Source organism: Gluconobacter sp. Dm-44 (genome assembly GCF_018256175.1).
GTDB lineage: Bacteria > Pseudomonadota > Alphaproteobacteria > Acetobacterales > Acetobacteraceae > Gluconobacter > Gluconobacter cadivus.
The window spans coordinates 229,228-276,884 of sequence record NZ_JAERLZ010000003.1; the positions used below are offsets into that span (position 1 = coordinate 229,228).

Annotated in this window: 36 protein-coding genes and 1 tRNA gene (1 of these 37 running past the window's edge); 16 read left to right on the forward strand and 21 right to left on the reverse strand. The window is 59.0% G+C overall.

The window, feature by feature from the left end:
- The 8 genes in view from JK213_RS06345 to JK213_RS06380 are tightly spaced (at most 30 nt apart) and all read left to right on the forward strand, a layout consistent with a single transcriptional unit that may run on beyond the window.
- A protein-coding gene (locus JK213_RS06345) for a lytic transglycosylase domain-containing protein (RefSeq protein WP_194262039.1) crosses the window boundary here: on the forward strand, positions 1-464 show its 3' portion. 544 nt of this gene lie to the left of the window's left edge; 464 of the gene's 1,008 nt are visible here — the last part of the coding sequence; its start codon lies beyond the left edge, outside the window; the stop codon is at positions 462-464.
- Positions 418-1,302: a septal ring lytic transglycosylase RlpA family protein gene (locus JK213_RS06350; RefSeq protein WP_249200428.1), complete on the forward strand. Its 885-nt coding sequence runs from the start codon at positions 418-420 to the stop codon at positions 1,300-1,302. Before JK213_RS06345 ends, JK213_RS06350 begins: the two co-directional genes overlap by 47 nt.
- A complete protein-coding gene (locus JK213_RS06355) occupies positions 1,299-2,573 on the forward strand; it encodes a D-alanyl-D-alanine carboxypeptidase family protein (RefSeq protein ID WP_194262037.1) in 1,275 nt (424 codons plus the stop codon). Before JK213_RS06350 ends, JK213_RS06355 begins: the two co-directional genes overlap by 4 nt.
- A 4-nt stretch (positions 2,574-2,577) precedes the next feature.
- Positions 2,578-3,222 (forward strand): dTMP kinase, encoded by a 645-nt coding sequence (gene tmk / locus JK213_RS06360; RefSeq protein WP_194262036.1) that lies wholly within the window; start codon positions 2,578-2,580, stop codon positions 3,220-3,222.
- Positions 3,219-4,142 (forward strand): DNA polymerase III subunit delta', encoded by a 924-nt coding sequence (locus tag JK213_RS06365; RefSeq protein WP_194262035.1) that lies wholly within the window; start codon positions 3,219-3,221, stop codon positions 4,140-4,142. Before tmk ends, JK213_RS06365 begins: the two co-directional genes overlap by 4 nt.
- A gap of 30 nt (positions 4,143-4,172) precedes the next feature.
- Entirely contained in the window at positions 4,173-5,708 is a 1,536-nt protein-coding gene (gene metG, locus JK213_RS06370) for a methionine--tRNA ligase (protein WP_194262034.1), read from the forward strand.
- Positions 5,705-6,490, forward strand: a complete 786-nt coding sequence (locus tag JK213_RS06375) for a TatD family hydrolase (protein WP_194262033.1) — start codon at positions 5,705-5,707, stop codon at positions 6,488-6,490. Before metG ends, JK213_RS06375 begins: the two co-directional genes overlap by 4 nt.
- Positions 6,487-7,284 (forward strand): MBL fold metallo-hydrolase, encoded by a 798-nt coding sequence (locus tag JK213_RS06380; protein WP_194262032.1) that lies wholly within the window; start codon positions 6,487-6,489, stop codon positions 7,282-7,284. Before JK213_RS06375 ends, JK213_RS06380 begins: the two co-directional genes overlap by 4 nt.
- On the opposite strand, the gene JK213_RS06385 is transcribed toward JK213_RS06380, so the two are convergent.
- Both JK213_RS06385 and JK213_RS06390 read right to left on the reverse strand, forming a co-directional pair.
- On the reverse strand, positions 7,281-7,778 hold the full coding sequence (locus JK213_RS06385) for a hypothetical protein (protein ID WP_211571307.1): 498 nt from the start codon (positions 7,776-7,778) through the stop codon (positions 7,281-7,283). The genes JK213_RS06380 and JK213_RS06385 overlap by 4 nt on opposite strands.
- Before the next feature lie 45 nt (positions 7,779-7,823).
- On the reverse strand, positions 7,824-9,449 hold the full coding sequence (locus JK213_RS06390) for a porin (RefSeq protein ID WP_194262205.1): 1,626 nt from the start codon (positions 9,447-9,449) through the stop codon (positions 7,824-7,826).
- 576 nt (positions 9,450-10,025) lie between these two features.
- Here JK213_RS06390 and JK213_RS06395 point away from each other — a divergent pair.
- Positions 10,026-11,453, forward strand: a complete 1,428-nt coding sequence (locus tag JK213_RS06395) for a peptide MFS transporter (RefSeq protein ID WP_194262030.1) — start codon at positions 10,026-10,028, stop codon at positions 11,451-11,453.
- Here JK213_RS06395 and JK213_RS06400 read toward each other — a convergent pair.
- The 12 genes from JK213_RS06400 to mutM form a co-directional block, all read right to left on the reverse strand.
- Positions 11,450-14,023 carry a cation:proton antiporter gene (locus tag JK213_RS06400; RefSeq protein ID WP_194262029.1) on the reverse strand — a complete coding sequence of 858 codons (2,574 nt, stop codon included), beginning with the start codon at positions 14,021-14,023 and terminating at the stop codon, positions 11,450-11,452. The genes JK213_RS06395 and JK213_RS06400 overlap by 4 nt on opposite strands.
- Positions 14,024-14,072: 49 nt before the next feature.
- Positions 14,073-14,693: a thiamine phosphate synthase gene (locus JK213_RS06405; protein ID WP_194262028.1), complete on the reverse strand. Its 621-nt coding sequence runs from the start codon at positions 14,691-14,693 to the stop codon at positions 14,073-14,075.
- Between the two features lie 117 nt (positions 14,694-14,810).
- Positions 14,811-17,777, reverse strand: coding sequence for an FAD-binding and (Fe-S)-binding domain-containing protein (locus JK213_RS06410; protein ID WP_194262027.1), 2,967 nt, complete (start codon positions 17,775-17,777; stop codon positions 14,811-14,813).
- 78 nt (positions 17,778-17,855) lie between these two features.
- Positions 17,856-19,682, reverse strand: coding sequence for a glutamine--fructose-6-phosphate transaminase (isomerizing) (gene glmS / locus JK213_RS06415; RefSeq protein WP_194262026.1), 1,827 nt, complete (start codon positions 19,680-19,682; stop codon positions 17,856-17,858).
- Positions 19,682-21,016, reverse strand: coding sequence for a bifunctional UDP-N-acetylglucosamine diphosphorylase/glucosamine-1-phosphate N-acetyltransferase GlmU (gene glmU, locus JK213_RS06420; protein ID WP_194262025.1), 1,335 nt, complete (start codon positions 21,014-21,016; stop codon positions 19,682-19,684). Before glmU ends, glmS begins: the two co-directional genes overlap by 1 nt.
- Positions 21,017-21,119: 103 nt before the next feature.
- Positions 21,120-21,911, reverse strand: coding sequence for a DUF3108 domain-containing protein (locus JK213_RS06425; protein WP_194262024.1), 792 nt, complete (start codon positions 21,909-21,911; stop codon positions 21,120-21,122).
- Positions 21,901-24,345: a DNA topoisomerase (ATP-hydrolyzing) subunit B gene (gyrB, locus tag JK213_RS06430; protein ID WP_194262023.1), complete on the reverse strand. Its 2,445-nt coding sequence runs from the start codon at positions 24,343-24,345 to the stop codon at positions 21,901-21,903. The genes JK213_RS06425 and gyrB overlap by 11 nt, the downstream gene beginning before the upstream one ends.
- An 85-nt stretch (positions 24,346-24,430) precedes the next feature.
- Positions 24,431-25,534 (reverse strand): DNA replication/repair protein RecF, encoded by a 1,104-nt coding sequence (gene recF / locus JK213_RS06435; protein ID WP_194262022.1) that lies wholly within the window; start codon positions 25,532-25,534, stop codon positions 24,431-24,433.
- A gap of 14 nt (positions 25,535-25,548) precedes the next feature.
- A complete protein-coding gene (gene dnaN, locus JK213_RS06440; protein WP_194262021.1) occupies positions 25,549-26,673 on the reverse strand; it encodes a DNA polymerase III subunit beta in 1,125 nt (374 codons plus the stop codon).
- An 88-nt stretch (positions 26,674-26,761) separates the two neighbouring features.
- Positions 26,762-28,201: a chromosomal replication initiator protein DnaA gene (dnaA, locus tag JK213_RS06445; protein ID WP_207728905.1), complete on the reverse strand. Its 1,440-nt coding sequence runs from the start codon at positions 28,199-28,201 to the stop codon at positions 26,762-26,764.
- Between the two features lie 318 nt (positions 28,202-28,519).
- Positions 28,520-28,789, reverse strand: a complete 270-nt coding sequence (gene rpsT / locus JK213_RS06450) for a 30S ribosomal protein S20 (RefSeq protein WP_062031354.1) — start codon at positions 28,787-28,789, stop codon at positions 28,520-28,522.
- A gap of 136 nt (positions 28,790-28,925) precedes the next feature.
- Positions 28,926-29,759 carry a bifunctional DNA-formamidopyrimidine glycosylase/DNA-(apurinic or apyrimidinic site) lyase gene (mutM, locus tag JK213_RS06455; protein WP_194262020.1) on the reverse strand — a complete coding sequence of 278 codons (834 nt, stop codon included), beginning with the start codon at positions 29,757-29,759 and terminating at the stop codon, positions 28,926-28,928.
- Between the two features lie 30 nt (positions 29,760-29,789).
- On the opposite strand from mutM, the gene JK213_RS06460 reads away from it, so the two are divergent.
- From JK213_RS06460 to JK213_RS06480, 5 genes are all read left to right on the forward strand, one after another.
- Positions 29,790-30,578: a class I SAM-dependent methyltransferase gene (locus tag JK213_RS06460; protein ID WP_099286381.1), complete on the forward strand. Its 789-nt coding sequence runs from the start codon at positions 29,790-29,792 to the stop codon at positions 30,576-30,578.
- Positions 30,579-30,582: 4 nt separating this feature from the next.
- Complete coding sequence (gene coaBC / locus JK213_RS06465) at positions 30,583-31,782, forward strand: bifunctional phosphopantothenoylcysteine decarboxylase/phosphopantothenate--cysteine ligase CoaBC (protein ID WP_194262019.1); 1,200 nt, start codon at positions 30,583-30,585, stop codon at positions 31,780-31,782.
- Positions 31,783-31,801: 19 nt separating this feature from the next.
- On the forward strand, positions 31,802-32,257 hold the full coding sequence (dut, locus tag JK213_RS06470; protein ID WP_099286379.1) for a dUTP diphosphatase: 456 nt from the start codon (positions 31,802-31,804) through the stop codon (positions 32,255-32,257).
- Between the two features lie 92 nt (positions 32,258-32,349).
- Positions 32,350-33,993, forward strand: a complete 1,644-nt coding sequence (locus tag JK213_RS06475; RefSeq protein WP_194262018.1) for an ABC transporter permease subunit — start codon at positions 32,350-32,352, stop codon at positions 33,991-33,993.
- A gap of 24 nt (positions 33,994-34,017) precedes the next feature.
- A complete protein-coding gene (locus tag JK213_RS06480) occupies positions 34,018-35,331 on the forward strand; it encodes an AAA-associated domain-containing protein (protein WP_194262017.1) in 1,314 nt (437 codons plus the stop codon).
- Between the two features lie 3 nt (positions 35,332-35,334).
- Here the strand turns inward: JK213_RS06480 and JK213_RS06485 are convergent, their stop codons facing one another.
- The 3 genes from JK213_RS06485 to JK213_RS06495 form a co-directional block, all read right to left on the reverse strand.
- Positions 35,335-36,717, reverse strand: coding sequence for a DUF2252 domain-containing protein (locus JK213_RS06485; RefSeq protein WP_194262016.1), 1,383 nt, complete (start codon positions 36,715-36,717; stop codon positions 35,335-35,337).
- Between the two features lie 51 nt (positions 36,718-36,768).
- Positions 36,769-37,323 carry a peptide-methionine (S)-S-oxide reductase MsrA gene (msrA, locus tag JK213_RS06490; protein WP_211571308.1) on the reverse strand — a complete coding sequence of 185 codons (555 nt, stop codon included), beginning with the start codon at positions 37,321-37,323 and terminating at the stop codon, positions 36,769-36,771.
- Between the two features lie 73 nt (positions 37,324-37,396).
- A complete protein-coding gene (locus JK213_RS06495; RefSeq protein ID WP_194262014.1) occupies positions 37,397-39,340 on the reverse strand; it encodes a CocE/NonD family hydrolase in 1,944 nt (647 codons plus the stop codon).
- 152 nt (positions 39,341-39,492) lie between these two features.
- On the opposite strand from JK213_RS06495, the gene ilvD reads away from it, so the two are divergent.
- Positions 39,493-41,349: a dihydroxy-acid dehydratase gene (ilvD, locus tag JK213_RS06500; protein ID WP_194262013.1), complete on the forward strand. Its 1,857-nt coding sequence runs from the start codon at positions 39,493-39,495 to the stop codon at positions 41,347-41,349.
- Here ilvD and JK213_RS06505 read toward each other — a convergent pair.
- From JK213_RS06505 to JK213_RS06520, 4 genes are read right to left on the reverse strand one after another with little or no spacing between them, the layout of a single operon-like run.
- Positions 41,327-42,208 (reverse strand): hypothetical protein, encoded by an 882-nt coding sequence (locus JK213_RS06505; RefSeq protein WP_194262012.1) that lies wholly within the window; start codon positions 42,206-42,208, stop codon positions 41,327-41,329. The two genes, ilvD and JK213_RS06505, sit on opposite strands and share 23 nt — an antisense overlap.
- Positions 42,201-44,867 carry a valine--tRNA ligase gene (locus JK213_RS06510; protein WP_211571309.1) on the reverse strand — a complete coding sequence of 889 codons (2,667 nt, stop codon included), beginning with the start codon at positions 44,865-44,867 and terminating at the stop codon, positions 42,201-42,203. Before JK213_RS06510 ends, JK213_RS06505 begins: the two co-directional genes overlap by 8 nt.
- 55 nt (positions 44,868-44,922) lie before the next feature.
- Positions 44,923-45,447 (reverse strand): DUF2497 domain-containing protein, encoded by a 525-nt coding sequence (locus JK213_RS06515; protein ID WP_211571310.1) that lies wholly within the window; start codon positions 45,445-45,447, stop codon positions 44,923-44,925.
- Positions 45,448-45,476: 29 nt separating this feature from the next.
- On the reverse strand, positions 45,477-46,934 hold the full coding sequence (locus JK213_RS06520) for a TolC family outer membrane protein (protein WP_194262009.1): 1,458 nt from the start codon (positions 46,932-46,934) through the stop codon (positions 45,477-45,479).
- A 156-nt stretch (positions 46,935-47,090) separates the two neighbouring features.
- On the opposite strand from JK213_RS06520, the gene JK213_RS06525 reads away from it, so the two are divergent.
- Positions 47,091-47,164, forward strand: a tRNA-Cys gene (locus JK213_RS06525).
- The last annotated feature ends 493 nt before the right edge of the window (positions 47,165-47,657 follow it).

Here is a 47,657-nt window from a genome sequence, read left to right on the forward strand (position 1 = left end):
CTGCGGCCATGATCGGCAGTTATGCCGGAGCGATGGGGCAGGCGCAGTTCATGCCCAGCGCCTATCTGCGCTATGCGGCGGACGGCGACGGAGACGGCAAGCGCAATATCTGGACGTCCGAAGCAGACGTGTTCGCGTCCATCGCCAATTATCTCGGTAAGTCCGGCTGGCAGGTCAATGAACCGTGGGGACAGGAAATCATCCTCACCAGAGCGCTCGACAAAAACGAAACCGGTCGGACCCGTCAGCGGACACTGGGGGAATGGATGGCACTGGGTGTGCGCCGGGCAGACGGGACGGCGTTCTCGCGCCGGGACGTGAAGGGCGCTGTCGTGCAGCCCGATGGTCCGGGAACGCAGGCTTTCATGGTCTATCACAACTTCAACGTAATCCGCCGGTACAACCCGTCGGACTATTATGCGCTGGGCGTCGGGCTTCTGGGGACGGGCATTGTTTCTGCGTAATTGCGGGGCCGTTCTCGCCCTTCTGCCGGTTCTGGGAGCCTGTCACCGCGACGAACCTGCGCCTGTTGCGCATCCGCATTACGAACTGGGTGCTGCGTGGCATGGTGCACAGGGATGGTTCTATCCCAGTGAGCAGTTTGATTATCGCATGACAGGTCTGGCCACGCGCCAGAAAGCGCCTGCTTCCGGGCTGAGCGCTGACGGGGAAATCTGGTCCGCAGAAGGCATGACGGGCGCGCATCAGACGCTCCAGCTCCCGGCGATCGTCAGCGTCCGCAATCTGCTAAATGGGCGGATCGTGCGTATCCGGCTGACGGATCGTGGGCCGGAGGGGCAGGGACGCATCATCGCACTCTCTCCGAAAGCGGCCGATCTGCTGGGCATGACCGCCGATACACCCGTTGAGGTGATTGAAGATGAAGTGGCCAGCCGCACACTGGCGGAAGGGCTGGGGGGAAGACCGGTCGCGCAAAGCATTTCTGCCGCACCAGTGGGCGAAGTGCGCGAAACATCGCTCAGTGACGGGTCTTCGCATGTCTATGGTAACGACTCGTCCGCGACGACAGCATCCGTGGGCGTTGGGCCGCTGCCTGCGACATGGATGCAGGGCAGTCCGGGGCCATCGGGGCCGTATGTCGTGATGGGAATATTTTCCGGCCATGCGGCAGCGGCAGGTGTTGCCCTGCGCTGTAACGGTACGGTTCTGCACGCCTCCGAAGGCGCGGGACTTGAGTGGCGCGTTCTTGGTGGACCCTATGCCGACATCGCACAGGCCGATGCGGCACTGGACCACACCCGCCTGTGCGGGGTAGAGGGCGCGCGGATCATTGTGGAATGACGGCCCGTTGTCTGAAGGCCGTGGAACTGGGGACGAACGTGCGGACTAGACGCTCTCTTTTCGGTGGGGTGGCAGGCATTGCGGCCTGTGCTTCTTTTGCGGGACCCCTGAAGGCGTTTGCCCGCCCGCACCACCATGCGGCCCACGCTGCGAAAGCTGCTGCGGCCCCTGCGGCAGAGGCTCCGGCTGGAACGCCCGCGAACACGCCGATTGGCCCGTTCGATACCGTGGCGCGCTGGGCCTATGTTGTCGATTACGACACGGGCGCCGTCCTGCTCGACAAGGCGTCTGACGAGCGTATGGCACCGTCCTCGCTCACGAAGATGATGACGGCCTATATCGTGTTCGGCATGCTGGCGACGGGCCGTATCCGTCTGGAACAGAGCCTTCCGGTCAGTGAGAAAGCCTGGCGCACACAGGGCTCCAAGATGTTCGTGCCGCTGGGCCAGAGCGTTCTGGTGTCCGACCTCATTCAGGGCATGCTGATCCAGTCCGGCAATGATGCCTGTATCGTACTCGCCGAAGGCATCGCCGGGTCTGAAGAACGCTTCGTCGCGATGATGAACGAGGAAGCACCGAAGCTCGGCATGATGAACTCGCACTTCCTCAACGTGACGGGCCTTCCGGCGGACGGGCACTACATGACGGCCCGTGATGTCGCGACCGTGGCCTCGCATCTGATCCGTGATTTCCCGCAGTATTACCATTATTTCGGCGAACTTGAGTTCACCTACAACCACATCCGTCAGGGCAACCGGAACGTGCTGGTCGACAAGGGCCTCGCTGACGGTTTGAAGACCGGTCATACCGATGCGGGCGGTTTTGGTCTCTGTGCCAGTTCCAAGCGCAACGGGAACCGCGTCATCGTCGTCATCAACGGCACGGCGTCGAGCAACGAGCGCGCCCATGAAGGCGAGCGTCTGATGTCCTGGGCGTTTGCGAATTTCGAGAACGCCACGCTGTTCCGTCGCGGGCAGGTCGTGGATTCCGCCCCCGTATGGATGGGCGAACGCCGTCAGGTTCCGCTGGTTGCAGGGGCCGATATCGTCATGACTCTGCCCGTCGGCTGGCAGCAGCGTTCGCATATCGCTGTAGATTATGCTTCGCCGGTCATCGCACCGGTGACGAAGGGGCAGGTTTGTGGCGCGCTCGTGATTTCCGCCCCGAACATGGCCGATATCCGCGTCCCGCTTGAAGCTGGCGAATCGGTTGCGAAACTTGGACTGGTCGCCCGCGCCATGACGCGTCTGGGCCACGGCCCCGCGCAGTAAGGGCATGGCTGGAACAGGACTGTTCATCACACTCGAAGGCGGTGAGGGCGCGGGGAAATCCACGCAGGCCCACCTTCTGGCCGAAGCCCTGCGCGCGGAGGGGCATACGGTTCTTCTGACGCGGGAGCCCGGTGGCACGCCGGGCGCGGAAGAAATCCGTAATCTGCTGTTGTTTGGGAAAGTTGATCTGTCCTGGCGGGCGGAAATCCTGATGCACATGGCGGCACGTTCGGACCATCTGGACAATGCCATTCTCCCGGCTCTGGATCGCGGTGAGATCGTGGTCTGTGACCGGTTTCATGATTCGACGCTGGCCTATCAGGGCCATGGTGTCGGTCAGAGTGCGCCGGAGGTTCTGGCGTTTTTGAATGGTGCGCGCAAACTCGTGAATTTCGAGCCGGATCTGACGCTCATGCTGGAACTGCCTCGGGCCGAGGCGCTCGCACGTCTTCGTGCGCGGGGCGGGCAGACGGACCGTTACGAAGGTCAGGCGGAAGCGTTTCACGAGCGCGTTTTGGCCGGGTTCGACGCGATTGCGTCAGCTGATCCGGGGCGCGTGAAACGTGTGGATGCGGGACAGACGCCGGAAGCCGTCAGTGCAGCGCTTCTACAAGCGGTACAGAACCGCGTGATGGTTCAGGGCGTGTGAGCGACCCGCGTCACACTTTGGGTCTGTACGGTCATGACGAGGCGGAAACGACGTTTCGGCAGGCTCTGGCCAGCGGCAAGCTCCATCATGCCTGGCTGATCTGCGGTCCGGCAGGGATTGGCAAGGCAACGCTGGCCTTCCGTCTGGCCCGACTGCTGCTGAATGCGGAAAATCCGGACTCGGCACCAGCGCGGCGCATCGCAGCCTCCACACACGGGGACCTGCTGGAAATCTCGCGGGCCGTGGACGAGAAAAAAGGCCGTTTGCGCGGGGAAATTACGGCAGCAGATGTCCGTCCTGTCCAGACCTTCCTGCATCACACAGCGACCGAAGGCGGCTGGCGCGTGGTGATCGTGGACGGCGCGGAATATCTGAACCGGTTCGCAGCCAACGCCCTGCTCAAGATCCTTGAAGAACCGCCTCCGCGCTGCGTTCTGCTGCTGACGACGTCTGCTCCGGGTGCGCTCCTGCCTACGATCCGCAGCCGGTGCCGCATGCTCACGCTGTCTGCGCTGTCCGACGCGGATATGCGCGCCGCCTTGCCCGGCATCTCTGTCGATGTGCTGGCGCGCGCGCATGGATCACCGGGTCGTGCGCTCTTTCTCTCGCACGACCGGGACGGGGCGATTGCAGCATTTGTGGCGGAAATCCTCGGCGGACAGGTGCGTGCGTCGGCAACCATGGCCCTGAGCGAACGTATTGCAAAAGAAGCGGAAGGTTTCGCATTGCTCTGCGATTTGCTAGGCGAAGGACTGGCAGACCGTGCGCGCTCGGCAGCGCGACGCGGGGAACTTGCAAAGGCCGATCTGGCGGCGCGGCAGTGTTCTGAACTGGACACGTTAAGGCGTCAGACCGAAGGCTTCAATCTGGACAAGGCCCAGGCCATCCGTCAGGCAGCGGAACTCGCTTCCGGCAGTTGAGATGGTCAGGGCGTTATGAAACGAGTGGACATGACGCGGCGCTTCACCATCACGACCCCGATCTTTTATGTGAACGGCGCTCCGCATATCGGGCATGCCTACACCTCCATCGCGGCCGACGTTCTGGCGCGCTTTCATCGCCTGAATGGCGAAGAGGTCCTGTTCGTCAGCGGGACGGACGAGCACGGCCAGAAGGTCGAGCAGACCGCTGTTGCCAAGGGTATGGACCCGCAGGCCTATGCCGACGAGGTTTCGGCCTCCTTCCGCCAGATGCAGAAGGACATGGCGATCTCGACCGACGAATTCATCCGCACCACCGAGGAGCGTCACAAGGGCGCGGCCAAGGCGCTGTGGGAGAAGGTGGCGGCGAACGGGCATATCTATCTGGGCGCTTATGAAGGCTGGTATTCCACCCGAGATGAAGCCTTCATCGGCGAAGACGAGCTGGTCAAGAAGCCCGACGGAACATTCGTGGCCCCATCCGGTGCGCCAGTCGAGCGCGTCAAGGAGCCGTCCTATTTCTTCCGTCTGTCCGATTTTCAGGACCGCCTCCTGAAGCTGTATGAAGACAATCCCGACTTCATCGGTCCCGTCGGCCCGCGTCGTGAGATTGAGAGCTTTGTGCGTCAGGGGCTGCGCGACCTGTCTGTCAGCCGCACCAGCTTCAAATGGGGCGTGCCGGTTCCAAACGATCCGGATCATGTCATGTATGTCTGGTTTGACGCGCTGGCGAATTACCTGACGGCAGTGGGCTATCCGGATCTTGATGATCCACGAGCCAAATTCTGGCCTGCGGACATTCATGTCGTCGGCAAGGAAATCGCGCGCTTCCATTGCGTGTACTGGCCGGCGTTCCTGATGGCAGCTGGCATCGATCTGCCGAAAAGCGTCTTTGCCCATGGCTGGTGGACGGTCGAGGGCGAGAAGATGAGCAAGTCTCTCGGCAATGTCCTTGATCCGAAGGCTCTAGCCGACGAGTTCGGACTGGATGCGCTGCGCTTCTTCCTGATGCGCGAAGTGCCGTTCGGTGGCGATTCCAATTTCAGCCGCCGTTCCATGATCACGCGGACGAATGTCGAACTCGCCAACGATCTTGGTAATCTGTGCCAGCGCACACTGAGCCAGGTGGCCCGCAATCTGGGCGGCGTTCTGCCCGAACGCGGTACGCTGACCGAAGACGATCAGGCCATGCTGGCGATGGCAACGCTGTTGCCGACGATCATGTCCGAACAGATCGAACGCAAGGCGATTACCGACGCGCTGGAGGAAGTCTGGAAGGTCATCCGCGCCGCCAACTCCTACATCGACCGTCAGGCCCCCTGGGCTCTGAAAAAGATCGATCCTGAGCGGATGGCCGATGTGCTGCGCGTTCTCGTGGACGTGATCCGTGGTATCGCGACCATGCTTCAGCCTTTCATGCCGGACACGATGGATAAGATGCTCACGCAGCTTGGCGTGCAGGGTGACGAGCGGACATTCGCCGCTCTTGAGACGCTGCTCCCGGCTGGCCGCACACTTCCCAAGCCCGAAGGCCTGTTTCCGCGCTTCGTCGAGGAAGAGGCATGACAGGACTGATCGACACGCATTGTCATCTGGACAAGCTTGACGATCTCGCGCCTGCTTTCGAGCAGGCGCGGGAAGCGGGGCTGTCCGGAATGATCACGATAGGGACGCGGTTTTCCAAAGCAGACACGCAGATTGCCCTGACGCAGCACGATACGCCGGATTTGCGGATCTGGTGCGCGATTGGCATCCACCCCGATTATGCGGGTGAGGAGCGTCTGCCGTCGGTTGAGGAGCTTGTTGCCAAAACCGAAACGCCTTGCGTCGTGGCAATCGGGGAGACCGGGCTGGATTATTTCCATAGCGGCGATGAGGCTAAACCTGCCCAGCATGCCGCCTTCCGCACCCATATCGCTGCTGCGCGCCAGACAGGGCTGCCGGTCGTCATCCATACCCGCAATGCCGATGACGACATGATTGCCATCCTGCGCGAGGAACATACCAAAGGCGCCTTTCCGTTCCTGATCCACTGCTTTGCGTCCGGCCCCAAACTGGCGGAAGCGGCTCTGGAACTGGGAGGTTATATCAGCTTTTCCGGCCTGCTGACCTTTCCGAAATGCGAGGAAATCCGCGAAGTCGCACGGATGGTGCCGGAAGATCGTCTGCTGGTTGAGACGGACAGCCCGTATCTTGCGCCCGTTCCGAAACGCGGAAAGCCCAACACGCCGGGTTATGTTGCGCATACGGCAGCACGTCTGGCAGAGGAACGTGGCGTTTCTCTAGCAGAAATCACCCGGATTACGACCGAAAATGCCCGCCGTCTGTTCACGAGGATCGCTGCATGAAGGTGACGATCCTGGGATGTGGCGGCTCCGCTGGCGTTCCCATGATCGGGGGCGAGGAGGGGTCACAGACGGGGATCTGGGGTGCCTGCGACCCCGCCGAGCCGCGCAACCGTCGCACCCGCTCCTCAATCGTGATCGAAGGCGAGGGCGGGTTTCGGCTTCTCGTGGACTCAGGGCCGGATTTTCGGGATCAGATGCTGAATTGTGGCCTGAGCCATGTTCATGCGGTCCTCTATACACATCCGCATAGCGATCACATCGGCGGTCTGGACGAATTGCGCGCCATCAACCGCGTGATCGGAACGCCGCTGCCATTGCTGGCGACACAGGATGTGCTTGAAGAGCTGCGCCTGCGCTATGCCTATGCATTCGCGCCATGGAAAGGGCCGGATTTCTATCGCCCGGTCTTTGATGAGCGGATTGTACAGGCTGGAGAGACGGTTTCGTTCCGCGGATTGAATGCCCGGATTTTCGAACAGCGCCACGGGCGGATCATGTCTCTGGGCGTACGCTGCGGTAATTTTGCCTACAGCACGGATGTCGAAACACTTTCGGACGAGGCCCTGTCGCTGCTCGAAGGGGTGCAGACCTGGATTGTGGACTGTTTCCAGTACGACCCGCACCCCGCCCATGCCTGGCTCGAACGCGTGCTGGAATGGCGCGAGCGTCTTGGCGTAGAGCACGTCATTTTGACCCATATGGGCCCGGACATGGACTATCAGATCTTGTGCAACACGCTGCCCGAGGATGTTGAGCCTGCCTATGACGGAATGGTTCTCGAACTTCAAGCTTAATGGACCGGGCTGTCTGGTGAGAGAGCACTCTGCCCTGTTGCGTGCGGGAGTGGTTCAGCTGGAGGAAGCGAGGGATTGAGCGGATATCGTTTTCCGTCAAACCGCATGCGGCTTAGGACGAGGGCAGGGTGCCCATCTGGCAACTGTCCAGAATAGGAAATTTCGAGATCGTGCCAGCCATGAGACAGAACGGGCAGGATACGAACCGGCAGATGAACCAGTGTCATGCGTGACAGAAGTTTCCATTTGCCTGCATGCCCTGTGAGAATGAAAAGTGTGCAGCCACCGCTTGCTCCACACCAGCTGTTGTCCCGGGAATAGACAAGATATTGCTGCGTCTGACCTGTTGCATCCAGCGCGACTTCTGCTCCCTGATAATGGGATAATCCGAGCTTCGTCTTTATGACGTCCTGTATGTCGGGGCGAGGTTGTGCTGCACCCCGTCGATGAAACACAAACAGGGCGCACAAAAGGCAGACGAAAAATATTTTCATGTTTTTGAAGGACCGGGCAGGGCGCATTGCCCGATCCTTCAAAGATCAGAACGTCATCATCGCACCGGCCGACATCGTATGGTCGCTCTCATGTGCGATGCCGTGGGCGTCCGATTCCGTATGGGCATATTCGCCCACAAGCGTGAACCAGTCCGTCAGGTTGTAATAGACTGCTCCGACTTCCGACTGGTTGCGGCGGACCATGGACGGATTGTCTTCACCGGGAGCCTGATAGAGATTGCTGACGCCATAGCTACCGACAACCTTGAGCTTCGGCAGGATCTTATAGGCCGCCTGAACGTAGTAGCCTTCCGAATCACGCTTGCGCCCCTGCGCCGAGACACCGTCGAAGAAAAGGCCCGTCGTGCCGAGGCCGCTGCCATAGTAATAATACGCCACGCCCTCAAACGGACCGCGCGAAAGCTTGACGCCCACGTCTCCCGCTTCGACCGTCGTACCCTTGCGGCTGTTGCTGCCAAGGGTCGCACTGGTCAGATTCTGCTGGTGCTGAACGAGGAAGCTGGTCCAGAAACGTGTCGTAAATCCGGCGATATTGCCGTCGTAGGTGACCTTGCCCTGAAGCATGGGCGAACTGTGCTGGGTCGTCGTCGCGGAAAGGCCGCCGCCTGCGAAGTTATATTCGTCAAGCGGTGTCATCACACCGACGGAAGCCTGAAAGCCTTTCCATTTCGGTGAGATATAGGTGATCTGCGGAAGCCAGTCGGTATAGACGTAACCGACGCCAATGCGGCCGAGAGACGTATTGGCCGGGTTGGCGTTGCTGCCGGTGCTGCCAACGCTAAGAAGCGTGGCGTCGTTCAGGATGGCATCCGATGCAAACAGCGCAATATCACGACCCAGCTTGACAGTACCGAGTTCGTCGGTTCCCGCAGTCATGAAAACCTGACGGAAATCGAGACCGGCTGTTCCAAGGCCCACCGGGCTGCCGCCGGAATTGGCGTTGAAAGTACTGGGGTCGTTGTTGTTGATACCGGGATACATGCCGAACACGGCACCCAGCTTGATGCCTTCCTGTACCGTGTTCAGCTTCAGGATCAGACCACCCGGCAGAAGGCCGTTACGGACGGAAGATGAGTCGAACCCGCTGCTACCGGTGGAAACGCCGCCCGCGACAGGGCGGCCGCCGCTGGGACTGTTATAGGTATAGTACGCGTTGACGAAGCCGGAAATGTTGATGTCGATCTGGCCTGCCTGAATCGTAACGCCTTTGCCCGCAACATACGGCTTCACGCGCACGATGCTGTCCGGATTATATGCCCGCCGCGCTTCCATCAGGGAGTTGCGAGCGTCCTGTGCGCTGGCCGAGGCTTCCATGGCGGCACGGCGCGCTGCGGAGACTGCGGCAATTGTCGTCACGTCAGGTGGAGTATCAAGGCTGCTGCCTTCGTTCTGGGGTCCATAGCGCATGTAACGGTTGCGATGGCGTGCGGGTGCCGGGGATGCTCCGTCGTCGTCACGTTGCAGCGAGGGGTGCGCGTGATGCTGGTGATGTGACAGCAGTACGTTGTATTCCGAACGGCTCAGGCTGCCCTTGGCGCGAAGGATGTCGAGCAGTTCCGTATAATCATCAGCCCGTGCGATGGTCGGGAGGGCGGAGAGTACAGCAACGCAGAATGTGCTTCCCAGAAGACTCAGGCGGCACAGGGACATAGATGACATATAAACAGCCGCTCCCGCGGATATACCGGTGATCGAGTATGTGCTCTCACCGGCAGAAATGGACTACACCGCTTTTCCTAGCGCGAATTGAGACATTCTTCGCAACAATAGGATGTGTTCTCACAAAAAAGTCAGAAATTTAGAGTTCCCAGATATATAAGTTGGCATAATATATCTTATACGACATGCATGTGTTGCAGATCCCGCCTCTGATTCATGTTGGATTTCAAGTCTTTCAACTTGTGCCCAACGCATTGAACCCATCGGATTTCAAATTTATCCCTATGGCAAAATGCCCCAGAACACTATTGCCCCAGATTTTTGGCGCCTTTGAAGCGGATTTTTGAGATGCGGATCGTGTTCCTGGTGACTGATCTGATACCTATGGCAAAGTGCCATGAATAAGATTTATGGCACTTTGCCACTAGAAAACTTTGGTCTGGTGATCTTATGGCAAAATGCCACTACGGCTAGATGATGGCATTTTGCCATAGACATCTCTCCTCTTTACCTCCGTGGGTTTCTGCCGTTACGCAGGATCTTCCTCCCCTGCATCACTGAGGCTGCATGACCGAGATCCTTCCTGCTTCCCCCGTCATTGAACCGTTTGTTCCCTCAAGACAACGTGAACTCTGGGGGCATCCCATCGGGTTGTGGGTTCTGACGCTGACGGAGGGCTGGGTCGGATTTTCGCTTTATGGCATGCAGGCCATCCTTGCGCTTTATCTCACGGATCATCTGCTTCAGCCCGACCATTCCGGACATGTATTTGGTCTGGCGCCGCTTGAGGCGTTTGTCTCGGCTTTATATGCGCCAGTTGGACCGAGGGCGCTGGCGGGAGCGATTACGGGGCTTTTTCTGGCTCTGATCTATGCCACCCCTCTTCTCGGTGGTTTTCTTGCAGACCGTGTCCTGGGTCAGACAAAAACCATTCTGTTCGGAGCCGTCCTGATGACGGTGGGCCATTTCCTGCTGTCATTCGACTGGAGTTTCGTGCTGGCGCTGGGTTTTCTGCTCGCAGGTCTTGGCATGGCAGGAGGATTGCGGGCGCAGGTTGGCGCGCTTTATGCCCTGGGCGACCGGAGACGTTCGGACGCCTATCAGATCTACATGATGGGACTTCAGGTTGCCGTCATCGTGTCGCCGATATTATGTGCAAGCCTGGCGCAGATCGAATGGCACTGGGGTTTTTTGGCCGCGGGCGTTGGTATGCTGATCGGGCTCGTCGTCTATCTTTTCGGGCGCCGCTGGCTTCCTGCCTCTGACCTTACCGTCCATCTGAAGCCTCATGATGCGAACATTTCAAAACGCACACGCCCTGCCCTGACGTCACAGGAAAAAAAGACGGTATGGCTGCTTCTGGCGCTTGTGCCGGTTATGGCAGTTGGAGCTGTCCCGAACTCCGAAATTTTTGACGGTTATCTGCTCTGGGGACGCGAGCATTTCCAGCTTCGTCTTTTGGGGCACGAAATGCCGGTCAGCGATTTGATTTCCTTGGACGGCTTCATCAGTACCCTATGTGCTGTGGCTGTCCTGTGGTTCTGGAAAGCCTATTCCCGGCGGCGGCAGGATCTTTCCGAGATTACGAAAGTCGCACTCGGCACTTTTATCGGGGCATTCGGTCCCCTGCTGCTGGCTTTGGGCTCATGGATCAGCCCGGGCCTACATCAAGTCAGCCTGCTTTGGGGGCTGGCCTTTCACATCGTTAATGATATCGGCTTTTCGATGAGTTATGCGATCGGAATGGCCCTTTTTTCCCGGGCTGCTCCCGTGAGCGTCAACACCATCCTCGTGGCCTGCTTTTCGCTGCATCTGTTTCTCTCCAATCTTCTGATTGGAAAGCTCGCAACACTTCTGGGTCGTATTTCCGACGTTTCGTTCTGGCTGCTACACTCTGGAGCCGCTCTGCTGGCGGCGGTCATTCTTGGGTTCTGCGCGCTCCGGTTCCGGGAACTGTTGGCTCCCGAAAAAGAGACCCCGCCCCCGGCTCTTTAAGGCGGCGAAACCAGATGACGCATCTCCGCGGCGGAGGCCGTTGAGATCGCGTCTCCGTCTAGCGTGCGGACTGTGACAGGCATCAGAAGCCCGTCTGCCCTTTTCTTGCTGCGCTGGATGATAAGGCGCTGAACGATGGGATAATCCCGGATCAGCTTTTCGAAAACCGGTCGCGGAATGGCCAGTAGATGGCTGAACTGAAGGGAGCGGACAGTTCCGGGCATGACGTCGTTGCGGATGACGGAGGCAGCCCCGATCAGATCTCCACTACCGAACAGGATCTCCTGCTCAGCCAGATTGACTTCAGCCAACCCCGCGACCTGAGCGTAAACGACACGAACGCGCTGGCCCCGTTTGAACAGCACTTCTCCGGGTGAGACGAAGTGCATCGAAACCTTGGAGGACAGCTTTTGCAGCACACTGTCAGGAACGCCATTGAAAGCCGGAAAAGCCCGGAGGCGCTGTTCGATGCCGCTTTTCAGATTAAAACGTAGCGGCGCATCAAGCCGTGCCCGCTGACGTTCGATCTCACGATGCAGTTCGCGATGAAGCTCTTCGGAAATCAGGCTGTCGGCTTCAAGAGCATCATATTCTTCATCTTCGAGACGTAGGGCGATTTGCCGCAGGATGCGGCTTTCCAGAGCTTCGGAATAGCCGGAATAATGCAGGCGAAGTGTCTCAAGCGCATCATCCAGCAGTTTGCGCTGACGGCCGAGCACTTCAGCCACGATTTCCGTGATACGCGGACCGAGTGTGGGTTCCATACGCTGGCGAACGAAGCGCTGAAGCGAAAGCGAGACGAGATGCGCAATGATGAGCATCTCGAACCGCTCCATCATGCAGTTCGTCAGGGGCTCATCAATATGCAGACGACTATGAAGTTCCTGCGCGATCCGAAAGCGGAGTGAAGGTTGAAGACGCCGTTTAAGCGCGCGCACATAGCCATAACGCCCTTCCAGTCTGGCACCATCCGCCATGGATTCCGCTGTTCTCAGCAATGTTTCCATCACACGGCGAGACAGACCCTGAATCCGGAACAGGTCCAACAGCAGGGAACGTTCCTGATTGGCGATGGTAATCAGGGCGATGTTGACGCGGTTACGGTCACTCAGGGCGGATTCAAAATTATTGGCCGCCCTCTCCTTCTCTGCGCGACGTTCAAGACGGCTGATAACGCCAGCGCGTGTCTGTTCGCTAAACCCGAGTTCTTCAGACAACTCCCGCGTCCGTTCGGCGACTTCCCCCAGACCAATTCCCACGATCTGCTGACGAATGGCCTGATCGATGGGGGAAAGCTGATCCAGTTTGAAGAACAGGACCAGAGCCCGCAGCGTTGTGCCGTTGATCAGAAGCGTAATGAGAACGAAGCCTGTGGCGATGATACCGACGAAATGGGCCACAGGGCTGGAAACGCTCTGATTTTCTGTCACGGCCAAGGCAAGAGCAAGCGTGATAGCACCGCGAATGCCACCCCAGGCCATCGTGGCCTTGAAGGGATTGGGAACAGGCGGCGACAGTTTTGTGATGGCCAGAAGAGGCAGCATGCCGAAAATCACGGCCGAGCGCGCGATCAGACCAGCCACACTCGCAATCAGGATCAGGACGAAATCCCACTTCGTCATGCCAATCAGCAGACGTGGAACCAGCATGGCCGCCAGAAGGAAGACGAGCGAACCAGCCCAGAAAACGAGCTGTTCCCACATCTCGTTCAGAAAACGCCAGACCTGCGGACGGAAGGTGGACGGCCCGTAAGCGGACACTGTCAGACCTGCCGCGGCCGTTGCCACAACCCCCGAAAAGCCGAGCATTTCATCGCACAGGATATAGACGGCATAAGGAAGCGCCAGCGTCAGCGTGACTTCCGAAGCCGCCGACCCGCCCAGTCCTGCAATCAGCAGCAATGTCAGGCGCGCCAGACAGACACCCACCACAATAGCCCCGATAAAGGCCGTCATAAAGTCCATCAGGGCTTCGGTTGGATGGATCTGGTGATGAGAGGTGACGGCGGCGAGCAGGATCGAGAAGATCGAAATGGCCGCAGCATCGTTCAGGAGCGCCTCTCCCTCGACGAGGCGTGTCAGGCGGGATGCCGCGCCGATTTCGCGGAAAATTCCGGCCACGGCGGACGGATCGGTCGTGGCGACGATGGAGCCCAGAAGCAGGCAGACAACAAGGCTCTGTTTGGCAAAAGGATAAAGCGCAAAGCCGATCGTAGCCGTGGACACAATGACCGCCACGACCGCCAGCAGCAGGACAGTCGCCGTTTCATGGGCCAGACGGCGCACATCAATGGCCATTGCACCCTGGAAAACCAGAATGGGCAGGAAAATCAGCAGGAACGCTTCGCTGTTGACCGGAAAATAGATCAATGCTTCCGCTGCGCCGTCCAGAAGATCGGTCGCAGAGGATCGGACGATCAGAGACGCAACCAGCCCCAGCCCGATCCCTGTCAGAGCCAGCAGAACCGCCTCTGAAATTTCAAGACGCTTCGCGAGAGGCTGAATGATGCTGACAAGCGTGAGCAGGAACGCAAGCGCTAGGAGTACGGCTGCCAGTCCTGTCACCATCATCGTTGTCTCGGCTCTTTCATCAGATCGTCCGCAGACGAGGTGGTATATTTCAGGTTGAGGTAGATTCTTCGGAGACGGCGTCAAGCCAGTGCCGGACCTGCCCTTCCGGGTCTGAATGGCCGATGAAATCGCTCATCACAGCCACCGTATCCGCTCCGGCTTCAAGGCACTCCGTCAGCCGTGGCACCGTGAGGCCTCCGATCGCCACCAGCGGCACATCTCCGCACAGCTCCCGCCATTCCGCCAGTTGCTTCAGGCCCCTACCCGTCAGCTTCACGCCCCGAAGCTCCGTAGACCAGACAGGACCAAAGGAAATGTAATCCGGCTTGCAGGCCAGAGCCGTTTCCAGTTCCTGACGGGTATGGGTCGAGATACCAAATCTGATACCTGAGGTCCGGATCGCCTCCAGGTCAGCGGTTTCCAGATCTTCCGGTCCAAGATGCAGCCACTCATAACCCAGTTCGATGGCAGTCTGCCAGTAGCGGTTCAACGCGAGAGACACATTGAAACGTGCCGCAAGTTCCTGAGCCAGCAAAGCCTGCGCCCGAACGTCCTCTTCGGATAGATCCCGGAGATAGAGTTCAATGAATCGCAGTCCGGCTCCGCCAAGCCGTTCCACCCAGCGGGGCTGGTCAACAACGGCGTAAATCTGGGACGGAAGGGAAGACATGACATTCATACTCCACAGGGCCTGCTGGCAAGGGCGAGCCTTTTGAGATCGAGCAACACTGTTACAGTTCAGGCTCTACGCGTCCAGAGGTGCGACATCGTTATCAACGTCCTGTTTTCACAAGCGTTCCTGCAAAATGGAAATCAGTGTTTCTGCAGGATGAGATGGACGGATTCCGGCCATGCGCTCGGTCTGACAGCGGCACGAAAATCCTGTGGCGAGAACCGGTGTCTCAACTTTCCTGGCCCAGTTCTGCTCGAACATTTCTCGCGACATTCCGGCATGTTCCTTCTGATGCCCAAACAGCCCGGCCATGCCACAACAGCCTGATTTCCCGGCCTCCACCGGCACACCATAATGCTGGAGGACAAAAGCCCAGTCTCCGGCACTTTCCGGTCGGGCGGCCTGTTCCGTGCAATGCGAAATCACGGTCATTCGGGGCCTGTCGCGACTAGCCGGAAGCGGTTGCACGGCTCCCTGCCCGATCTGTTGCCGTAGAAAAACCTCCAGCGGAAGAACTGCTGGTATCGGGCTGTTTCCTGCCACTTCCCGGTATTCCTGCGTGAACATGAGACCAGTTGCTGCATCCAACGACACGACAGAAATATCGAACTCCGCCAATGCCCTCAATTTCTTCAGGGTCGCGCGCCCCGTCACGCCAAAGCCTTTGCGAAACCCCAGAACATGACGCGCTTTGCCATTGTCCCAGACAGGCGTGACTTTCGCATCGAACCCAAGCTGCGTCAGGAGAGCATGAACCTTCTCAACAAGCCCCCCATCAAAGCTGCCGGTGAAGGAATCCTGCATCACGATTACAGCGCGCGGATTGCTCCGGTTGCGTTGCAGCCACGACCGGCTGACCTGACTGCCCGCCTTGAGCTGCGCCGGTCGCAGATGCGGAAGATCCACCAGCCTCAGCTGGGACAGAACGGCTTGCGATACGGGGTTGTGCATCAGGAAGTTGGCGAGCTTGGGAGTTGTTCGTCCTGCGGCCAGAAGCGGCTCCAGCCAGTACACAATATAATCCCTGACGGGTCTGCGGTTCTCACGAAAATAGGTTGAAAGAAACTTGGAACGCATGGACGGAATATCCACGCGGATCGGGCATTGCATGGCACAGGCTTTGCACGACAGGCAGGTGTCCAGCGAGACCTTAAGCTCTTCTGTCAAGGCAGGAAGCATCCCTCGATCAGGAGCATCTTCCGGTAAAGAGCGCAGTCTGGCCCAGCTTCGAAGCAGCAGGGCGCGGCCTTTCGGAGACTGCGAGCGGTCTTTCGTGATCTTGTAAGACGGGCACATGGCCATGTCCGGCTCGCGGTTGAAGCAGGCACCATTGCCGTTGCAGCTTACGGACAGGCCGTAAGATTCACGCAGCGAAGGTGTGATCTCCTCGTCAAACCCGCCTTTAAAAGGGATGCCATCAATCCGGTCGACTGGATAACCCGCTCCACCTGGAGCCAGCTTGCCGCGATTAAAAATATCTTTGGGATCAAAGACATCCTTGATGCGGCACAGTTCTGCAAAAAGAGTTTCGCCGAAAAATAGCGGCGAAAATTCCCCGCGGAACCCCCGACCGTGTTCCCCCCAGAGCAGACCGCCATGTCGTTTCGTCAACTCAGCCACGGCATCAGAAATTGGCCGGATCAGAGCCCGGTCTTCAGCCGTCAGCATGTCCAGAAAAGGCCGGACATGCAGGCATCCGACGTCCGCATGTCCAAACATGCCATAAGACAAGCCATACCCATCCAGAATGTCGCGGAACTCGCTGACATATTCGGGCAGAACCTCGGGGGGGACTGCTGTATCCTCGACGAAAGGAACACCCTGCCTGTGACCGTCCGGACGCCCGAGCAGACCCACAGATTTTTCCCGGAGGGTCCAGAGGTTCGCAATAATTTCCGGATCAGAAACTGCTTTATGGTCAATGGGTTTGTGAGGAGAGCTTTCAAGAAGTCCAACAGCATGAGCCATCTGCTCTTTCAGGACTTCCAGATCGTCTCCCACGAATTCGACGAAGCTCATCCCCTTGACCGGAAGAGCTGACGTATTGCCCAGAACGCGTTCAAGGGCGTGCCATGTCACGTCCTGCTGGGCCTTGGCGAGAACACGGTCATCCAGCACTTCAACGGCGGAGGGGTTGGCAGGCAAAAGAGTCTGGACGTCCCGTAGGGTCTCATTGAAGCTGGCATAGCGGACGACGATAAGCTGACGGTATTTCGGCAGTCGTCTGACGCGCAGAACGACTTTCTTGGTCAGGGCAAGCGTGCCTTCCGATCCCGCCAGCAGTCGTGCGAGATGAAAGCTCCCGTCTTCGAGCAGGATGTTCTGAAGATTGTATCCGGTCAGACCTCGGTTCATGTCCGGGAAAACACGCTGGATCTCTTCCGCACGCTCCGTGACGACCCGATGGACTTCACGATAAGCCCGGACGGCAAGCCCGGTTCCGGTCATTGCGCCTTGCAGCTTGTCAGCAGTCAGCTGACCAACCGCAAGATCGCTTCCATCCGCAAGAACGACATCCATCGCCTCGATATAGTCGGATGTCCTGCCATAGATTCTTGAGCCTTTGCCGGACGCATCCGTCGCAATCATGCCGCCAATCGTCGCGCGCGTAGCGGTTGAGACGGTTGGCGGAAAGAAAAAACCATGGGGCTTCAGAAAGGCGTTGAGCCGCGCCAGAATAACCCCTGGTTCAACGGTGACCGTGCCTGCCTCGGCATCGAAATCGAGGATCCGGTCCAGATGACGTGAAACGTCAACCACGACGCCATCGGTCAGGGACTGGCCGTTGGTGCCAGTGCCGCCGCCCCGGATTGCGAGCGTCAGATCCCCGTCGGAAGCGGCTCTTGTCGCTCGGTTGAGGTCCTCGCCGGTGCGCGGGTGAATGACGGCAGCCGGGAGACGCTGATAAATGCTGTTGTCGGTGGAAGAAATCAGCCGCGAGGAAACCCGCAGGTCGATATCACCTTCAAAGCCCTGCTCGTTCAGTCTTCTGACGAAAGCTTCACGAAGGGCGATTTCGGGAGCGCTGGGGGAAAGGCCTGAATTTCCGGCTGGTGTTCCGGATATTGCGTCTCCACCCATCTTTACGTCCCTCTTAGTGTTTCATGGTCCATACCGTTATAATGAATGAAAAATAAGCTCTCCGGACAGGAAAATTCTTCACTCGACCGTCACGGATTTCGCAAGATTGCGCGGCTGGTCCACATCCGTGCCTTTCAGAAGCGCGACTTCATAGGCCAGCATCTGAACGGGAATGGCATACAGGATCGGTGCCACGAAAGCGTCCACATCAGGCATGATGACGATCTGTTCCGCCACGCCCTCAAGGCGCTTGGCGCCTGGCGCATCGGTGAAGACAAGAATGCGTCCACCCCGTGCTTTCGCCTCCTGAAGATTGGACAGTGTTTTGTCGAACAGGATTGTGGACGGCGCAATTGCGACTACCGGAACAGTCTGATCAATCAGGCTGATCGGACCGTGCTTCAGTTCACCCGCAGCATAAGCTTCGGCGTGGATATAACTGATTTCTTTTAATTTTAAAGCGCCTTCAAAGGCAATCGGTGTACAAATCCCGCGTCCCAGATACAGGACATCACGCGCCTGCGCGACAAGGGCGGCCATAGCCTGAATGTCCTTGGTGCGGGTGAAAACTTCTGCGGCCCTCGACGGCAGATCCAGCAGGCTCGCCGTCAGACGTTCTTCGCGGGCCTGACCCATCGTCCCACGCGTACGGGCGAATTCGATCGCCAGCGCTGCCAGAACGGAAAGCTGCGCGGTGAAGGCTTTGGTCGAAGCAACGGAAATTTCCGGCCCTGCATCCATGCCCAGCACGAGATCGCTTTCCCGCGCGATTGTGGAATGCTCGACATTCAGAACCGAGACAATGCTCTGACCGGCCTTTTTGAGGCTGCGCAGAACACCCAGCGTATCGGCGGTCTCGCCGGACTGTGAAATCAGTAGCGCCACGCCTTTGTCCGGCTGGGGCGGCTCGCGGTAGCGCATTTCGGACGCAACATCGATTTCAACCGGAATACGTGCAAGAGATTCCAGCCAGTACCGGCCAACCATCCCGGCATAATAGGCGGAGCCGCAGGCTGTGATGGTGATGCGCGGAACCTGTGCCGGATCGAACGGCATCGGTGGCAGTGTAATGCGCTTTGAGGCCGGGTCTGTAATCCGTTTCAGCGTCTGTCCGATGGCGACTGGATGCTCATGGAGTTCCTTCTCCATGTAGTGCCGGTAGCCATCCTTGCCGACCTGCCCTGCCATGAAGGTGAGGTCCTGAACCGGACGGCTGACTTCAGAGCCCGTCATGTCGAAAATTCTGACGCTATCGGTTGTGAGTTCGCACCAGTCTCCGTCTTCGAGATAGGTCATTTTCCGGGCCATGGGCGCCAGTGCAATGCTGTCCGAGCCAAGGAACATCTCGCCGTCACCGTAGCCGACAGCCAGCGGTGCGCCATGACGGGCGCCAATCAGCAGACCTTCATGATCCTTGAAGATCATGGCGATGGCATAGGCCCCTTCCAGTCGCTTGATAGCTGCAAACGCGGCCTCCCGGGGCGGCAGTCCCTGCTTCAGATAGTCATCGACCAGATGCGCGACGGTTTCGGAATCCGTTTCGGTCCGAAACACACATCCTTTCGCTTCCAGTTCTTCCTTAAGGGCTGCGAAGTTCTCGATAATGCCGTTATGAACGATTGCCACACGCCCGGCTTCATGGGGGTGGGCGTTGTTTTCAGTGGGGGCACCATGTGTTGCCCAACGGGTATGACCGATAGCCGTGGTGCCGTGCAGCGGATGCTCTTTGAGAACGTGCTCCAGATTATCGAGCTTACCCGCAGCGCGGCGGCGTTCGATGTCGCCCGACGCCGTCAGGGTCGCGATCCCGGCAGAATCGTATCCGCGATACTCCAGGCGTCGCAGCGCCTCGAAGGCGATCGGACTGGCAGGCTTGTGTCCGACAATACCGCAGATACCGCACATCAGCCCTGTTCCTTCCGAGCTTTAAGAGACTGTTTGATCTGAAGGCCACGCCCGGCTTTCAGGGTTTGGCGCGTCCGGCCCAAAGCCAGATCACCAGCAGGCACATCATCGGTAATCACACTTCCTGCGGCCACGAGTGCATCGTCACCGATGGTTACGGGAGCCACAAGAATGGCGTCCGAACCGACAAAAACCCGTTCCCCGATGATGGTTCGATGTTTGAAAACGCCATCATAATTGCAGGTAATTGTCCCCGCCCCGACATTGGTGCCGCGTCCGACCGAAGCATCGCCCAGATAGGTCAGATGGTTGGCCTTTGCGCCCTCGCCCAGCTCCACGTTCTTGAGCTCGACGAAATTGCCGACATGCGTCTGCGCGGCACAGACCGTTCCGGGACGCAGCCGGGCGTAAGGACCGATCAGCGCAGCTTCTCCAACTTCGCAGCCCTCAAGGTGAGAATAAGCGCGAATAAGCGCACCTGAACGGACCGTTACACCCGGCCCGAAAAAGACATTCGGCTCGACCGTCACGTCAGATTCAAGAACGGTGTCAGTGCTGAAAAAGACGGTATCCGGCGCAACCAATGTCACTCCAGCATCCATCGCCGCATTTCGCAGGCGCGTCTGGAGGGTTGCCTCGGCGCGTGCGAGTTCAGAGCGGGAATTGACGCCAGCCAGTTCTTCTTCAGGCGCTTCCACACAAACAACTGAACCGGCTTTAGCTGCCATTTCAACGACATCCGTCAGGTAATATTCGCCCTGAGCGTTGTCGTTACGAACATTTTCCAGCCAGTTTCGGAAATTCTCCGCTCCCGCACACATGACGCCAGCATTGCAAAGCGTGATGCGGCGTTCGTCTTCAGTCGCGTCCTTGAACTCGACGATTTTCACGACCTTGCCGTTGTCTTCGACAATCCTGCCATAACGACCGGGCACAGCCGGACGCATTCCCAGCAGAGCCAGACTGGCACCCTCTCTACGGGCCGCAAGCAGGCGTTCCATGGTCTCGGCGGTAATCAGCGGATTATCAGCATAAAGAACAGCAATATCCCCATCCCCGAACAGGTCCCGCGCTGCATTGGCTGCATGGGCTGTGCCGAGCCGTTCGACCTGCGTGACGGTCTCGAACGGACGGACAGCCTCTTCGAGTTCCGGCATATCCGGCCCCGTGACGACGACCACATCATCGAAGACCTGCCGGGCAGTTGTGATGAGGTGATTGATCATGGGCTGGTTGCCCAGACGATGCAGCGCCTTTGGCAGGCGGGATTTCATGCGTGTGCCGAGGCCCGCAGCGAGAATGATGGCAGTGGTGCGATGGGTTGTTTCGGTCATGTCCTGCCCGGGGTATCCAAACCACGGGTCCGCGTCAAACGAAGCCCGCAGACTGTGTCATCACTTCGAATTGCCGATTATTGCAATTCGTTCGAGTGCTCGCTCACGGAGCCACGGCATGCTGCATGACGACCATGACATGACCGAGTTTGGGATGATTGAACTCGATCCGCACGGGAACCAGTCCCAGACCGCTGATCTTTAAAAACCATACTGCGCCGGGTTGTGGGGCGGCCAGTTTGGCCCGGTTCGGAGAGTCCTTGATGAACCCTGCGATCTGACGACCAATGAAATCGCATCGCATGGCCTGCCCCGAATAGGCTTCATCCTGACCTTGGGGAATATCCACCATGACAGGGCCATGCACCACCATCTGTGTCAGCCGAAGTCCGTCGAAAATGACCTGAGATCCGTCACATTTTCCTGTCGTCGCAAGGGAATGCAGCAGATGCGCCATTCCGCTCAGCGTGTCGACCGTATGAGGCAGCAAGTCGGCTGGAATGGGTTCGCGGTCGGTTTCTGGCGGCTGGAGATCCACCACCTTTGGGGTGTCGTTCGAAAACTCCAGTCGAACGTGCCTGTTTTTGCCGCGTGAAACGCCGCCGCTGTCAAACAGCACCGGCTGCACATTGCCGTCTGGGGTAAACTGCCCCTGAACATGCGACGTCACGTCCATCGTGACGAACCAGCTGATCAAGCCTGCGGGCTTGATTTGGGTGCTGCCACCGTAACCCCAGGGCTGGATCTGATAGGACGTTCTGGCGTTCAGAACGTGAAAGCCCTTGATATAGACAGCGTAAGCCGCGTTAATCTGCGGCTCAGCTCGGGCTGAACCGCAGGCCAGTCCCGCCATCAGGGCAAGACTGGCTACGACTGCTAAAGCCTTAAACGTCAAGATTGGCGACCTTCAGGGCATTGCCGACAATAAAGTCCCTGCGTGGTTCCACAACGTCACCCATCAGTGTCGAGAAAACTTGACCGGCATCTTCGACATCCCCGATCTTGACCTGCAACAGGGTCCGGGTCGAAGGATCGAGCGTTGTGTGCCAAAGCTGCTCGTCATTCATCTCGCCTAGCCCCTTGAAGCGATTGATGGTCAGTCCGCGACGTCCCTGAAGCAGAATGCGCTCCATGATGGCTGCGGGGCCGAACAGTTCGTAGGACGTCGGATCGAGCGTCAGTGTGACGGGTTTTGCAAAATCACGGGCCAGACGCTCCCACTCCGAAACCAGCCAGCGTGCTTCCACGGAACGCAGGAGCGAAGGCTCAATGCGATAGACTTCACCCACGCCACGAACGGAGCGCGCGCATTCCAGACCGGTTTCCGAAATGGAGACCTTCCAGCCACGCTCGTTGGCAAGCGAGGCGCCATCAAGCCGCTGCTGGAATTCGGTCATGCGCGAGGTTGCAACAGCGATGTTGCTGTCCAGAACGCCCGAAATGGCCGCCTGCTCCATCACCCAGACCGGCACTTTGGACGCAATGCTCTGAAGGCGACGGGCGGCCGCTGACATGAAGGTAATTTCTTCTGCCAGAGCCTCGCCTGTCAGTTCCCGACCATCAGCAAAGCGGAGGGTTGCATTCGCTAGCGCCTTGTCCAGCAGGTACTGCTCAAGAGCGGCATCATCCTTGAGATAACGCTCTTCTTGTCCACGCTTGGCGCGATAGAGCGGCGGCTGGGCAATGTAGAGATAGCCCTGCTCGATCAGTTCCGGCATCTGGCGGAAGAAGAACGTGAGCAGCAGCGTACGGATGTGGGAGCCGTCCACGTCGGCATCTGTCATAATGACGATCTTGTGGTAGCGCAGCTTTTCCGCCGAAAAACCACCCTGATCGACTTCGCCGCGGCCAATCCCGGTGCCAAGAGCAGTAATCAGCGTGCCGATTTCCGCCGATCCCAGCATTCTGTCAAAACGCGCACGCTCGACGTTCAGGATCTTGCCACGCAGCGGGAGAATGGCCTGAAAGCGACGGTCCCGTCCCTGTTTGGCCGTGCCGCCTGCGGAATCACCCTCAACGATAAAGATTTCAGCCTTGGACGCATCACGTTCCTGGCAGTCTGCAAGCTTGCCCGGAAGCGACGACACATCCAGCACGCCTTTGCGACGCGTCAGTTCACGCGCACGACGGGCGGCCTCACGGGCGCTGGCGGCATCGATGATCTTGGCGACGATCGCCTTGGCTTCCTTGGGATGGGTCTCGAACCAATGGGAGATCGCATCGGATGCGGCGGCATGCACGACGGGCTGGACTTCGGACGAGACCAGCTTGTCCTTCGTCTGGGACGAGAACTTCGGATCCGGCACCTTGACGGACAGCACGGCCGTCATGCCTTCACGCATGTCTTCGCCCGTCAGCGAGCCTGCTTCACGCTTGGCCACGCCTTCGGCATACTTGCCGACAACGCGGGTCAGAGCCTGACGGAAGCCCGCCAGATGCGTGCCGCCATCGCGCTGGGGGATGTTGTTCGTGAAGCACAGCATCGTCTCGTGATAGCTGTCGTTCCAGGTCAGCGCGAATTCGACGCGAATGCCGCTTTCCGGATTGTCGATCTCGCCCACGATCGGCGGTGTGACGATGGAAGTTTTTGAAGAATCAAGCCATTCCGCGAAAGCGCTCAGACCGCCTTCATAGTGGAAGCGCAGTTCTTTCGGCTCCGCATGACGCTCATCACGCAGGACGATCAGCATGCCGGAGTTCAGGAATGCCAGTTCACGGACGCGGCGCTCAAGAATGGAGAGTTCGAAATCGACCTTCGTAAAAGTCTGCTTGCTGGGCTTGAACGTAACCAGAGTGCCACGGTCTTCCGTGGACGGACCGATGACGTGCAGGGCCTCGTCACGTTCGCCATGCTGGAAGCGGATCTTGTGTTCCAGACCATTGCGCCAGATGAGCACCTCCATCCATTCGGACAGGGCGTTCACCACGGCCGCACCCACGCCATGCAAACCGCCGGAAACTTTGTAGGAGTTCTGGTTAAACTTGCCACCCGCATGCAGTTTGGTCAGCACGACTTCAGCCGCGCTGATGCCCTCTTCAGGATGCAGATCGGTTGGGATGCCGCGACCGTTGTCGCGAACCGAGACGGAACCATCCCCGTTCAGGGTCAGAATGCAATATGTGGCGTGTCCGGCCTGAGCTTCATCGACGGCATTGTCGATGATCTCGAAAACCATGTGATGCAGGCCCGAGCCATCGTCCGTGTCGCCGATATACATGCCTGGACGTTTGCGGACGGCATCCAGCCCTTTGAGTACCGAAATGGACGACGCGCCGTAATCTTCACCGTCTGCGCCTGGGATCTCGGGCTGGTTCTGGGTCTCTGACATGCGCGTGACGGTCTCCGTGGTACTCTGAAAAACTGTTGAATCAGTATAGCCTGCGCCGGACGGTTAGACCAGCGGTGGGCATGCGTCAGGCCGGAGATATGCTTCCATTCCTGACCGAAAAAAACTGGGCCCGCCCTTCGAGTGCTGCAAAAGGCGTGCGGTCCGTACCGGTAATCAGAACGGGGGCCTGCAGTTTCTCAAGACTGTCGAGAAGGGCGTGACGTCGGGTTTCGTCCAGATGGACCAGAGGTTCATCCAGCAGGATAGCGGGAGCCTGCCCCCGTTCCTGTGTCATCAGCCGCGCATGGGACAGAATTGTGCCAGTCAGCATGACTTTCTGTTGTCCGCTGCTGGACAGTTCAGCCGGTCGTCCTGTGGCAGTGTCCGAAAGGGTGAAATCGGCCCTGTGCGCCCCGATGGACGTGGTGGCGCGTTGCCGGTCTTCAGTGCGAGATTGCTTAAGACTGTTTCTGATCCAGTCTTCGACGTCCAGTGCGGGCTGAGATGCCAGGCGGTTCGAAACAGCGCAGTCCAGATGCAATGTGCTGGTAGAAAATCCATTATTCTCAAATGGATGAGCGTTCATGCTCTCAACGAGTGCGAGGCGGGCTGCAGAGGCCGCAACCGCATGCCGGGCGATGGAATCTTCAATGGACGCGAGCCATGCTGTCTCGGTCGGACGATCCGCCAGGACCCTGTTCCGACTGACAACCGAGCGGTCATGGGCGGCAATCTGGCGACCATGATCGGGAGAGAGCGCCATGACCAGCCGATCCAGAAAGCGCCGCCGACCACTAGCCCCTTCCTGAAAAAGCCGATCCATCTGCGGGGTCAGCCAGACACAGGAAAATCTCTGGCCAATCGTGGCCTGAGAGCGGATGTTTTCGCCGTCGAGCCGGAATGTCCGGCGCTGCTTTTCGTTTAACTCACTCCCTGTTCCGATCCGAAATTCATCCAGACCGGACTGGAGCGTCGCCGCAACGCCCCACCGCTCGGCTCCCGTACGACACAAAGCAGGGAGAGACGCGCCCCTTAGTCCACGTCCGGGAGACAGCAGCGAAACGGCTTCCAACAGATTGGTCTTTCCGGACCCGTTCTCTCCCGTCAGGACCAGAATGGAGGCATCCGGGGTCCAGACGGCATGGGTATAGTTCCGGAAATCCGTCAGCGCGAGCCGGGTCAGTTTCAATCTTGGCTCGTGGTTCAGACCCGCATGGGCATCAGAACATACAGCGCCGAAGGCGACGCCGTATCACGCACGATGGTGGGCGCAGAACTGTCGGAAAATGCGAATTCCACTTCCACGTCGATCTGATCGGTAATGTCCGTCAGGTAACGCGCCTGAAAGCCGATTTCGATCGGTGCGGCATCGTAGGAAACTGCGTTTTCGTCCAGTTCCTCATGTGCCACGCCCTGATCGGGGCTGGTGGCGGACAGGTTCAGCATGTTCTGCGTGACAGACAGCTTGACCGGGCGGGAACGCTCCTGGCTGATGGCAGCGACGCGACCGACAGCCGCTGCGAAATCACGCTTGCCGACGCGCAGGATGCGGTCATTGCCTTTCGGAATAACGCGCTCGTATTCCGGGAAGGTTCCGTCGATCAGCTTGGAGGTCAGAAGGACTGGTCCGGCCTGAAATTGGATACGTGTGTCGGACAGGGAGACTTCCAGATCGGCTGCTCCTTCATCCAGCAGCTTGCGCAGTTCGTTGACGGTCTTGCGCGGAATAATGACGCCCGGCATACCGCGCGCGCCTTCGGGCAGATCCGTCTCAACACGCGCCAGACGATGGCCGTCCGTGGCGACGGCGCGCAGCATCGGGGTGGCCCCGTTTTCCGCGACGTGCAGATAGATGCCATTGAGGTAGTAGCGGGTTTCTTCGTTTGAAATCGCAAATTTGGTGCGGTCGATCAGACCGCGCAGCGTTGCGGCGGGGAGCGAAAAACGATGCGGTAGATCGCCGGCGACCATGGCTGGGAAGTCGTCGACCGGAAGGACATTCAGGCTGGTGGCATAACGGCCTGCACGCAGCGCGAGCGGTGCTTCGCTGTCCTGATGATCGAACTCAAGTGCCACACCATCCGGCAGTTTGCGGACAATTTCGAAAAGCACCGCAGCTGGCACCGTGGTGGAGCCGGACCGCTCACCCGTGGCGGGAACATCTTCGACGACGGCAATTTCCATATCCGTGGCCGTCAGGCGCAGAACATCGCCCTCAAAGCTCATCAGAACGTTGGCCAGAATGGGAATGGTATTCCGCTTTTCCGCAACGCCATGAATATGCGCCAGAGCCCGTTGCAGCAGGGTACGGTCAACCTTGAATTTCATTCCGGGCCTCAGGAAGATCTTGAATTAATTGAGAGAACCTAGCAGACCCCCGTCCCTCGGGAAAGAGAGGGATCGGGGTTGGTCGAGGTCAGCCTTCGAGCATCCGACGCAGCAGTTCCACGTCCTCGGCAAAGGACGCGTCCTGATCCATCAACTCGGTCACGCGGTTGACGGCATGCATGACCGTCGTGTGATCGCGGTTGCCGAATTTGCGTCCGATTTCTGGCAACGAGCGGCTCGTCAACTGCTTGGCCAGATACATGGCCACCTGACGCGGACGCGCGACGGCGCGAGCACGGCGGGCAGAGGACATGTCTGTCAGGCGGATGTTCCAGTGCTCGGAAACCTTGCGCTGGATTTCCTCGATTGTGACGCGACGATCGTGGGCCTTCAGCATGTCCTTGAGAACATCCTGCGTCGTATCGAGTGTCACCGGGCGGCCCACGAGATCAGCATGGGCGATCAGACGATTGAGCGCGCCTTCAAGCTCACGGACGTTGGTCGTGATCTTGTGTGCGAGATATTCCAGAACCTTGGACGGAACATGCGTTCCCGACGCCTTGGCCTTGGCTTCCAGAATGGAAATACGCAGCTCAAAAGTCGTGGCATGGATATCCGCGACCATGCCACAGCCCAAGCGGGTCCGCAGACGGTCTTCAAGTCCGGAGAGGTCAGACGGGCTCTTGTCGGCACTGACGATGATCTGGCGGCCTGCATCCACAAGAGCATTAAACGTGTGGAAGAATTCTTCCTGCGTGTTGTCTTTGCCGATTAGGAACTGAAGATCGTCGATCATCAGCACGTCAACGGACCGGAGCTGTTCTTTGAACTCCATCGTGGACTGCGAACGGATCGCCGCGATGAAGCGGTACATGAACTTTTCCGCAGACATATAAGCCACGGAGACCTTGCCGGTGCGTGTCAGTTCCGTACCGATGGCGTGCATTAAATGCGTCTTACCAAGGCCTACGCCGCCATACAGGAAAAGCGGGTTGAAACCAGGGCTTGAAGGCTTCTCCGCCACGCGGCGTGCGCAGGCATAGGCAAATTCGTTCGGTTTGCCGACGATGAAAGTGTCGAACGTGAAGCGCGGATCGAGCGGGACGGCCAGATCGCTCCGGCTCTCGGACACAGCGCTTTGCGGTGCAGTCTCACTTGAAAGACCTGTTGCATCGTCCGAGTCTTCTGCGTCGTCCGCCGGGACTTCGGGCAGCCCGCGCTTGACCTGAAGCTCCACGCCCTTGATGTCTTCGCGCTCAGTCCGCCAGAGCGTCTGAAGACGCTCCTCATACTGGCTGCGAACCCAGTCGCGGAGGAATCGCGTGGGCAGATAGAGAGTCAGTTCATCTTCGTCGAGTGGCCCCAGAACGATCTGCCGGAGCCATGTCCGGTATTCGACCTCGCCAACCTCACTCTTCAGTTTCTCACGAACGCGGACCCAGGCGGTCTCAAGCGGTGTCGTCGAACCGGGGGCGGAGGCGCTGGCGTCCAGATACTGAGCGTTTTCCACCATTGTACCCCCTTTCATATCCAGTCCCGCAGCACGCGGGCATCAGTTGTTGGTCCCTGCGCGCAGGGCGGTTGTGCTCTCGACAGAAAATCCGCATCAGGAACGCAGGAAAATCCCGGAGAGCCAGACATCCGATATTTTTTTGTCGAACGCTCAGGATAGGCGTCCGTTCTGCCCGAGGCAAGCTGGAACACGAAGGGTTCAGCGGGATGTCATGGGGGTGTTCCCCATAAGCAACCCAAAGTCAGATGCTCGGAAAAAATTCTGGGGTGCAGTCAAAAAAGAACGCGCTCCCGGAGGGGAGCGCGTTCTTCAGTTCCAACCCGAAGGTGAAGCTCAGGCGGTTGCCAGAGCCTTCACGCGAGCGGACAGGCGGGACAGCTTGCGGCTGATCGTGTTCTTTGCGATCACGCCCTTGCCTGCTGCGCGCTGCATTTCCGGCTGTGCAACCTTGAAGGCTTCCGCAGCAGCGGACTTGTCGCCGGACTGGATGGCGAGTTCGACCTTCTTGATGAACGTACGCATACGGGACATGCGGGCGACGTTGCGCTCACGGCGACGTTCATTCTGACGGATGCGCTTACGGGCAGAAGCTGTGTTTGCCATGGATCTTTCGGTTCACTTTGCGTTTTGGTCGCGTAAATGGTTGGCGCCCTCTACTCCCCTCTGGCGGGTCCCGTCAAGCGTTTTGCACATTTTACACAGGATGGGGGCATCTTTCCGCCCCCGTTTCCCTCCGCGGTTATTTCTGGCAGGTCGGGCAGAAGAACGTCGAACGTCCCGACTGCGTGATGCGCTGGATCGGACTGGCATCCCCGCAATTCGGACAGGGCGCTCCTTCGCGGCCATAGACAAGATGCAAGTCCTGAAAGCCGCCTTTGGTGCCGTCAGCCTGCACATAGTCGCGCAGGGACGACCCGCCGGACGCGATCGCCTGCTCCAGAATCTGTGGAATGGCCTCTGAAAGAGCCTGCGTCTCAACATTGGTCAGTGTGCAGGCCTGTCGTTCGGGATGAATGCCGCAGCGGAACAGGGCTTCGCAGACATAGATATTGCCCAGACCCACAATCAGCTTCTGATCCAGTAAAGCGGATTTAACCGGTGTACGCCTGCCCCGAAACAGCTCTGCCAGTGCCTGTCCCGTCATGGTGGGAGAAAGAGGCTCCATGCCCAGATGCGCGAGAAGGCGATGATCCTCCTCCTTGCCTGTGCGAACAAGATCGACGCTGCCAAAGCGCCGGGGATCGACAAGCCCTGCCCGCGCACCGCTGTCCGTCTCCAGAACTAGATGTTCATGTGCTGGCGGAGTCGCATTCGTCCCGGCCCTGCCGATCGTGAGTCGGCCCGACATGCCCAGATGCAGCAACATGCTCCAGCCGCCCTCAAGGCGCATGAGAATGTATTTCGCGCGTCTGCGGAATGAGAGGATGCGCTGACCTTCGAGCTTCTCCCGCAGATCTGCGGGAAACGGCCATCGAAGATCGGGGCGGTTGACGGAAACATGGCTGATTCGATGCCCTTCGAAGGCATCACGAAACCCGCGCATGACGGTTTCGACTTCTGGAAGCTCTGGCATGGCTGGCCTCAACGATATATCGATTGCCCCATGACCGATAGCGCAGAACACAACGCCTCGCCCTTCCAGTCCTCCGAACATGTCGAGGACACCATCGATTTCGGCTACCGCAATGTCCCGCGTGGCCAGAAAAAGACGATGGTCCGGGAGGTGTTCGAGAGCGTCGCCGGGAAATACGACATCATGAATGATGTGATGTCGCTGGGAATTCATCGCGTCTGGAAGCGCATTTTCGTTGGGATGCTCAACCCGCGCCCCAACATGAAGCTGCTGGATTTGGCAGGCGGTACGGGCGACATCACGTTCGGCTGGCTGCGTGCCGGTGGTGGCCCGGCCATCCTGTCCGACATCAATGCCGCCATGCTGTCCGTTGGGCGTGACCGCGCCATCAAGGCCGGGCTGATCGGCAAGATCGAGGTCTGCGTTGTGGATGCGGAAGCCATCCCTCTGCCCGACTGCTCCGTTGATCGCGTGACGATTGCCTTTGGCCTGCGCAACTGCACGGACAAGCTGGCAGTTCTTCGGGAGGCACGTCGTGTCCTCAAACCGGGCGGGCGTTTCTTCTGCCTTGAGTTCTCGCAAGTCGAGATTGCGGCCCTCGCACCGATTTACGATCTCTGGTCTTTTCAGGTTCTGCCCAAAATGGGCCAAATCATCGCCAAGGACTCCGAAAGCTACCAGTATCTCGCCGAGAGCATCCGCATGTTCCCCGATCAGGAAACGCTGGCCCAGATGATGCGCGATGCCGGACTGGAACAGGTCCAGTACCGCAACCTGTCCGGTGGTATTGCCGCTATCCATTCCGGTTGGCGTCTGTAAGACCATGCGCCGCGTCCTGCTGATCGTCTCGGGAGGGATCGCGGCGTTCCGGGCGCTCGAACTCGTGCGCCTGCTGCGGGCGGATGGTATTGCCGTCACGCCTGTTATGACCGAAGCAGCGAAGGCGTTCGTCACGCCGCTCAGTCTTGAAACGCTGGCGGGTGAGCGTGTTCATGACGCGCTGTTCGAACCTACGCAGGAAAGCGAAATCGGCCATATCGCCTTGGCCCGAAGCGCGGATCTGGTCGTTGTCTGCCCCGCCACAGCCAACATCATGGCGCGCATGGCTCATGGGTTGGCGGATGATCTGGCGACCACGCTGCTTCTCGCAACCACGTCCCCCATTCTGCTGGCCCCGGCCATGAATGTGCGGATGTGGGAGCACCCCGCCACACAGGCCAATCTGAAGCTGCTGAAGGCACGCGGTGTTTCCGTCATCGGTCCCGATGTGGGCAGCATGGCCTGCGGTGAAGTCGGCGCCGGGCGTTTGAGTGAACCTCCCGTTATTCGCGATGCGATTCTGCGTCTTCTGACGCCCGACCAGTCTCTGTTCGGACGTCACGTTCTGGTGACGGCGGGCCCAACGGTTGAGCCGCTCGATCCTGTGCGCTTCCTGTCAAACCATTCTTCGGGACGGCAGGGCTATGCCATCGCGGCGTCTCTGGCGAAGCGCGGCGCGTCCGTCACGCTCGTTAGTGGCCCGGTTTCGATTCCTGTCCCCGAGGGTGTACGCCGCATCCCGGTCCAGACCGCGTGCGAGATGCTCGCCGCCTGTGAAGCCGCTCTGCCAGCCGATGCCGCAATCTGCACGGCAGCCGTTAGTGACTGGCGTGCAAAAGGCATCGCCCCCGGTAAGATCAAAAAGAACGGCGACGGCCCACCCACACTCGAACTGCTGGAAAACCCGGACATTCTGGCAACGCTCTGCCGTTCGCCCCAGCGTCCGCGCCTTGTGGTGGGCTTTGCAGCCGAGACGGACGATGTGCTGCAAAACGCGCAGGCCAAGCGTCTGCGCAAGGGATGTGACTGGCTGGTGGCCAATGATGTCCGTCATGGCGTGTTCGGTGCCATGCGCAATACCGTCAGCCTGATCGACGATCATCGTCTGCAAAGCTGGCCGGAAATGGACAAGACTGACGTTGCGGAACAGCTCGTTGAACGGATTGTCGCGTTCTTCGCCAACCCGCTTTCGCAGGGTGTATAATCCGGGGTAAGACAGGGTCATGACGACAGACCTGATTGATGTGCGCATCACGCGCCTGCCTCATTCCGAGGGGCTTCCCCTCCCTGCCTACGCCACTGCCGGGGCCGCAGGATTCGATTTTCTGGCGGCTGTGGATGCGCCGCTGACGATCGCTCCGGGTGAGCGCGTTCTCGTGCCGACCGGGCTGTGCATCGCCCTGCCGCCTGCCTATGAACTTCAGGTCCGCCCGCGCTCGGGTCTGGCGCTCAAGCACGGCATTACCCTGCCCAATTCGCCCGGCACCATCGACGAAGACTATCGCGGCGAACTGCGCATCATCGTCATGAACGCGGGCACCGAACCCTTTACGGTCGAGCGTGGTACCCGGATCGCACAAGGCGTTCTGGCCCCCGTCTCGCGTCTGCGCTGGTCGGAAGTCGAGACGCTGGACGAGACCGCACGGGGGCATAGCGGTTTTGGCAGCACCGGCCACTGATCTTGGCTTGCTGGCATGCAAAAAACACTTGAGACTTCCAGAGGTCTTTTTTTAACCTCTGGTTTCCATCAGGAACGAGGACAGCACGCACCATGACGGGCAGCCCGATGGCCATGCCCCTGCGGATCATGCATCGCTGGCGCCAGCGCATGAGCGGTGTCGAGCTTTCGATCCTGTTCTGTGCCACCGCAATCGCGCTCCTTGTGGTTCGGCACGCTCCGGCGGTCTCGGTCGTATCAGGGGCATTGCCGGGCGTCTCTCTCGGCGTCTGGAGCGCCGCAGCCCTGACCCTGCTGCATGTCGCTCTGGCGCTCATGACCGTTGTGGTCCTCTCCCTGCTCATATCCGGAGCGGCATGTCAGTGGCCGCGTTTCAGAGCGTTCCTGATCCCCGCTCTCTCGGTTGCCCGAGCCGTTCCGGGTCTCGGCCTGATCGGGATCTGCGCGGCTGTCTTCCCTGCGTCCGTGACCATCGTTCTGGTTGCGGCTTCCAGCATGATCTGGCGGATCGTCACGGCTGTTCTGGATGCGGAAGATACGCTCCCACCTGCCCTCGACGAAGTGGCCACCGGCCTGCGAATGACAGGCTGGCAGCGTTTCTGGCGCTTGCAGATTCCCGTCGCAGTACCGCTGACAACCTTCAGGGCCATGCAGTCCATGCCGGCGTTCTGGGTCCGTCTTCTGGCTGCGGAAGGTCTGATGATGCTGATGAGCCATCGGACGAACGGAGGATGTGGTGCAGCAGTTCTTCACGCCATGCTGGATCACCACCCGCTCAGAATCGTCGAAATCTCGCTCGTCATTCTCCTGCTGATCCTTCTCGTCGATCAGGCCGTCATGCGTCCAGTTCTGGGTTGGGCGCAGCGTTATCGGCCTGAAGGCCCTTTGGAGGAGCGCCCTCGTCCCCAGTCCTGGCTTCTGACGGTGTGGCGGCGGACAAAACCGATGCTCTGGCTCAGCGGAACGCTGGGCGAGGCTCTTGCCTGGATCGGAAACTGGCGCATCGGGCGCCCCCGGAGCATTCTTCCCGATCAGGACATGGCTTCCCGCGAGTTCCCCCGAGCGATCCTTCCGGTTCTTTCGCTGTTTGTGCTGGTTTACGCGATCTACCATGCTGGCTTACTGCCGCTTGTTCCATCGGATCTCGCCGAGAGTATCCTGACGCTGTCGCATGTCTGTGGAACGCTGGTCCTGTGCCTTCTGGTGTGGGTCCCCTTGGGTCTGCTCATCAGCGAAAGCAGGGCCTCCCTGCGCAACGTCTGCCGAAATGCTGTCGCGGCCTGCGGACTGTTTCCGGCTGTCCTGCTCTATCCGCTGTGTCGGGAACTGGGTCTCAATTCCGCGATCGTGCTTCTTTTTCTGGGCGCACACTGGCTGGTCGGGATTGTAGTGCTGGATGCGGCAAAGGCCATTCCTTCGGGATTGCGACAGGTCGCCACCGGCCTGAGGCTGCGAGGCTTCCTCCTGTGGCGCAAGCTGCTTCTGCCCGCCATCGCCCCCGAACTCTGCGGCGGCCTGCTGACGGCTGTGGTTCCGGTCTGGAATGCTGTGATGGTGGCAGAGGCTTTCGTGCCGTCCGATAGCGGTCTGGGCGCCACCCTTCTGTCCGAAGTGCTCGGCGGGGCCTTGGGCGCGCAGATCCTTGCCCTGATGCTGCTGACGCTGCTGTCCATGCTGCTCGACCGTCTGATCTTGCAACCTCTCGCCGTGAATGCGGCCCAAAAATATACCCTCTGAACTTCAGGCTGAAATTCCAGATCCATGAAATCCCTCCTGTCCCTTCGCGAATGTCGCCAGACTTATCTTAAGGAGAGCAGCACGGATCTGGTCGTGCTCGATCACATCAGCTTCGATGTGAGAACGGGAGAAATCCTCGGCCTTCTCGGACGTTCCGGATCCGGGAAATCCTCCCTGCTGCGGATCATGGCCGGACTGACGCCGCCGGTGTCGGGAGAGGTGCTCTGGCAGGACGCACCCGTGACCGGCCCGCTGGATGGCGTGGCGACCGTCTTTCAGTCCGGTGCGCTCTTTCCCTGGCTTACGCTGCGGCAGAATGTGGCTCTGGGTCTGGAAATGCGCCGTCTGCCGCGGGCAGAACGCGAAGCCATGACGGATGCTGCCATCGCGGTCATGGGGCTTGAAGGCTACGAAAACGCCTATCCGAAAGAGCTGTCAGACGCCCTCAGTCAGCGCGTCTCTTTTGCCCGCGCCTTGGCCCTTCAGCCGTCGCTGTTGCTGCTGGACGAACCGTTTTCGGCGCTGGACATGCTGAGTGCGGAAAACCTCCGCACCGATCTGATCGAGCTGTGGGACGAAAAACGCCTGCCCCTCAAGGCCATGCTTCTGGCGACGCACGGGATTGAGGAAGCTGTCCTGATGTGCGACCGTATCCTCATTTTCTCCTCCAGCCCCGGCCGCGTTACACACGAAATTGCGGTGCCCTTCCCCCATCCGCGCAATCGCGAGGACGAGGATTTCCGCCGCTTCGTGGATCAGATCTACACGCTCATGACCCGTCGTGCTCCGATCGTGTCTGAAGCGGAGTTGGTGCAGTCGAATTCAGGCTCCGGTGAAAGCCTGCCACCCTTCTCCATCGTCCTGCCCGATCTCGCCGTGGAGGTTCTGGTCGGGCTGATGGAAGTTCTGCAAAGCGAACCGCTGTCCGGCCGTGCGGATCTGCCGGAACTGGCGCAGCGGCTTCAGATGACGCTCGATGACCTGCTGCCGCTCGGAGAGTCTCTTCAGCTTCTGGATCTGGCGGAACTGGAAGATGGCGACATCCTGCTTACGCCAGATGGTCAGGCATTTGTCGAAGGCGATTCCGACACCCGCAAGGACCTGATGCGGACTGCATTGCTCCATCACCTGCCCCTGCTCCGCTCCATCCGCGGCACGCTGGACGAGCGTTCAAGCCATGTCGTGGACGCCGCGCGTTTCCGCAAGGCTATGGAAGAGAGCATGTCGCCCGATTACGCCCGCCAGACCCTCACCACCGCGATCGGCTGGGCCCGCTATGCCGAACTCTTCGACTACGACGAAGAGTCCGACCGCTTCCATCTGGAAAACGAGGAGTAAGCCTCAGGCACAGCAGACGCGCTTGTCCGCAATCGCCTTGGTAAAGGCTTTCCAGTCCTTTTCGCTCTGATCGGCGTAACGAACCGCAAAATCGGCAATGGCGGAGGCAAAGGACTGGCCCTTCCCCAGATAACCCGCCAGCAGCGAAAGATCGGCCGACCGACCATGCGACCTCCCGAGCGTGCGTCCACATAACGCCGCATATTCGGGCAGAAGAGCGTTCTCGATTTTCTCGCCGATCATGGCCAGACGCACATCCTTGGTCTGACGGACATAGAAGTCCCGGCCCCCGCCAGCCTTGCGGCCCGTCTGGGACGTTGTGTGTTTGCCCGTGGTCCGGGTCCAGCCCAGAAACGTGTCCGAACTGGCCTGCATGATCCGCTGTCCCGTCACGACGCGCTCCCCGTGATTGGGAAGGTCCACAGCGCCCTGAAAGGGCTCAAGCACGGATGTCTGGGCTTCCTTGATCTGAAGGATCAGCGGTTCATGATCCGCTGTGGTGAACAGCCCGAGCGCACAGAATGTCCCGACGCTGCCAATCCCCACAACCTTGAACAGCACGTCCTGCAATGCATAGCGTTCCAGCACGATCCTGCGCTCGGGCGGCAGATCGCTGACATAGCGCGCAAAGGCGCCACGGACGATATCGTTATGCTGCGGCAGGCGCGTGACGAAGGGCGGGTGTTCCTTCAGACGCACCGAGGACTTGGGGTCGATCATTCCGAAATGACCGGAAATAGCCCCAAGTTGTGACTGGATTTTCTCCATCATGCCCGTGCGCGTCGTATCATCCTTGATGCCGTCTATGACGGCCCGCAGATCAATCCGCACATTCCAGGCCTGCAGCGGCGTCAATTCCGACAGGCGAGCAATTTCCTCGACATACTGTCGGACGGCTGAAACGGCCAGACGGCGACAGTGCTTCTCGGACAGAGAAGCCTCACGCCCGGCCAGAACAAGGCTGGTTGCCAGACGCTTGAGATCCCATTCGAATGTCGCCGGTGCCGTCTCGTCGAAATCATTGATATCGAAAACGGGCAGCCCTTCCGGAGATGGGTAGCAGCCGAAATTATCCAGATGGCAGTCCCCGCAGGACTGAACGCGGATCCCGGTTGAGGGCGTAAAGGACAGGTCCGAGGCCATGATCGCCGCTGCCCCACGCAGGAAGGCGAAGGGCGAGGCTTTCATGCGCTGATGGCGGATGGGAAGCAGGTCCGCAATCCGGCTCTTTCCCTGCTCCAGCAGAATTCCGATCGGATCGGGCCGCGTGGCTGGAGGCGTCCAGAGCGCGTGGCTGCTGCGCTTGACGGTTTTGCGGAGTGCCACGCCCGCTGCGTAGCGGGCCTGACGGGTACGGAGCGTGGGAAAGGCGGAAATTTCTGTCATGGTTTGTCACGTTATCCGAAAAATGCGCCATGACAAAGCGCCTCGCGCCTGTCAGTCCGGCTGTTTGAGACGGTCCCGATAGAGTTTGCGCGCCTTGGCTACCTTGGGCGCCACGACGGCTGCGCAATAGGCTGTCTGCGGGTTGCGTGCGAAATAATCGTGATGCTTTTCCTCAGCGGGCCAGAAATGGGCCGGACCTTCAATGGAGGTGACGATCGGCTCCGGCCACAGGCCTTCCGCAGTAATTTCATCCAGAACTTTGCTGGCAATGTCCTGCTGGGCGGCATCGCCAAAAATAACGGACCGATACTGCGTACCGATATCGTTGCCCTGACGGTTGAGCTGTGTGGGATCATGTGTCGTGAAAAACACGCGTAGTACGTCTTCCAACCCGATTTCAGCCGGATCGAACACGACTTTTACAACTTCGGCATGGCCTGTTCGGCCTGTGCAGACGTCTTCATAGCTCGGGTTTTCAACACTGCCGCCAGCGTAGCCCGGCTCAGCCGAAATGATGCCGCGCAGGCCGGTAAAGACGGCCTCGACGCACCAGAAGCAGCCTGCGCCAAGGAGAATGGAGGACAGGCTGGAAGACGGGGTCGTCATGATGATGCTCCGTTAAAAGGACAGCCTCCCCATATGGGGAGGCCGAACCTGTCTGACGAGTTCACTGAATGAATTACGGTGCTGCCGTGACGACGGGGAGCCAGACGGCGCTGGCATGGTCGCCGCCCCGGTGGATGGTCTGCGTGGCCGCACGGTAGTCCGGTGCCTTGGCGTCGAAGATGTTCGGCACGAAGGTCTGGGGATTACGGTCATAGAGCGGGAACCAGCTCGACTGGATCTGGATCATGATCCGGTGTCCCTTGAGGAACACATGGTTCATGGCCGGAAGCGTGAAGTGGTATTCCTGCACCTGTCCCGCCGGAATAGCGGAAGGATGAGCAAAGTTCTGCCGGTAGCGGCCCCGAAAGATATCCATGGACATTGGCAGTTCATACCCGCCCATTTTGGGATTGTCCGGTGTGTGACCGGGCTGGACATCGATGATCTTCACGACCCAGTCTGCATCCGTTCCGGTGGTCGAAGCGAACAGATCCGCCGTCGGTACGCCCGAAACCCGAACCGGCGCATCGAGAACGGGTGTCTCGTAGGTCAGGACATCCGGGCGGCTTTCGGCAAAGCGCTGATCCGACACAAGCCAAGGCTTCCAGCGCGGATCGCCGTCCATCATGTAAGGACGCTCGACAAACGGCACCGGATGCGCCGGATCGGCCACATAGCTGTCCGTTCCGGGCAAGGTGCGCTTGAACGCAAGACCATGGTCCGGCTGGAGATACAGGCGCTCACCTTTCTGCATGCACGACGTGCCACAGTCGCTCAGCCAGTTGCGGAAGTGGTCCCAGTGGTTCTCGCCGGTATTGTAGATAATGGCTTCGTCCAGATGCGGATCGGGCGCGTCTTTCAGATAGTGATCGAAGAACGGACGCATGACAGTGGCCCGATACCACAGCGCCGTATCGCCATTGAAATGCAGCGGGCCGAGCGTCGAGCCATCATAATTCACACCGCTATGGCGCCACGGCCCCATAACGAGAATGTTCGGAACCTGCGTGTGGTGCGCCTTGAGGTTCATCCAGGAATGGATCGCGCCCCACATGTCTTCCTGATCCCACAGTCCCTGTTCCCAGATGGTCGGAACCTTGAGCGGCTTTTTCACGATCAGCTGATCCAGCGCCTGATCCTGCCAGAAGGCGTCATAGGCTGGATGCGCTTTCGTGCGGCGCCACCAGGGGAACTGGTCCAACCCGGCTTTCGTCGCGAAATTGCCGGTGGAAACATCTGCAAGGAACGTCGTGTAGTCGTCCGCATCAGGACGGTCGAGCGAAACGCCGGAGCCCGCAGCCGCCATCTGTCCGGCAAAATAATCCAGACTGGGCTGGCGGAATGCGCCGTAATGGAACCAGTCATCGCCCATCCAGCCGTCCACCATCGGGCTTTCCGGAGAGGCAACCTTCAGGGCCGGATGCGGATCCAGCAGCGCCATGACGACCGTCCAGCCCTCATAGGACGACCCGGTCATGCCAACGCGGCCATTCCCCTGCGGCACATTCTTGACCAGCCAGTCGATCGTATCCCACGCATCAGTCGTGTCATCCGTCTTCGTCGGGTTCAGCGGACCAATCGGGGGCCGCGTCATGACGTAGTCGCCCTGTGAGCCGTATTTGCCGCGAATATCCTGAAAAATGCGGATATAGCCCCCATCCACGAACACGTCGTCTCCCTGCGGCAGGAGCGCGCGCATGGTTTTCGCATTCGCATCGCGGCTGGCGCGCTCGCTGGCATTGTAGGGCGTGCGCGTCAGAAGCATCGGTGCATTTTTGGCGTTTTTGGGAATGACGATGACGGTATGGAGCTTGATCCCGTCGCGCATCGGAATCATGACGTCGCGCTTGATGTAGTCGCGCTCGACCGGTGGCATGCTAACATGGGCAGGAATATCGCTGCCAGTCTGGATCATGTCCGGTGTGACCGGCAGGCTGGAAGTGGGTTCGGCGGCCTGCGCTGCATACAGACAGGTTACGGCCAGAGCTGTGCCGAGGCTCAGAAAATGACGTCTCACAAAGGGCTCCTGATCTTTGTTCCGAGTTTGGACCGGACGGAGACTTTCGGGCAAGAGCAGCACGCACCGGTTTTCATATCTTTCCTGCACTGGCTTCCGCGCGTTTGATTCGCTATGGATCAGGGCCTTCTTCCGTCATGAAAGTTTGTTCCATGCCTGCCTATCGCTCCCGCACCACCACTCACGGCCGCAACATGGCGGGCGCCCGTGCGCTCTGGCGGGCAACGGGTATGAAGGATGGCGATTTCGGCAAACCCATTATCGCCATTGCCAATTCCTTTACGCAGTTCGTCCCCGGCCATGTCCATCTGAAAGACATGGGCAGTCTGGTGGCGTCCGGGATCGAAGAGGTTGGCGGAATTGCCAAGGAATTCAACACGATCGCAGTCGATGACGGCATCGCGATGGGCCATGGTGGAATGCTGTATTCCCTGCCTTCGCGTGAGCTGATCGCAGATTCCGTAGAATACATGGTCAACGCCCATTGCGCGGATGCCATCGTCTGCATCAGCAACTGCGACAAGATCACGCCGGGCATGCTGATGGCGTCCATGCGTCTGAACATCCCTGTCGTGTTCGTCTCAGGCGGTCCGATGGAAGCCGGCAAGCTCAACGGCCCGGGTGTGACGCGCAAGCTGGACCTGGTTGATTCGATGGTCGCTGCGGCCGATCCGGAAGTCTCAGACAGCGAATCAGAGCAGATCGAACGCTCGGCCTGCCCGACCTGCGGCTCGTGCTCGGGCATGTTCACCGCCAACTCCATGAACTGCCTGACGGAAGCTCTGGGGCTGTCTCTGCCGGGTAACGGCTCCCTGCTCGCCACGCACAGCGATCGCCGCGAACTGTTCCTGAGCGCCGGGCGTCTGGTCGTGGAACTGGCGCGTCGCTGGTACGAACAGGACGACGCCTCCGCCCTGCCCCGCAGCATTGCCACGCGTGCGGCTTTCGAGAACGCCATGACGCTCGACATCGCCATGGGCGGTTCGACCAACACGGTCCTGCATCTTCTGGCCGCTGCCAGCGAAGGTGGCGTTGACTTCCACATGCACGATATCGACCGCCTCTCGCGTCGTGTGCCCAATCTGTGCAAGGTCGCTCCGGCCAAGAACGACGTTCATATGGAGGACGTCCATCGCGCAGGCGGCATTCCCGCCATTCTGGGTGAACTGGACCGCGCGGGCCTGATCGACACAAGCGTCCCGACCGTCCATGCGCCCACGCTCGGCGATGCGCTGAAAAAGTGGGACATTCTGAACGGCGATGCGCAAGCCGCTCATCTGTTCAAGGCCGCTCCCGGAAACGTCCGAACCGTCCACGCCTTCTCGCAGTCCAGCCGCTATCACGAACTGGATCAGGACCGTGAAGCCGGTGTTCTGCGCGACAAGGAACATGCCTTCTCGCAGGATGGCGGTCTGGCCGTGCTCTACGGCAACCTTGCCGAAGACGGTGCCATCGTCAAAACAGCCGGTGTCGAAGCCAGCATCCTGACCTTCACGGGAACGGCGCGCGTGTTCGAAAGTCAGGATGATGCCGTGGCCGCCATCCTTGGCAACCGCATCGTGGCCGGAGACGTCGTGGTCATCCGTTATGAAGGCCCCAAGGGTGGCCCCGGCATGCAGGAAATGTTGTATCCGACCAGCTATCTGAAATCCAAAGGTCTGGGCAAGGTCTGCGCGCTCATCACGGATGGCCGTTTCTCAGGCGGAAGCTCGGGCCTGTCCATCGGCCACATGTCCCCCGAAGCCGCCGAAGGCGGCCTGATCGGACTGGTCGAGGACGGCGATCGCATCGAGATCGACATCCCCAACCGCGGCCTGCATCTCGCCGTTTCGGATGCCGATATCGCCGATCGGCGGGAGCGGATGAATGCGCGCGGCGCAGATGCGTGGACGCCCAACCGGGAACGCGTGGTCTCGAAAGCCCTTCAGGCTTATGCCGCCATGACCACAAGCGCAGCCCATGGCGCCGTCCGCGATCTGTCTCAGATCATCGTGAAGACGCGGACCTGATCGCACTCTCCACGGCGTCCTGCAATTCGGCGGAAGCCAGCATTTTGGCGGAAGCATGCCCTGTTGCGGGGACAAGCGTAATCGTCCAGCCAAACGGAACATTGAGCTTGTCGGCCTGTTCCCGGGCCTGCGCATAGGCCCACTGCCCCCGCTCAAGACGATTGCGCCCCTGTTCCGCCGCTGCGGCCAGATGTTCAGTCGCCGAAGAGGTTTCCGTATCCTCAGCGCCCAGAATGACGGCAATATTGCTTGAAAGATAACGTCGCAGATCTGGCAAGCTGGCCGCTTCGGGCCAGTTGCGAAAGCCGTACGGAACAGCAGTATTCGTCTCCGGTTCAACATAGGTGGAGGGATTCATGATGATTGTCATGACCTCTTCCCCCGGGGCATAAGCCGCAACCCGTTCCAGATACTGTGCCCCTGCGGAATGCCCAACCAGAATAATTGGCACATGTCGCTCATTGGAAACGTTGCGGGCCCACTGTTCCAGCGGTCTCATATACAGGGCGGCGGGAACCATACTCTGTGGTGAGACCGGAAACCCCCCGCGTTGATACTGCTGGACGGGAAAACGGGATATGGAAAAATAAGGTGCGAACACCAGACTACATTCATGTCTGGCCAACGGAATGGTGTCGTCACGATATGTCGCACTGTTCCGCTCTTTTCCTGCCAGAACGATCAGGATGGCCCGGATCTGGCAGGACGCAGGCCGAAAGACCGAAACATCGAGATGCTCGCCCGCTATGACGGCATTCTCGAGGCTGCGGCCTTCCGGCAGTGCCTGGGCTGCTGCCATTCCCGCCACGAAAGCAAGAATGACCGCGCCAAGACAGGCTGAGGTTTTTAAGTCAGGCAAGACGCCCCAGAGCCGCTTTGAGGCGAGCCAGATCATTCTGGAATGACGTCAGACGTTCCCGGTTTTCCTCCACCACTTCCGGCTTGGCGCGGGCAACGAAATCCGCGTTGTCCAGCTTGCGTGTCACTTTGAGAATTTCGCCCTCGATCCGGGTCGCTTCCTTGGCGAGACGGGCCCGCTCCGCGTCCAGATCAATCAGCCCTTCAAGCGGAATGAAAACAGTGGCTTCATCGAGAACGATCTGTGCCGCATTACGGGGCGCATCCTCTCCCACCACGCCAACTTCCGAAACTCGCGCCATCCGGCCAATGGCTTCCGCCCAGGTCTGGGCACGACCCAGATTTTCCGCAGTCGCATCCCGCAGCAGAAGCGGCGCTTTCTGCGAAGGCGGAATGTTCATTTCCGAACGCACGGTCCGCACATCACCAATCAGACGAATAACCCAGTCCAGTTCCGACCGGGCTGCATCCGCCTGATCAACCTGCATAGGTTCCGGCCAGCGGCTGTCTTCAAAAGCCCCCGCATAGCCCAGTTCCTTCCACAGCGTGGCCGTCACGAACGGAATAACCGGCTGCATCAGGCGCAGGATCAGCCCTAGAACATGCGCGCTAACGGCCCGCAGCTCGATGGTTTCTGCGTTCTCCGCAGCAAAGACGGGCTTCGAGAATTCCACGAACCAGTCACAGAACCGGCTCCAGACGAAACGGTAGCAGCAGTTGGCATATTCATCGAAACGATACGCAGAAAGCGCGCGTCCGGCTTCAGCCACGGCATCGTTGGCTTCCGTCAGGATCCAGCGCCCAAGCGCACTCTTGACGCTCGCCGGATCGAATCCTTCCGTCGGTGTCGCTCCGTTCATTTCAAGGAAGCGGGCCGCATTCCAGAGTTTGGTAATGAACGCGCGATGTTCCTCAACCCGCTTGCGCCCGAGCTTGATATCCCGCCCTGGCCCCGTCCCTGCACAGATCGCAAGGCGCGTTGCGTCCGCCCCGAACTCGGCAACAAGATCCAGCGGGTCCAGACCATTCCCTTTGGACTTGGACATTTTCTGCCCTTTTTCGTCCCGGACCAGCCCATGAATCAGGACAGTCCGGAACGGAACATCGTCCATGAAATGCAAACCCATCATCATCATCCGAGCAACCCAGAAGAAAATGATGTCAAAGCCTGTGACGAGCACACTGGTCGGATAATAGCGCGCCAGTTCTTCCGTTTTGTCCGGCCAGCCGAGCGTGGTGAATGGCCAGAGCGCGGAACTAAACCAAGTGTCCAGAACGTCTTCATCCTGTGAGAGCTTCACGCCTTCACCGGCTTGAGCCTGAGCTTCCTGCTCATTTTCAGCAACGTAAACCTTACCGTCTGAGCCGTACCAAGCCGGGATGCGGTGCCCCCACCAAAGCTGACGGCTAATGCACCAAGGCTGGATATCGCGCATCCAGGCATGGAACGTGTTTTCCCACTGGCGTGGTTCGAAGGCGATCTTTCCACTTTCGACGGCTTCAACCGCAGGACCAGACAGTGTTTTGGCATCGCAGTACCACTGGAGCGTCAGGCGCGGTTCGACAATGGCTCCGCCACGTTCTGCATGGGGAACCTGAAGCTTGTGCGGCTCGATTTTTTCCAGCCATTCAAGGCGTTCAAGTTCGGCGACGACCTGTTTGCGGCCTTCTTCACGGCTCAGGCCATTCAGGGTTTCGACGAATGCGACTGAAGCCAGCCCATCAACATCCTGCAGTTCAGGCCGGATTTCTTCGATCCAGAGGCAGGCAGTTTCATCGAGAACTGTCGGGGCCGGCAGATCGTGACGTTTGCCGACTTCAAAATCGTTGAAGTCATGGGCTGGCGTGATCTTGACGGCACCCGTGCCTTTTTCCGGATCGGAATGCAGATCGGCAACAACGGGAATGCGACGTCCCGTCAGCGGCAGAATCACCGTTTTCCCGATCATGTCGGCATAACGTTCATCGTCTGGATGAACGGCAACCGCCACATCGCCCAGCATGGTTTCCGGGCGCGTTGTGGCGACAGTGATTGTTCGGCCGTCTTCCAGCGGATAGCGAATGTACCACATTGACCCTTTGGTCTCGTGGTTCTCTACTTCCAGATCCGATATGGCAGATCGGAATTTCGGGTCCCAGTTGACCAACCGTCGGTCGCGGTAGATCAACCCTTCCTTGTAGAGGGTGACGAAAACCTTACGGACCGCGCGTGACAGTCCTTCATCCATTGTGAAGCGTTCACGCTCCCAGTCCGCAGATGCGCCGAGTTTGCGAAGCTGCTGGACGATGGTGCCACCGTATTCATGCTTCCAGTCCCAGACCCGTTCGAGAAAACCTTCGCGTCCCAGAGCGGTCTTGCTGGTGCCTTCTTTGTCCAAGGCACGTTCAACAACCATCTGCGTCGCAATTCCGGCATGATCTGTTCCGGGCTGCCAGAGGACGTTGAAGCCTTCCTGACGCTTCCAGCGGATCAGCATGTCCTGAAGGACGAAGTTTAGCGAATGACCGAGGTGAAGCGTTCCCGTGACGTTTGGTGGAGGAAACATGATCGAAAAAGGCTCACCGGGTCTGTCGGGGTGAGCCCGGAAAGCGCCGCTTTTCTCCCACGCATCGTAGAGGGCGTTTTCATGGTCGGCGGGGACGAAGCTTTTTTCGAGCATGGTTATCCAGGACAGTCAGTACAGCAGGCGGAAGAATGCTCTTCCACCGCCCTTCTTACTCTCGTGGACGCAGACGGGCAATTTCTGCACGGACAAGAATTTCAACCAGTGACGGCAGGTGTGCATCCAGCCATGTCCGGACCATGCTGCGCACTTCACTGCGAACCATGTCTTCAATGGTCAGACCGCTTCCTCGGCTAATGACGGTATCGGAGGCGAGAGGAGTCGTTCCGCTGAACGCTGCATGCAGTTCGTCGAGAGAGCGCTCTGCCGCAGCGACTGTCTGGGCATTCATGAGATCATTCTTGCTCTGTTCGGGATCCGCGGGAGGAATGGTCGTGGTGTCGGGGGATGGCGAGGGTGTAGAAGACGGCACAGCGGTTACAGCGGGCGCCGGCGGCGCGACCATCATGGAGCTGTCGAGCGTGAGTTCTTCTTCCTGTGCTGGCACGCTTGGCGTTTCCTCGGTTGTCGCAGCCGGAGCGGGATCGTCGTGAAGAATGCGCCGGATGGAAGTCAGAACGTCCGTCATCCCTTCGCCGTCATGGGTGTCGTGCTGGTTCAAATCAGAAGAAGTCATGGATTTCGGATATTCCGTTTTGCTTGAAATTATCGGCCGGGCTGGTTGATCGCGTAGTCGCTCATGCCCCAGAGCTTGTTCTTGACGGCGTTGTAATAGGCTTTCTCATCATAAAGCGGGACACCCAGCTTGAGATCTACCGCTGTCAGACGTCCGATCGATGCAGCGACAGCGTATGAAGACGTCACGAGGTTCGAAAGATGCTGAACGAGCGTCCTCTGGGATTGGAGCAGGGTTTGCTGCTGCTGAAGAACCGCAAGAGTAGTGCTTGTTCCGACAAGAGCCTGCCGTTCGACGCCATCCAGCGCGATGACGTTTGCCGAAATGGCCATGCGATCACTGGAAATGGACTGTTTGTAAGCTACCATCTGCTGCCAGCTTGATGCTGCTTTCTGAAGAGCGGCTCTGCGCTGCACGTCAACTTCCCGATGAGCAGCCTGGGCATCCTGACGAGCCCCTCGGATCGAGGCGTATTCCGATCCGCCCTGGTAAAGAGGAACGGAAAATTCGATTTCGCCGAACTTGTTGTCCTGAAGAGAGTCGCCATAGGCCTGATTGACGGAACGTTGATAGTTCAGGCTCGCGGATACCTTCGGCATGATCTGGGAAATCTGGACAGAAACGTTGTCCTTGCGCTGCGCCTCGGTGAAGAGTGCATTTACAACCTGAGGGTTGTTCTGGACTGCGACACCAACGGCTTCCTGCTCGCTGTGTACGGGCAGGTTAAGTGGTTGGGGGGCTTCCAGATTTGGAGATGCTGCAATCCCAACAGCCTGAAGGTATGTTGCTTGAGCACTTTGAAGCGTTCCTTCGGCCTGCTGTCGTTCGGCTGTGGCGCTTGCGAGAGCAGCCTGTGCCTGTGCAACATCTGTTCGGGTGATTTCACCGACGTGAAAACGCTCCTGAGTTGCCTCGACCTGCTGTTGCAGAACATGCTCGTTGTTGATCGCGATCTGCAGCAGCTGTTCGTCTTCAATAATGCCGACATAGGCTTCGACGACATTGGTAAAGACGTCCTGCTCTGTCTGGATCAGATGAGCGCGCTCAGCCATGATCTGGTTTGTTGCAGCGTGAACGCCGGCGACAGTTTTTCCGCCCTGATAAAGCGGCTGGGTGATGGTGACGGTCCCTGTGTAGCCGGGTGTCTGGTAGCGTCGAGAACTGCCGAGATATCCGCCGCTTGAAGCGTAATTTGTGCTTCCGTCATAATAAGTCAGATTCATGCCCGTCTGAACGGTCGGACGCCAACCTGCGAGTGCAGTTGGAACCTGTTCGTCAGTTGCTCGCAGATGCGCTCGTTCTTCGCGAAGTGTCGGGTTGGTCAGGTAAGCTGTTGAAAGCGCTTCTTGCAGGGTATGTGGAATGAAATTCGGTGAGCCGCTGCCATCGTATTTTTGTGCAAGAGCAGTTCCGCTCAGGAGAAGCGACAGTAGACCAAGCCCGAGCGGGGCCGTCAGTTTCGTCGCGCCATTGCATCCTGAAGTCATGAGAATTCCTGCTCTTGAAGTCTGCATTATATCACAGCGTTATGTGAATCAGTCCTTAATAGCCTGTTCGAAGGCAGAAGAAAAATCCTTCTGAAGATCAATTATCGGTCTTGACCCGTCAGGCTCTAAGAGGGATATAGCGCCTGTCTCCGTCGAGGTCCGGTGGCAGAATGGTGATGTAGCGGACTGCAAATCCGCGTATGTGGGTTCGATTCCCGCCCGGACCTCCAGAGACACTTCCAGCACAAACAAATGCTTAACCTCTAGCTGGTTTTCAGCTTCAAGGTAGAACATTCGCCTCTGCCAGCCTTAGGACCGGCATTTTGCGCAGACTATGCCCTGAGAGATCGGGCGGTGACTCTGTGACCAATCCTTCATGGGGTTATCAAGCGAGTCGTCATCTGTCGACGCGACCGATGACCGGCTATGTTGGAACAAGGCGACCGTGCGGGGTCATTGGGTCGAACTGGATGTCCTGAAAAACCCGACGTGCCTGCGAGCGTAACATCTTCTTTGGCCTCGCCAATCCTCTGCAGCTGAAGAACAGGGACCGTCTCATGACCCGGAATTTTACACGGGCCCGAAAAATCGTCATCTCCAGATGGCGCCCACCCTTGCTGAGCAACGTGTCTGGGGTCCCGACAATACGACTGTTTCCGCTGCTTCTGGCCGGGGCGATGCTGGCCCCTTGCTCAACCTTTGCCCAGAGCATGCCGTTATGTA

Bases quoted from the DNA above. Each gene is read 5' to 3' on its own strand.
- JK213_RS06460 (WP_099286381.1), top strand. From the start codon at position 29,790: ATGACCGATAGCGCAGAACACAACGCCTCGCCCTTCCAGTCCTCCGAA.
- JK213_RS06405 (WP_194262028.1), bottom strand. From the start codon at position 14,693: ATGTCTTCCCTTCCGTCCCAGATTTACGCCGTTGTTGACCAGCCCCGC.
- metG (WP_194262034.1), top strand. From the start codon at position 4,173: ATGACGCGGCGCTTCACCATCACGACCCCGATCTTTTATGTGAACGGC.
- JK213_RS06485 (WP_194262016.1), bottom strand. From the start codon at position 36,717: ATGACAGAAATTTCCGCCTTTCCCACGCTCCGTACCCGTCAGGCCCGC.
- JK213_RS06400 (WP_194262029.1), bottom strand. From the start codon at position 14,023: ATGATGGTGACAGGACTGGCAGCCGTACTCCTAGCGCTTGCGTTCCTG.
- JK213_RS06395 (WP_194262030.1), top strand. From the start codon at position 10,026: ATGACCGAGATCCTTCCTGCTTCCCCCGTCATTGAACCGTTTGTTCCC.
- tmk (WP_194262036.1), top strand. From the start codon at position 2,578: ATGGCTGGAACAGGACTGTTCATCACACTCGAAGGCGGTGAGGGCGCG.
- JK213_RS06410 (WP_194262027.1), bottom strand. From the start codon at position 17,777: ATGGGTGGAGACGCAATATCCGGAACACCAGCCGGAAATTCAGGCCTT.
- JK213_RS06475 (WP_194262018.1), top strand. From the start codon at position 32,350: ATGACGGGCAGCCCGATGGCCATGCCCCTGCGGATCATGCATCGCTGG.
- glmS (WP_194262026.1), bottom strand. From the start codon at position 19,682: ATGTGCGGTATCTGCGGTATTGTCGGACACAAGCCTGCCAGTCCGATC.
- JK213_RS06355 (WP_194262037.1), top strand. From the start codon at position 1,299: ATGACGGCCCGTTGTCTGAAGGCCGTGGAACTGGGGACGAACGTGCGG.
- dnaA (WP_207728905.1), bottom strand. From the start codon at position 28,201: ATGAAAGGGGGTACAATGGTGGAAAACGCTCAGTATCTGGACGCCAGC.
- glmU (WP_194262025.1), bottom strand. From the start codon at position 21,016: ATGACCGAAACAACCCATCGCACCACTGCCATCATTCTCGCTGCGGGC.
- JK213_RS06380 (WP_194262032.1), top strand. From the start codon at position 6,487: ATGAAGGTGACGATCCTGGGATGTGGCGGCTCCGCTGGCGTTCCCATG.
- mutM (WP_194262020.1), bottom strand. From the start codon at position 29,759: ATGCCAGAGCTTCCAGAAGTCGAAACCGTCATGCGCGGGTTTCGTGAT.
- JK213_RS06375 (WP_194262033.1), top strand. From the start codon at position 5,705: ATGACAGGACTGATCGACACGCATTGTCATCTGGACAAGCTTGACGAT.
- JK213_RS06385 (WP_211571307.1), bottom strand. From the start codon at position 7,778: ATGAAAATATTTTTCGTCTGCCTTTTGTGCGCCCTGTTTGTGTTTCAT.
- JK213_RS06510 (WP_211571309.1), bottom strand. From the start codon at position 44,867: ATGCTCGAAAAAAGCTTCGTCCCCGCCGACCATGAAAACGCCCTCTAC.
- dnaN (WP_194262021.1), bottom strand. From the start codon at position 26,673: ATGAAATTCAAGGTTGACCGTACCCTGCTGCAACGGGCTCTGGCGCAT.
- JK213_RS06520 (WP_194262009.1), bottom strand. From the start codon at position 46,934: ATGACTTCAGGATGCAATGGCGCGACGAAACTGACGGCCCCGCTCGGG.
- gyrB (WP_194262023.1), bottom strand. From the start codon at position 24,345: ATGTCAGAGACCCAGAACCAGCCCGAGATCCCAGGCGCAGACGGTGAA.
- JK213_RS06390 (WP_194262205.1), bottom strand. From the start codon at position 9,449: ATGTCCCTGTGCCGCCTGAGTCTTCTGGGAAGCACATTCTGCGTTGCT.
- ilvD (WP_194262013.1), top strand. From the start codon at position 39,493: ATGCCTGCCTATCGCTCCCGCACCACCACTCACGGCCGCAACATGGCG.
- JK213_RS06350 (WP_249200428.1), top strand. From the start codon at position 418: ATGCGCTGGGCGTCGGGCTTCTGGGGACGGGCATTGTTTCTGCGTAAT.
- dut (WP_099286379.1), top strand. From the start codon at position 31,802: ATGACGACAGACCTGATTGATGTGCGCATCACGCGCCTGCCTCATTCC.
- rpsT (WP_062031354.1), bottom strand. From the start codon at position 28,789: ATGGCAAACACAGCTTCTGCCCGTAAGCGCATCCGTCAGAATGAACGT.
- JK213_RS06480 (WP_194262017.1), top strand. From the start codon at position 34,018: ATGAAATCCCTCCTGTCCCTTCGCGAATGTCGCCAGACTTATCTTAAG.
- coaBC (WP_194262019.1), top strand. From the start codon at position 30,583: ATGCGCCGCGTCCTGCTGATCGTCTCGGGAGGGATCGCGGCGTTCCGG.
- JK213_RS06515 (WP_211571310.1), bottom strand. From the start codon at position 45,447: ATGACTTCTTCTGATTTGAACCAGCACGACACCCATGACGGCGAAGGG.
- msrA (WP_211571308.1), bottom strand. From the start codon at position 37,323: ATGACGACCCCGTCTTCCAGCCTGTCCTCCATTCTCCTTGGCGCAGGC.